This is a genomic window from Pontibacter sp. E15-1, assembly GCF_022601975.1.
Lineage (GTDB): Bacteria > Bacteroidota > Bacteroidia > Cytophagales > Hymenobacteraceae > Pontibacter.
This window is the reverse complement of the sequence record NZ_JAKVIR010000004.1, coordinates 173,015-230,685: the sequence shown is the minus strand read 5'-3', so window position 1 is coordinate 230,685 and position 57,671 is coordinate 173,015. Positions and strand designations below refer to the sequence as shown.

Below are 57,671 nucleotides of genomic sequence, written 5' to 3'. Positions count from 1 at the left end.
CCCTTCGCGACCACCACTTTACATAAAATGCCGCTAAGACTTAGTTACTTAGCGGCATTTTTACTATTATTCACCACACATTTTCACCACACCTTACTATTTCTATATCAAGACATTGTTCTATTTTGCAATTCTATAATTCTTGTAAAATTATTTTCACAAGCAGAAAGCATGGTAAGGCAATAATGAATAATTATACCTTCTAAAGGGCGATTTACCATGTCAGCCAAGAAACACTACTTGAAAACCTATAGTTGCTATGAGCACACACCCTTACATCAATCAGTATGCTGGTCAACTTGCTAGAGAAGTAAATACTTACCTCCGAGGTGAGGGTGGAAGCAACGAACGCTACGGAGTCGCTGTGGAAACCATAAAAAATGAGTTAAATACCCTTCCACCTCATAATTCACAGATTGTGCTCGCACAAGACCTTTATACTGGGATTCCTTTTGAAGCCATAGCAGTTTGGTTCAACAAACGTATCGGGGAGTTTATACAATTCCCTAACTTCCTGTCCTCATCCATGAGAGATTTTAACAATGCTGCTACGGTTTATCGGATAGCCACTTCTTCGTCATCAGCAGGAAGAGACATATCCAAGATAGTGAGAAAACCGGGTGAGGCTGAGGTTTTGTTTCTGCCTAACACTATTTTCAAAATCACCGGAGTGACAGAGAAACGTTTTGTTGAACTTGAAGAGGTCAGCGAAGCGCCCTCCCCTATTGTAATTTTAAGAGAAGTTTTTTTGCAAGACGAGGAAGTTAATGAGATATATGAACATGCAAATAATATCATTTGTGACGAAAATGATATACCAAGCCTGTTCGATACGGGTGAGATATAGCTCGGTCATTTGCACCAAATGCCTCTTCATGATCGCAGAGCGGTTCCACAAACTTTATATATAAGGTAAAAGTACTTTATCAATAGAAGAGCAATTCAAGCACTTAGACTCCCTGTTCCAGATTGTAAGTACCCCGTTTTTCGGACAGTTCAACTGAGACTTTTCTCACTCTTTACTACCACCACTATGAAGTGGTCATGTGGTAAATTTGCTGCGCAGGCTCTGTGCCACGGGAGGAGTTTTCCATATGTCCACTTCTGCCTTCCGGCGGCCACTCGCTCGGGGTCAGGTTGCCCAGCGCGGGATACAGGGTATAAAGCAGAATTTGTGCTAATCCTTCACGAATGGCAGGGAGGGGAAATAAATATTATTCTGCCCCTAAACATATATAAAATTCTTTATATATATTTAGGGCATATAAAACAAACTTAAGTATGAAAACCCTTACCCCGTCCCGCTTATCCTGCCTTACGGCAGCTTTCTCCCTCTTCCTGCTTTTTGCCACCGCCTGTGGAAAAGAAGACAAGGGAGACCCAACCCCTGCTGCAGGTGAAGCGGCTGCCCCCTGCACGCTGCTCGGAGAGAACAGAAGCTCCCTCAGCGGCCTCAATGACCGAACAGCTACTGTGGCATATGATGCCAACGGTCGGATTGCATCCGTAACTTACGCTTACGGGGATGAACCAGAGCTTGTCGATAAGTACGAGCGCAACCCCGCTGGCAAGATCAGCAGAATGCAGACTTTCAAGGGTACGGAGGTTGTATGGGAGATGGTCCTGGAGTATGATCCTCAAGAGAAGTGGAAGAAAGTGACTACAGGTGCCAACGGCGGCGTTACTGTGCTGATCGCATATGAGTATGACAGCAAGGGGAACATTGTAAAGACCACCAGGACCAAAGAGGAACGGGGGAGGACAGAAACCAGCGTTAAAACCTACGAGTACACCAACGGGAACCTGACCAATATGGTAGTTGAGTATGGAACAAATGGTTACTTTGTTGACCACTTCGCTTATGAGTATTACCTGGACAAACCGGCTTTCCCTATAGAATACAACAGCGTTTTCGGTCTCAGTTATGATGCAGGGACTCCCTCCAAAAACCTGGTGAAAAGGGCTACCCTGACAAGACCTTCTGAAGAAGACTTTCGATCGGTTACTAACTACGCCTACAAATTGAACGGAGCGGGGATGCCGACCCGAATAACCAGTTCTCAAATCGATTACGACGGTAGCTTTGTCAACGACGTTTCATATGACTCTCTCGTTGTGACCCGTTCTTATCTATGCAAATAGGATATTAAGTGATCATGAAGCCATACGATGAGCCGACATCCCTATAGCAGTTCCTCCGAAAGAACATGGCTGGGACGAGGAAAAGCAGCGGGTCAAGCCCCGCCAGCCCTTTGCTTCCTGCCAACCAGAATTGCCGAGTAGTTTTCTCTTTTGCACAAGGTTAGCTATATAAATGTGCCGTTTCATGTATCAAAATATTGGAAATCTTCTATATTAGCACATATAATTGACCCCATGGTACAGGTTAGCGCGCAGCTCACGCAGCAGGATTTCATTAGGTTCAACTTTAGGTATTTCTTTAGCAGACCTTTAGTGAAAGTGTTTGTGGGGGTTCTGGGTTTTGCATTCCTGATCTCTTTGCTAGGGACGGTTTTAACGGGCATCTCTGAGTATGAGCAAGGAAATATAATTGAGCAGGGAATGTCCTTGCTGATTTTGCCAGGTATGGTGGGGCTGATTTGCTGGGGTGTTTATAGCCAGAGCAAAAGAAGCTATGCGACCACTAGCAGTGTGCATGAACCCATTACCTATACCTTCTCTGGTACAGGCGTGCATCTGAAAGGCAGCAGCTTTGAGTCTGACCTGACGTGGAAGGCCTTCCACAAGGTGCAGGAAACGAAACAATGGTTTATACTGTTTCAGAATAGTTCAGCCGCGAATCTGGTCCCAAAAGCCGCTATGGAAAGCGAGGAGCACCTACAAACGCTTCGGAAACTAATTGCGTCTCATAAGCACCTGAAGCACAAGCTGCTGAAGCAGTAACTGGCAATATGCATCCAGTCATTTTTATGTATGCGATCCTGTATAAAACCCTTCACAGCTTCCCCTTCTCGTATATAAAACTCAAATAACAAACCGCTGTTTACCGAAAACCCTTCCCTCCTGCCCAAAGAAACCATAACCATATTCCATATAATTTAAATTACATTCCGTAACTTCATCAGGATGTCTACGGTAAAGTTGAGGGGTATACCTTGCTGTGCGGCGATGCCATCCGATTTATTCTGAACTGAGAAGACACGGGCATGCATCTGTTTTTTTTCCTTGCTGGCTTTTTGCTGATACGGCGTTTCCGGAAGCTGCTGAAAGACGTGCCTGTGTATATAAAATGGCAGAGCCTGCTAACCTTTTCGAGGTGGGTTATCCCCATTTTGTTTTTGGTGGTCTCCGGTTTTTTCGATGGGGCAGAAAGCATCTTTATAGGAAGCATGCTCCTGCTTGGCCTTTTGCTATACCTGGACAAACAGCCCGACCTGTATGAATTCCGCCCCTATATGCAGGCCAATTACCCCTTGGTGGCAGCAGGGCTTTTAAGCAGCATCGCCGCCTTTTTGGTGCCTACGTTTTATAACTCTAAGTCCGGTTTCTTTGATTTTGCCATTGTGGGCTCCTTTATCTGGATTTTTGCCCGATGGGAAAACTCCAAAAAGCAGCAGCAGGAACTGAAGCTGGTCACCGACCGAAAAGCCGAGCTGGAGGTATTGGTTGCGGAGCGTACCGCGGAACTGACGCAGCAAAAGGACGCCTTGCAGGAAACCCTGCAGGAACTTAAAGTGATTCAGGCACAGCTGATCCAGCAGGAAAAGCTGGCCTCGCTCGGCGAGCTTACCGCAGGCATCGCCCACGAAATCCAGAATCCGCTGAACTTCGTCAATAACTTCTCGGAGGTAAGCTCGGAACTGGTAGAGGAACTGCAAACTGGCCCGTTGCACAGTTTGCCGGAAACTGAGAAAGAAAACGCCGAGGAAATTATACAGCACCTGACCCACAACCTGCAGAAGATAAACCACCACGGCAAACGGGCAGATGCCATTGTAAAGGGTATGCTGCAGCACTCCCGGAGCAGTACCGGCCAAAAAGAAACAACCGACCTAAACGCCATGGCCGACGAGTACCTGCACCTCAGCTACCACGGCCTGCGGGCAAAAGACAAAAGCTTCAATGCCAAGCTGGAAACGCACTTCGACAGCGCAATCCCAAAGCTGTATGTGGTGCCGCAGGACATTGGCAGGGTGCTGCTCAACCTATTCAACAACGCGTTTTATGCCGTTCAGCAAAAACAAACCATCTCAGCCCAGGAAGGCTACCAGCCCCTGGTGCAGGTAACCACCTCCAGAAAGCCCGACTGCGTAGAACTGCGCGTCCGCGACAACGGCTGCGGCATTCCCGAGAACATCCGCTCGAAGATCATGCAGCCTTTTTTCACCACCAAACCCACGGGCCAGGGCATCGGGCTGGGGCTGTCGCTGAGCTACGAGATCATTACCAAAGGGCACAAAGGCGAAATCACGGTCGAGTCAGAAGAGGGCGAATTCACAGAATTCACCATAAAACTGCCGCTATCTGCATAAGGTGAGTTGAACACTTCGTCAGCTTTCGGCTACTAAATAGCAGTGTACTAATGCAAGCTGCAATGAACTGCCCTGTTTAAAACCACCCCGCCTGCGGCACCCCTCCTTGAAAAAAGGAGGGGAGTGTACACTACACGAAAAGGAAACAGTGGATTAGTTGGTCGGCCTCTACTGGTAAGCCAAGTTGTAATTTACAAAAGCTGCATAAACCCCCATCCTGATTTACCTACACTTCCAAGAGGGCCCCTGCCCCAAGAAAAAATTGCTACAAGCGTAATTTATTCCCCTCCTTTTCTCAAGGAGGGGTGCCGCAGGCGGGGTGGTTTATTTCTACAGCGCCAGCGAAATCAATACTGGCCCCCGATCCGCAGCAGGTCGGAGTATACGCCCCTGGCCGTCACTTCGGCGCCTGCGCCTGCGCCCTGAATAACGATGGGCTGTGCGCCGTAGCTTTCCGTGAAGATCTCAAAGATGGAGTCGGCGTTTTTGATGCTGCCCAGGGGAGAGTTTTTGGATGCCTTCACCAGCGACACCGTCAGCTTGTTTTCGGCTACTTCCAGATCGCCCACATAGCGCAACACCTCATCAGGCTGAAGGCTACGCTTGATCTGCTCAAAATACGCGTCTATCTCCTCTTTTTTGGACAGGAACGCAGTATAGTCTACTGCATCGGCAGCAAATGCCGGCACGAGGCTCTCGATGGCAACATCTTCCAACTCAGACCGCAGCCCTACTTCACGGGCCAGGATGATGAGCTTGCGGGCCACGTCCAGGCCACTCAGGTCTTCGCGCGGGTCTGGCTCTGTCAGGCCTTTGTCGCGGGCCTCGGAAAGCACCGCTGAAAAGGGCTTCTCGGCCACCGAGTAGTTATTGAAGATATAGCTCAGCGAGCCACTGAACACCCCGCGTATCCGCTTAATCTTATCTGCGGAGTTGTGCAGGTGCTTGATGGTGTCGATGAGCGGGAGGCCTGCGCCTACGTTGGTTTCGTAGTAAAACAGCTTGCCTCTGCGCTTCAGGATACTGCGGAGGTTCTGGTAGAAATCATAGGAGATGGAGTTGGCCTTCTTGTTCGAGGCCACAATGTCGAACCCGCTGTTCACAATGTCGGGGTATAGCTCCGTGAGGGCCTGCGACGAAGTGTTGTCGGCGATCACGATGTTCTCCAGCCCGGAGGCCTTCAAACGCTCGATGATGGCGTTGAAATCGCTCTCGTCTGTGCTTGCCGCCAACTCCTGCCGCCAGCTATTGCCCAGACCGTCCTCGTTAAAGATCATCTTCCCGGAGTCGGCCACGCCTACAATGTTGATCTTCAGGTTGCGGCGCTTCTCCACCTCGTCCCCGGTCTCGATGATCTGGTCCAGCAGTTTGCCGCCCACGGTGCCTTTGCCAAAGGCAAACAGGTGCAGCGTTTTGATGGCCCCGAATACCTGGTTGTGCACCACGTTCACGGCCTTTTTCAGCGACTTATTGTCTACCACTAGCGAGATATGCTCCCCGTTGATGCTGTTGCTGATCAGGTACATCCAGATTTTGTTGCGCCGCAGGCCATAAATGGCTTTCTCGAGCGCGTAGTTATGCCGGCCCACAATCGCGATGATCGCTTTGTCGCTCTCTATCTGAATGCAGGAAATGTCGCCGCTGGCCAGTTCTTCCCTGAATTCTGAGGTGAGCACATCCTCGGCCACGGCGGCATCTTCCTTGTTGATCACAAAACCGATCCCGCGTTCAGAGGATGCCTGCGAGATCAGCCGCACGCTGATGCTCCGGCTGCTCAGGGCGCTGAAAATGCGGGCGTCTATACCCACTTTTCCGAGTAGCCCGCGCCCCTCCAGGCTCACCAGCGACACCTCTTCGATGGTAGACACGGCTTTGATTCCTTTCCCGGCGCCTTTCTTATCAATCAGGGTGCCCTGCAGGTTGGGGGCAAAACTGTTGAAAACCTTGAGCGGAATGCCGCTTTCCATGAGGGGCAGGATGGTTTTGGAGTGCAGCACGTTGGCCCCGAAATTCGCCAGCTCGTTGGCCTCGCGGTAACTCAGGTAGGGTATGCGCTGCGCGTTTTTCACATACTTCGGGCTGGCGGTGTATACCCCGTCCACATCCGTCCAGTTCTGCACCTCCGATGCCTGGATGAAGCTGGCGATCAGGGTGGCGGTATAGTTGCTCCCGTTTCTGCCGAGTGTGATGGTTTTGCCTTCCGGGTCGGCGGCGATGAACCCCGTGATGACCGGCACCTGGTGCGCCTTGAGTGACAGGAAGAAGTCCTTCGTTTTTTTGGCTGAGCTGGCGAAGTCAACGGTGGGTTCGTTGCCCTGGCACGTGGCGTCGATCAGCTGCCGGGCATCCACGAAAACGGCATCCAGGCCTTCTCTTTTTAAAAGCCCTGCCACTGTCTGGGCGCTGATCACTTCGCCGAAGGCCAGTACCCTGTCCCGGGCCCGGTCATTTTCCATACCGATCAGTTGGAGCGCCTGAAGAACCGCCTTCAGTTCCTGCAGGTAGGCATCCGTGTCCACGCCCAGGCCGGGGATGTGCTGCAACGCAACGAACGCTTCAAATTCACTGTCGAAGTTCTCGCCTTGCACGGCCTCCGCGTAGAGGCTCAGGAGCAGGTTGGTGCTCTGCCCTCTGGCCGAGACAACCACCGCCACGGCGTCTGTGGCGGCTTCTCTTTTTATGATGCTGATCGCACTTTCAATCGGCGCGCCGTTGCTCAACGACTTGCCTCCAAATTTTAACACCTTCATTCTTTCAATCTTTTTCAATCAAATCCCTGACTCCCTGGCCCCTCTTCCCCGCTGCTGTTGCGTTATGCAGGCAAATTCTCATTGTTTTGCCGGTAAAACAAGCAGATAGCCAGTTAAATTAGGCGGCCCGAAGCTCCGTATACGTCGGAACAGGAAGTGCCATGCACCTTTTGTGGCCGTATGCCTTCGCGTCCACCGGAAAGCCTCTGCCCCGGTAAACGGTTCAGCGGCGAATGCCAGCATACAGGATGGCAACCGCCGTATAATTTGGCTACCTTGTAGGCCAAAGGTATACACCAAAAAGCACATCAGCCATGAAAAACGTATTCGCCCAGGCAGACGCAGCGGAGTTGACTAGCCGCATCAACCAGCTACACCCAGACACGAAAGGGCTTTGGGGGAAGATGACCGTGGACCAGATGCTGGCGCATTGCAACGTTACGTATGAGTTTGTGTATGAGCAGAACCACCCCAAGCCCAATCCGGTGAAGCGGCTGCTGCTAACCCTGTTCGTGAAAAAGTTTGTGGTGAATGAGAAGCCCTACAAGCGAAACGGCCGCACGGCACCCGAGTTTATCATCAGAGGAGACAAAGACTTTGAGGCGGAGAGAAGCCGCCTGATCCGGTACATCCAGAAGACGCAGGAACTGGGCGCGGCGCACTTCCAAAACAAGGAATCGCATTCCTTCGGCCGCCTGAGCAGCCAGGAGTGGAACAACATGTTTTACAAACACCTGGATCATCACCTGAGCCAGTTCGGGGTATAGCCCCGAAAGCCGGGGTTTATACCCCCTCGTGCCAGCGCATGCGGATAGCACAAGGGGGTATAAACCGCTCTCGACGTATACCTTGAGGTCGAGGATGGCACCAGGCAGACAGGCTACACCTATCACGGTTTTTTGTTCAGGCCTGCCTGACTTGCTCTCCTTACCGTGTTACCACGACCCGTCGGTTGTATACCTTGTTATTAGCGGTGATGACGGCGATGTACATGCCAGCGGCAAGCGTCTCCAGGTTCAGTTGGATCTGTGTTTCACCGCCCCGCCCTGTCAACACTGTCTGCCCTAAGCTGTTTATCAGGCTGATCTGATCGATGATACTCTCCGCGTGAATGGTCAGGTAGCTGTTGGCTGGGTTTGGGTACACGCGCAGTGTTTCCTGCTCTTGCCGGGGTATGGCGGTTACCAGCCCGGCGGCGGCAAACTTCATCACGGTGGCCGAGCCTAGGTTTGCATAATCCCGAAAGGATACAAACGGGGTGCCGTTGGCGGACAGGGCCAGGTTGAAGAACTGGGTCTCCCCGGCAGAAAAGCCAGCTGTCCCGACGTTTTCCCAGCCTGTTCCGTTGTATCTCCTGACTGTGGCTTTGCCACTGTTTGCCCCATCGTAAAAGGCCACGAATGGAATACCAGCGGCATCCAGGGCCAGGCTGGCATACTGGGCCCACGCGTCTGAAAAGCTGGCTCCCCCTACCGTTACCCAATCGCTGCCGTTGTAGCGCTTCACTATCCCTTTGTTGCTGTTTTCTCTATCCTCATAGGCCATATAGGGCGTTCCGTTTGCGTCCAGGGCCAGGTGAAAAACTCCAAACTCGCCTGCTACAAAGTCAGTTACTCCAACGTCTTCCCAGTTGCCGTCGGTATATTTCCTGACCTTGGCCCGGTTCCTTCCATCCATGAACACAACAAAGGGTGTACCGCTAGCATCCAGGGCCAGGGAATGATGCCACGCTCCCCCATCGGATAGCCCGGGCTCGCCCACATCCTGCCATTGGCCTTGGCTGTATTTTTTCACGGCTGTCTTGTCTCCGTTCGCACGGTCGGTATACGCCACAAAGGGGGTGCCGCTGGCATCCAGGGCCAAAGAAGGCGCAAAGGCTTCCCCCGCCGAAAAGCCCGCATTCCCTACCGTTTCCCAGGCAGTGCCATTAAACTTCATCACGGTGGCTTTGTTGCCATTTACCCCATCCATGTAAGCCACGAACGGGACGTTGCTGGCATCCAGCGCTATGCTCATACTATATACCCGTCCGGCGGAGAACCCTGCTTCCCCGACAGGTACCCACTGGGTGCCGTCCAGTTTCATGACCGTGGCTTTTTCGCCACCGTTGGTTTCATCCCGGAAAGCGGCGTAGGGAGTGCCATGAGCATCGAGGGTTATAGCCGCGAAAGTCGTCCTGAACACGGATGGCCCGGCTGCATTTGCCTGTTGCCAGGTGCGGGTGTTGTCGAAGGCAGGCACCTCAACGGATAAGGCAACGGGGGCTGACGTGACCGTTTCACCGTTGCTGACGCGCACCTGGTACTGGTAGCCCTGCATGGAAACAGGGGCTTTGGAAAGGGTTAGGCTGGCCGTGTTGGCCCCGCTGTATACGCCGCCATCGGCTACATCCGTAAACGTGTCGCTGTTTCGCTTTTCCTGCCACTGATAGGTTAGGTTGGCCCCAGAGGCGGTCACGGTGAAGCTTTTATTCGCGCCGCCAGCCGCCGGGGATGCCACCGGCTGCGCGGTGATGGCAAGCTGCCCGGCTGCAAACTTCATCACATGCACTTTATTCGTCTCCCCCATATTCCCAAAGGCGATAAACGGGGTGCCGCTGGCGCTCAGGGCAAGGCTGGTATAGGTAGCGCCCTCCACGGAAAAGCCAGCTGTGCCAACGTTCAACCAGTTATTGTCCGTGTACCGCATCACGGTGGCTTTTCCTCCGTTTGCCATGTCCTGGTAGGCTACAAAGGGGTTTCCGTTGCCGTCGGGCGCTACAGAAACGAAGGCAGCCACCCCGGCCGAAAAACCGGGCCCGCCTACTGTAACCCAGCTACTGCCGCTATACCGCATCACCGAAACCTTGCCGCCCAGCCCATAATCCGCAAAAGCGACAACAGGATTTCCGCCCGCATCCAGGGTGAGGTCGGTAAAGCGCGCCTCTCCCACTGAAAAGCCAGTTGGCCCGACGCTCTCCCAACCAATCCCGTTATACTTCATCACGGTGGCTTTGTATTCGTCCCCGTGGTTTCCTTGTCCCGCGAAGGCAACATACGGGGTGCCGTTGGCATCCAAGGCCAGGCTGGTAAAGTTGGCCCTCCCGGCTGAAAGGCCAGCTTGCCCAACCGCTACCCACCTGCTGCCATCATACTTCATCACCGTGGCTTTTTGCCCGTTTACGTCATCTGCGTAAGCGACATAGGGTATACCGTTTGCATCCACCGCTATACTGCTCTGCACAGCCGCCCCTGCCGAAAGACCGGGTACCCCTACGGTTACCCAACTGTTGCCGTTGAATTTCCTGACGGTGATTTTATACCCTTCTGTCCCATCTGTGTAAGCCACGTAAGGCGCTCCGCTGGCGTCCAGCGTCAGGCTGACAAACATGGCCACTCCGGCTGAAACGTCCGGCGACCCGACAGTTACCCAATCAAGCCCATCAAACTTTCTGACGGTAACCTTTTGGCCAGTGGCACCACGCACATAGGCGATGAAGGGGGTTCCGTTCGTATCCAGCACCAGGTTGGTATAATCCACTTCACTGGACTCTACCTGGCCTAGGGCCTGCCACGACTGGCCATACCCCAACTGACTATACCAACAGGCGAAGAAGAGGAGAATAATGCTTTTTGTAAAGAATGTTTTCATCAGAGTTTGTTTAAATTTCGCTTCCAAAAGATTCATTTTATACCTGCACCCGGAATAGAACCGGGTTGCACGGTGTATAAAAGGCACCCCTGCTTTGCAAATCGCCAGACTTTCACTGGTTCACTGGGTTCCGAATACATAGATATTACAAAATATTAATATAAGTAAATTTACTAATGTAATTTTTCTTGTGATTTAACCGGATAAAATTCATGCGATGAGGTATATGCCGCCAACACAGTTGCACAAGTCAGTCAGCGGCAACACGCACTGGCAGGAATCGCACTCCTTCGGCCGCCTGAGCAGCCAAGAGTGGAACAACATGTTTTACAAACACCTGGACCACCACCTGAGCCAGTTTGGGGTATAGCTTGCAGACAGCAAACAGCTCTGTGAAGCGGGCGGGAAGGAATATCGATTAACCCAAAACCATGGCGTTCGTTTAAAAACCATACCTATACACAAATGGCTATGCACATGATTCATACATCAATTCTCGGTGCTTTGCTGTGGCTGACGAGTTCCATGGCGCTCCACCTTTGGCAGCCTCACGGGCAGGCTACGGAAGAAACAAAGCAGGAAACACTGGCTGGCGCCTGGAAGCTGGCCTCCGGCACCACCCCTTTCGCCGACATCCCGGCAGGTGCCACCGCAATCGCGTTAATGCAGGACGGCTACTTTTCGGTGGCATACTTTAGCACCGCTGCGCCACAGTTCATCGGCACTTATGGGGGCACATATACCGCCGCAGCCGGAAAGATAACGCAGCACTTCATGTATAACACCTTCGACTCGGCGGCAGTCGGCACTGCACAAACCCTAGCCTATACCCTGCAGGCCGGGCAGCTGCAAACGGCGGGCACTCAAAAAGGAACGAACTGGCAACAAACCTGGGAACTGGTGGCTACTCCCGACAAATCCCCCTCGCCTTTGGCGGGCACCTGGCAGATTACGGCCCGGGCCGATGCGGAGGGCACCCTGCACCCCATGCAGCGCGGCCCACGCAAAACGCTTAAAATCCTGACAGGGGGGCGTTTCCAGTGGATCGCCTTCAATACGGAAACAAAGCAGTTTTCGGGCACGGGCGGCGGCACGTACACCACCACAAACGGGAAATACACGGAGCACATTGACTTTTTCTCCAGAGACCCAAGCCGCGTAGGGGCCACCCTGGCGTTCGATTATGCTGTTGAGGATGGCAAATGGGTGCACAGCGGCCACAGCAGCGCAGGCAAGCCCATTAAAGAGGTATGGGAACGCGGGCAACCCAGCCATTAATGTATAGATGGCGGCTCTTCGCGGAAACTGGCTGGCGGGCTGGCCACTAACCAAAGTCTGCTCCTTGCGTTTAAATGCTGAACCCCGTCAGCGGAACAGCTGGCGATTGCATTTATCAAAAAGGAAAACAACATGAACTATACAGAGAATTTTGAAGGAATCAAACTAGACATACAAGCCGTTGACATCGAGATTTCGGATGCGATACAGCAGCAGGTGCGCGAGACCATCACCAAACTGAAGCGCCACATGAAGAAAATCGACTCGGTGGATGTGTATTTTAAGGAGGAAGCCAGTCATGCCACCAAGGCCAAGAGCCTGCACATGCGCGTGGGCGTGCCCGGAAACGATGTGTTTGCCCAGGACGAAGGCGACAACTGGTATGAGCTCCTGAAAAACGTGGAAACAAAGCTCAAGCGCCAGCTGGAGAAGAAATAAGCACGGCGCAACAACACGGCAAACCCGCTGCAGCTTAGGTAAAACTAAATTGCAGCGGGTTTGCCGTTTCTGCGGGTGACGAAGCGCAAAGTCCGGCTAGCTGCCCTTTACCGAAGCCGACGCCCTTTCCAGCGCCAGCAGCACGCTGTCGCTTACATCGCCGAACAGGGAGATGCCTTTGGCACCGTTGGCCAGGGCATACGTCATCCCCTGTTGCAGTTCTGCGTCGGTTTTAAAGTCGGGAAGGTATAAACCGGCATAGAGCGGAAACTTGCCGCTCAGGAAATGGACTCCCTCTGCCACGGCGTCGCCTATCCAGCGGACGTCTTCTTTGTAAAAGCCGTGGTAGATCATCGGGCATACCCCATCCAGGTTCCAGTTGGTCCAGTCCTGGCGCACGATGCGGCGGGCCACTTCGGGGGTCGGGAATACGGCTGCTGTGATGGGCTTCTTTTTTTCTTTGGCTACCTCGGCCAGGTGATTCACGATGCCGTTTATCGCGTTGTAGCGGAACAGGCGCCACGACAGGCTGGCCTCCGGGTAGGCAATATCACCTATCGCCTGCCCGCGCCATTCCTTGAACTTTGCCCTGCATACCTCGCAGTAGCAGTAATCATACTCCGGCAGTTCTTTGGTCTGCTCAATTTTATAGTTATCCCAGAGGTTTACGGGCAGAATCACATCGCAGAAACGCACATAGTCCAGGTGGATGCCGTCGATGTAGTCTTTGCTCAGGATCTGGCGCACATCGGCGGCCAGGTAGTGTTTCACCTCCTCGCGCGAGGGGCACAGCCAGCGGTAATAGTTCACGTAGGGCGGATTGTCGGCACACGACTCGCCTTTGCGGTTGCGGGCATACCATTCGGGGTGGGCTTTCAGCAATTCCTGCTCTCCCCGGTTCATGGTCCACATCCAGCGGTGCGCCTCCAGCTTGTTTTCCTTGGCTATCCTGAAATGCTTCTCGCTGTCGGCCTCGAAGAAGACGCCCCGTATACCGGCCTCGTAAAACCGCCGATACTGCTGCCGAAGCTCCGCCTCCTTGTCAGTTGCTTTCGGCCTGATCCATACCCAATGCCTGAGCGGTTGCTTTTTAGCCTCCGTAGCGGGTGTAGCGGCAAAAGAAGCGGCAGGTATAGCCGTTGCCAACCCTGCCAGGGCTCCTGCTTTCAGGAAATCTCTCCGTGTGTTCATGGTAAGCGCTTTAACGTGTGTACAAATCCATTTTGGTTGATGCCCCATACCCGGCCGTCCGGCCCCTGTATGGCGACTGTAAACTGCAGCTTGCCGGCTTCCAGTTTCAATGCATTGGGCTGGCCGTCTAGGGCTAAGCTTGCGTCCGGGATCCCCAGTTCCTTCAGGGAGGTGCTATACTGCCCGTGCTTCGCGAAATAGGCCTTCTGCCGGTAGTAGGCAAGCCACAGATAGCGCTTCTGTTTCTCGGCGTAAGGCAACGCGAAGGCAACGGGCGCGCTGGCATCCTGCTGGCGGCTGAAGTATAAATAGCCCCACCGCTCCGGGTAGTGCATGTTGATGACGCCCTGCTCCGTCCATACCCAATTGTGCTCTGGCAGCGGCTTTCCGGCGGCGTTCCGGCGCTTCACATACCGGCCATCCACCACCTCCGTGTCCCACTGCACCCGCGAAAAGTTGATACGCCACAGCATGCCGTCTTCCGGCTTTAGGGTATGGTTGCCGATGGAAACAGAGCGGAACGGAATGGCCATCTCCACCGTCCAGCCCTGGTCGGTGTCTGAGGGGTCGTTTAACGTGCCCTGTACCTGCACCGCCGACCTGAGCCCATGCAGGTCCCAGGCAATCAGCGCGCCGCCGCCATTGCGGTATGGCTTGGGCAGGAACAGGTCGAAAACGGTGTTGCGGGCATTTACCTCCACTTCAAAATACTGGTGGGTATCGTTGTCCGGATCCAGAAATACCTCGAAGTCGTTGTCGTGGTATACCACCTCGTCGTGGTTGGTGAGGTTCGCCCATACATGCGGCTCTTTCAGCTCGGCGGCGATGTAGAGGTACTCATCGTCCCAGGTCATCTTCACGCGCGTCGGGTAGGTCGGTTCCGGCTTTTTGCTCCCTTCAATGTCGGTGAACATTTCCGTCCAGACTGCCCGTTGCCATACCTCCTCGTTTAGGTGCCCGTCTATCGTGGGTGACTGCGCCGCGAAGGTGGTGATATAATGCCTCGGCTCCGTGAAAAGGTGCTCCAGACCCTTAAAAGGGACATCGGCCTGTTGGGCACTCCTGACAGCCTGCGGTTTCGTTGCCTGCGCCCGGGCAGTTGGGGATATAAGCACAAGGCCCAAAGCCAGGCTATACCCTAACGCCTGAGAAACGGTATGGACGAGCTGCCGGTATAATTTCGTTGTTTTCAAAAGATAGGGTATGGCGTAGTGTTTAGTTGCTTTCTATGGGTTTGATGTCTTCGCGGTAGAGTTCTGCCGGACCGTCCAGCAGCAGCGCGAGCACGGTCAGGTGCGGGTCGAGCAGATCGGCGGGCACATCGATGTAGGCAATGCCGGGGATATCGCTCCAGTACTGCTTGTTGAAAATCTGGTGGGGCAGCAGGGTGCCGTTGCCCACCACCCGGATGCGCTGCACCTTGTTTTTCAGGCCTTTTATCGCAATCGGCCCCGAGGGCTTCCCTTCCACAAAAAGGAACAGCGTCTGCCTGTCCTCCGACAACGCGGTGGCTCCGTTGTAGTGGCCCGCCGGAAGCCCGGGTTGGGTATGGTAAAGGGCTTCGGCGTGTTGCTGTACCCAGCGCGCTGTTTCGGCATCCTTCAGTTTCAGTTGCGCCACCCCTTCCCCGTCGGCTTGCAGAGCGGTCTGCTGAAACGGGTTGTGCCCCGCCTGTACATTATCGGCCAGCAGCCGGAGCCTCCGGCTGTCCTGCTCGGCATCGCTCCTACCCGCTTTCTGGAGGGCAGTCAGCGTTAATTTGGCGGGCTCCGGCGAGGTCAGTCGCAGCGGCTCGTCAAAGGTTAGCGCCAGCACGGTCACTTCCGGGTCATACTCCCTGGCGGGCACGTTGATAAAGATAGCATTGCCCTGCTTTTCATGCGGAAGCGCGGTATGGTTACCCACCACTTTTATACCTTTCACCGGCGATGCCAGCCCCCGCACCCGCACCGACTCCGTTCCCTGACTGGTGACGAAGAGGTATAAAGTCCTGCGGTCTTTGGACAGGGTGGTGTTTCCGTAGAAGTGCCCTTCCGGTATACCGGCCACCGTGCCGAAAATCGCCTCCTCGTGTTTCTTCGTCCAGCGGCCCAGCTCTTTTAAAATCGCCGCCTGCTCCTCTGGTATCGTGCCGTCCGGCTTCGGGCCGATGTCCAGCAGCAGGTTGCCGCCGTTGCCAATGCAGTCGGCCAGCGTGCGGATGATCTGGTTGGGGCTTTTGTAATGCCGGTCGTGGGGGGAGTACCCCCAGGAGTCGTTCATGGTCAGGCAGAGTTCCCAGTAAGGGTCCTGGGGTCTGATCACGGGCACGCCCTGCTCGGGAGTGGCGTAGTCGCCGTAATGGCTCAGGCGGGAGTTGATGATCACGTTTTTGTTGTAGCCCACCAGCATGTCCCGCACCTGCCCCGACTCCCACTCTTCGGCGCTGTGCTCCCAGTCGCCGTCGAACCAGTACAGGTCGGGGTTGTAGCGCTCGGAAAGCTCCCGGAGCTGGCCCTGATAGTATGTCCGGAACTTCTCCCAGCGGCGCGGCTCTTGTGCCAGGGTATAGCGTTTTTTCGTGCGCGATGCCACGTCATAGTCCGGGTAGCTCCAGTCGGGCAGCGAGAAGTAGAGGCCGGTTTTCAGGTTTTCCTTCCGCAGCGCTTTTACAAACGGCGTGAGCACATCCTGCCGCGCGGGGGTATGGCTTTTGGTATTGATGCCGCCCATCCGGCTGTCCCAGAGCGCCACGCCGTCGTGGTGCTTGGTGGTGATGACGGCATAGCGCGCCCCGGAGGCTTTGATCAGCCTGGCCCACTCTTCCGGTTTGTACTTTGCCGCCGTGAACCCGTCGAGCTGCTTCATATAATCCGTGTGGCTGATGTAGTTGTTGAAAAACGACCACGACTCCGGAATCCCGTTCACTGCGTAGATGCCCCAGTGGATAAAGATCCCGAGCTTGGCGTCGCCGAACCACTGCATTTTAGTGCTGTCCTGCGGCGTGGCATTTCTGACCTGCGCAGAGGCAACATGGCCGCTGAGAACAAAGAAGATGAAGAATAATAACGTGTGCTTTTTTATCATATCAAATGTAAATGTGCGCTGGCTTCTATGCTCCCGGCGCTGAAGCCATACTGCTTCGCATATATCCCTATTGGTACTTTGGTGATACTATGGCGCAAGTCTTCAGACCTCTGTCCTTTCATACTGTCGGGTTTGCAACCCGACTGGCCCGCAAGAGCCATACCTGCGCTGGCAGTGCTTTTATACTTCGGCTATACTTCAAAGACTTTACGCATCGCCTTTACCTGCTCCGCATCGGCTACCAACTGCTCAAACTCTGACACGTTGCTGCTGCCGGACATGGGTGGATAATCTTTGCGGAACAGCATATCACTTTCTATCGGCTTCCGGACGGAGGCATGCACCTCGCTCACGCCGGTTCTGTCCACGATCTCCCGGACGTTCTCTGGCTTCACCCCGCTTCCCGGCATCACGATCAGCTTCCCGGACGCCCGCTCGTGCAGCTCCCGGATCAGGGATGCGCCCTGCAGCGCCGTTTCCTGCTGGCCCGACGTGAGCAGGCGATGCACCTGCAGTTGCAGCAAATCATCCAGCGCCCGGTAGGGGTCGGGTGTCAGGTCGAAGGCCCGGTGAAAGGTAACGCTCATGGTACCGGCCGCCGCGATCAGCTCCTGCGTGCGGGCGGTGTCTATTGTGCCGTCTTTGTGCAGCATCCCGATCACGACGCCGTCGGCGCCCAGCGCTTTGCATACCGCAATGTCCTTTTTCATGATCTCGAACTCCTGCTCTGAGTACAGGAAATCGCCTCTGCGCGGGCGTATCAGCACGTGCAGGCCGATGGATAGATGCTTCCGGACAACCTCGATCATACCGGCGCTGGGCGTGGTGCCACCACCGGCCAGGTAATCGCACAGCTCTACCCGGTGAGCGCCTCCCTGCTGTGCCGCCATGGCCGAGGCAACGGAGTCGATGCAGATCTCCAGCGTCAGTTCCTGCTTAGAGCTTGTACTTTCCATCGATCAGCTTTTTCCCGGAGGCATCCTGTATGGCGTAGTTAAAGCCTTTGTGAATGCAGTAGCCGCCATACTCCCCGTTTTTGTTCAGGGCGATAAAGCCCACCTGCAGGTCTTTCACGTCTTTTTGCTTGGCGATGATGCGCTCCACTGCCAGGCGGCAGGCATCTTCCGGCGAGTTGCCCTGCCGCATCAGTTCCACTACCAGGTGGCTGCCCACCATCCGGATCACGGCTTCGCCCAAGCCAGTTGCCGTGGCCGCGCCGATCTCGTTGTCCACAAACAGGCCCGCGCCAATGATGGGGGAATCGCCCACGCGGCCGTGCATTTTGTAGGAAGCCCCGCTGGTGGTGCAGGCACCGGCCAGGTCGCCGTTGGCGTCGAGGGCCAGCATCCCGATGGTGTCGTGGTTCTCGATGTTGATGACCGGCTTGTACTTCGACTCTTTGAGCCAGTTTTTCCAGTCTTTTTCAGAGGCGGGCGTTAAGAGGTTCTCCTTCTTAAAACCCTTTGCCAGGGCAAACTGCAGCGCGCCTTCTCCTACCAGCATCACGTGCGGCGTGTCTTCCATCACCTTGCGGGCCACCGAGATCGGGTGCTTGATGTGCTGCAGAAAAGCCACCGAACCGCAGTTGCTGTCCTTGTCCATGATGCAGGCGTCGAGGGTTACGCGGCCTTCCCGGTCAGGATAGCCGCCATACCCTACGGTGCGCACCTTGGGGTCGCCTTCGGGCACGCGCACGCCCGCCTCCACCGCGTCCAGGGCACTGCCGCTTTTAGACAGGATCTTCCAGGCCGCCTCGTTGGCGGGCATGCCGTGGTCCCAGGTCGAAATCACGACAGGCTTGTTGCTTTTCGCTCTGCCCAGCGAGCCGCCAAACGCTTTCTCAAAGTGGAAGCCCGTGCCCAGCAACGTCGCGCTTAAAGCGGATAATTTCATAAACTTTCGTCTGCTACTCATATATGTCTGCTTGCTAATTTGTTACCTATTTTATACCCCCTGTGCCTCGCGCCATACTGTCGATGCGGGGCATGTCTACCTCCTGGCTCCACGCGGGTATGGCCCAGAGCATCAAGCAGGTTAAAGTGTGAAACATTGATTTTTTGTTAGGGGTATGGGATGCGCTTGCTATGCCAGCATGAGGTTGCCCCCCGGTCGTTCGCTCACGGTATCCAGCGTGTCGTAGTGGTCCATCACGAGGGCCGCCCCGCCGATTATCTCTGCCTGATAGCCCAGGGAGGAGATTTCGATGGCGGTGTTTTCGGCGATCTTCGGAATACAGTGCTCGTTGATCGCCTGCTGTATGGGGGCCATCCAGAGCTTTCCGGCCAACGAGCCGCGGCCGCTCAGCACAATCAGCTCCGGGTTCAGCAGGTGAATGAGCGTGGCCACGCCCCGGCCAATGTTATAGGCCGTCTCTGAAAACAGCTCGATGGCAAACCTGTCGCCCTTCAGCGCGGCCTCCATGATGGCGTTGGAAACTTGCTCCATAGTGTCCAGCGTGAGCCCCTGCAGCATCGACACTTTACCCTCTTTCAAGCCCTTGATGGCTTTTTCGGCCACCACAAGCAGGGAGGTCTCCGTTTCGAGGCAGCCACTTTTGCCGCAGCTGCACAGCTTGTTGTTCGAGAAGAGGGGGATATGGCTGAACTCTCCGGCAAAGCCGTTGTGCCCCCTGAACAAGGAACCGTTCAGGATCATACCCAGGCCAATGCCCCAGCCAATGCTCAGCACCATCACATTCTGCCTGCCCTTGGCCGCCCCCAGCTTCTGCTCAGCCAGCGCCACCAGGCTGGAGTCGTTGTCGATCAGCACCGGGATTTCGATGGCAGCCTCTATGTAGCTGACGATACTGCCCTGGTCCGTTTTCAGGAAAGAGTGGTTCACGCCTTTGGTCACATCCACAAAGCCGGGCATTCCGATGCCCACGCCGATGATCTTCTCCCTCGGAATCCCGGTCTGCCGGATGTACTCCTGCAAATGGCGAGTTAGCTGCGCCAAGGCATCCGGGTTGTTGGCCAGCGGCAGCTCAATCAGCTGCACCTCGCCCACGTAGGTGTTGTGCATGTCCAGCAGCGTGATGCGCGTCACCAGCTGGTCCATCGCCACCGAGACCACATATAGCAGGTCTGGCTTCAGGGAATACATCTGGGGCCTCCTGCCGCCCGTGGACGTGGCGTATCCTTTCTCGACCACAGCTCCCTCGCTGATCAGCTCGTTCAGCACCCGCGCCGTGAGGGGCACGCTTTTCTGGGTGAGGACGCTAAGGTCGGCACAGGAGAGCTCCCCGGCGAAGTACAGTTGCTTGATCACGTTCCGCTTATATATCTCCTGCTTGTCTGGCATTACTTTCTGATCCATCAAAATATTGGGCTATTCTTTAAAGGGTGTGAACAAGTTAACAAACTTTTTAAAAACTAAAATTTCTTTATTGATTTTTTTAAGAAGTATTTATCCCAATTTATACCCTGTGTCCGTTTTCTGCTTTACGAGGAAGACGCGACCTTGCTGACTCGCTCTTTTGGGTAGGTATAGCCGGAAACGGAAAACGCTTCTTCATCCAGAACCTAAAGCCTCTTCTTTTTTAGGTATAAGCTTCTGAAAATCAACACAAACCATATTTTATTTCCGTATACTAACCAAGCGTATTTCCGGCAGTCACTTTTCGTGCGCAAGCATGGAAAGTCAGGAACAGCTGCTGCCATACCCTCTCACCCGCATTTCCGCGCCCGAAAACTGATTGGAGGAAAATCATACAGCCATGCCCTGGCACACCCGCCAGCGAAACGGAAAGAAAAGACGCGTTGCTGTGTTTGTTTGAAGCACCATGTTAAAATACGACAGCTACATAAAAGATCTGAACTCGATCAACGGGCTTTTGAAACAGCGCCACGAGAACGGCTGGACTAAGGGCGTGGATTACCTGCTGCTGGAGGCCGCCGAGCTTGCCTGCTCAAGCCTGAACCACTTGCTGGTGGAAGACAGCTTTTGGGAGTGGGTGGACAAGGACCGGGCGGAAGTGCCCGCAGAAGCCTCCTATGATTTTGACAACGTGGTGCTGCCCGTAAATGCCAGTATCCTGCAAAAGATCGGGTATACCGGCCCGCCGCCGCCCCAACAGCTTTTGTCTGATGCCCGGAAAGCGATTGAAGAAGGAAAAGTAGGCAGCGCTGCCGGCACAGGCAAGGAGGTAAAGGCGAAGGTGGAGCACCTGTCCACGGCCCTGTGCGGCTACGCAGGCAATGCGCGGGGTATCCTCAGCGTTTTCCCGAATGAGGTATACACGCATCACCGCGAAAACCATACCTTGTGGAGAAGGCTGAACGACAAGTTTCCGGTGAAGAAGGTGCTTGCGGCCATCGAACGGGCGGTTATATTCATTGCGGCTGCCTCCACTATTTCCTTTAATGCAAGCCAGAGTACCGACACGCCCGAAAAAAACGATCTCCCGCAACCTCCCCCCACAGAAATATACCAGGCCGACAACGGCAGCGCCAGCAATGCCGACACCTACCAGGAAATAGAGAGTTTCTGGAGAGACTACACGGTAAAAGGCTTGCCCCCCAAAGAACAGGACACTCCAGACACGGCGGAGGAAGAAGACGGAAACGCCGGGCCCTAGCTGCCCGGCTCTACATACTTTCGCCAGCAGGGTATGGCCATCAGCTGGCATACCTGCCTCTACCCTAGTTCCGCCATCGTCTTCACCGGTATGTCTTTGCTTACCGTTTGCTGCAGCTCCCGGTAATTTTTCTGATCATACTGGTACCCCTGCTCCGTGAGTGGCCAGAGCATCGGGGCCAGGTTGAGGGTGGTGGCTTTAAAGCCTTGCATAATAGCTCCCATATTGCCCGTTCCCTTCGACAGTGCCGCTTCGTTCTCGATCTCGAAAGGGCCAGTGAAGCCCTGTTGCTGCAGCGTCTGCACGAAATTTCGCCAGTCCATGCTGTCGGAGCCGCCGAAGCCGGGGAGCATGGCCTCGTAGTTGTGGCGGTCCCACGCGTTTGACGGGATGGGTACGCCGGCGCGTTTCGCCAGGTCGGCGTCCACGTGCTGCTTTGGGTACATATTGCCCCAGTGCACGCTGTTGCCCCGGCGGGTAGCCTTTACATGGATGCGGTGTAGGCGGGCCATATCCGTATGCCGAATCACCTCGCTCGGGTCCACGTGCTGCCACACGTCGTGCGAGGGGTCGTAGATCTCGCCGTGGGCCTTGCTCGGAATCAGCTCATACATCAGTTTGCGGGCGGCAAGCACGCCGGTCAGGTTGTTGAAGGTGCTGGTATAGCCGGCGGGGCGCCAGCCTTCCATCGGGCAGTTCTCATAGAGCACCGTCACGCCCAGGTCCTCGGCATACCGGATGATGGGGGCAAACACGCGCGCATACTCCTCCAGGTTTTTCTGGAAGCCGTTTTCCTGGTTGCCCAGCTCGTGGTTATACCCCACAAAGGTGCCGACTTTCACATCGTTGGCATCGCCGCCGAGCAGGTGCGCCATCCGGATGAGGCGGAGCAGGTGGTTCTGGTTTTTCACGCGCTGTGCCGGGTCGCCGCCAATCAGGTTATCAAACGCCCCCAGCGACAGCCGCAGCCGCGCCCCGTTAAACTTATCGAGCAGCTTCTTTGCATCCTCCAGGCCGAAGTTCTCATAATCGAGGTGGGTCGCCACAAAGTCATCGCGGGTGCCGTCCTTCCGGAACACGCACACATCCAGGCCCTGCACGCCGGTTTCCTGCGCCCTCGCGATAACGTCGTCTAAGCTCAGCTGATCAAAAGCCGAGGTCATGATCCAGATGGGGTTGTTCATATGCTTGCTGCTGTTGGGTTATGGTTGTATAAACTTGCTGGCAGGCATTCACCTAAAAACAGGCTGCCTGCTCTTCTAAATTAACCGATTCCTCGCCTTCCTCCAAACCGGGAGGGGGTATAAAGGTATGGATGGATGATGTATGAAAGTGTTTTCGGATAGTAAAAGAACCCACCCCTGCCCCTTCCAAGAGGGGAATAATGCGCGAGCGAGGATATTCTAAAAAGCCAAAAGACTTTAGGCATACAGACTGATAATGAAGATGTATACCCTATCCAAAATAACCAATTCTATGAAACCAGTAAGTAGCGTTTTGCAATAGCAGACTCCCCTCCTGGGGGTAGGGGCCCTCGAAAAAGGACAAGGAGGGGCAGGGGTGGTTTGCCCCGGTACTACAGAAACTGGCGAGACTATTCGGGCCGAGTACATGCATTTTCATCCCCCTACCCCCTTCAAAGGGGGACTTTTCTGCTACTATAGCTTTGCGCCAAATGCTTCGTGGTTGACTCTTACACTTTATAATTTCTGGGATTTACGCGTGCAGGAATCACTCGTGCCGATCGTCCCCCTTTGAAGGGGGCAGGGGGATGACTTGCAGGAGAGAGGACTACACATGCCTGGAATTGAGGCGTCTACAAGACCGAACTCAAAGCACAGCACACATTCCTCTCGCCAAGACACGACACAGTGCAAGCCTTGATAAGACTCACCGCTACAGCTGAAACTGCAGCGTGACATAGTAGTTGCGGGCATCCGAGGCAATGATGCCGGGGCCGGGATACCCGGTGGCGCGGCGCGTGAAATAGCGGTTGTCGGTTAGGTTGCTGATGCCGGACTCCAGGGTGAAGCGCTTGTAAGTATAGCTTCCGGACAGGTCCATGACCCAGTACGATGGAATTTTGCCTACCACAGCCGTTGGCTCTAATAAAGAGTTAGGGGCATCCGTGTATTGCGCTGCAGTATAGGCGTACTGGTAAGCCAATTTCAAATTTTTACGCTTAAAGGATAGGCCGGTTTTCGCGATAACCGATGGTGCCAGTTCCACCTCTTTGCCATCAATGTCAGTTATAGGACTGCTGTATTTTGTGCTTACAAAAGTAATATTAGAGAAGGCTGAAAGACTGGTTGGATGGTCTGCACCAAAATATAGCTTTAGCAGGTCAGCCTCCACAAAGGTTTCCAGCCCGTAGTTGCGCGAGTCTCCTACATTGGCCCGGATTCGCTCTAGTGTGCCAGCCGGAGTAAACAGGTTGATGCGGTCTTTGTACGCCAGGTAAAAAAGACTTGCATCGTAGTTCAAAAGTCCGCTGATGTTGCCCCGGAAACCGAGGTCGGTGCTGTACCCAGACTCGTCTTTCAGGTTCTGATCCACGGTCTGGTTCGGGTTGATCACGCGCATGTCGTTGAAGTTAATGGCGCGGTAGTTCTGCGAGAAGTTACCGTATACCTCCATCTGCTCGCTGGGTTTATAGCTCAGGCCCATACCCAGCAGGAACACATTGCGGGAGCTTTCGCGCATTTCGGGCACCACTTCATCCCGGATGATGTTGCCCGCCTCGTCGGCCATCACATCGCGGTAGCTGCCATCGGCGTTGGTGTTGATCCACTCGTAACGCACGCCCGGCGTGATGCTGAACTTTGGGGTGATGTTGAAGATGTTCTCGGCAAACACGGAGATGTTGCGGCTCAGGTAATCGTAGCTGGAGGCATTGGGCGCGCCCGTCTCTGAGTAGAACCTGAAGTCGGCATCGGAGGCCATGGAACCGTCGCCCTGCTTCTGATCCGTGAAGCCACGGTAATAGCGGGTGCCTACCAGCAGCGTGGAGAAGGAGTCGCCCAGGTCGTAGCGGTGGATGAGGCGCGTCTCGTTTCCGAAGTTGTTAAACTGGTCCTGCAGCAGGGTGCGCGGCTGCGTCAGGTCGTCGGGGCGACTGATCTTGCCCATATACCCCAGGGCATCGCGCTGCGCCAGCAGCCCGAAGTTGCGGATGTTCAGTTTGGTGCGCTCGCCCATGCGGTAGTCCAGGGTCAGGGCCAGCAGGTTCCAGTTCACATTAAACCAGTTGCGGTCGCGTTTCGACTGGCGGGCATCCGCGTTAAATTCCACGTCTGTCAGGCCGCCCGGCTGCTGCGCCAGGTAATCCATATAGGTATAGTTGAAGCCGATCTCCAGCTTCTCGCTGGGCTTGTAGTGCACCGACGCAAAGGCAGTCTGCGCATCAAAGCCGGAATTGTCGCGCCAGCCATCGCCGCGCTTGTATTGGTAGAAACCGTAGTAATGCACCTTGCCTTTGGTGCCGCCAATGCTGTTAAAGGAATTGAAAAGGCCCCAGGAGCCCACGGTCTGGCGGGTGGTCAGCTCAAACGGCTTGTCCTCCGGCCCCTCTTTCATCACGAAGTTGATCATACCCCCAAACTGAGTGCCGTACTGCAGCGAGGCCGCGCCGCGCACCACCTCAATCCGGTCGAGGGCCTCTGTGGGCGGGGTATAATAGCTTTCCGGGTAGCCCAGGGCATCGGCCGAGATATCATACCCATTCTGGCGGGTGTTAAAGTTAGAGGTGCGGTTTGGGCTGAGGCCGCGGCCCCCGATGCCCAGTTGCAGGCCAGCGCCATCGCTCTCCCAGATGTTCAGGCCCGCCACTTTGGCAAAAACCTGGCGGCTATTATTAGTGGCTTTGTTGGCCGTGATGTCGTCAAGCACCACCACCTCGCTTTTCTTGGCCTCGTAGATGGCGGCCCCCTCCACCGAGTTCAGGCGCGTGATGCCAAAGGTTTTCTCCCGCTCTGCGTTTACCTTCACCTCGCGCAGCCTGCCTTCAAAGGCCTTCAGCTCAAAGTCAAGCGTGACGTCGGCGTCTGTCAGCGTCACCTGCTTTGTCACGCTGCCCAGCCCTTCGGCATACGCCGTGAAGCTGTAGGTTCCTGGGCTGAGCTGCTGGAAACGGTATACCCCCTGTGCGCTGGTTTTGGCAATGGCGCTGGTACTGAGCAGGATCACCTCGGCCTGCGGCGCGGGCTTGCCGGTGCGGGCATTGGTCACGTGCCCCGAAACGGAGAAGGTTTGCGCCAGCACGGGTTGCAGGCCAGTAAGCGACAAGAAGACAATCAGAATAAAACGCATATATTATTTCTGCCCCACAGCCTTTAGAGCGTGGGAGGTGGTTTTAAAAGGCAAAATCCAGGGCTTAGGCAGGAAACTTTCCTTTTCGGCCGCTAAGTTAACAGTTGGATCAATAAAAAGCCGACTTTCGCGGCCGTTCATGCTCACATACACTTCGGCCCGCACGGTGGCGTCGGGTATGCCGCGCTGCGCAAAGTCCTGCTGGAGCACCTGAGCATACTGCAGCAGTATGTCGGGCTGGGTAGCCATCATCTTTTCCTGGTTCACGGTCAGGTACTCCCGGTTGTTGATCTCCACCTCCTGCCCGGTGCGTGGGTCGCGCACGTAAAAGAAGGCGGTTCCGGCTTTCTCCATCAGCATCACGCGCCACGAGAAGCGGTAGCCCTGCTCGGTCCAGAACAGCTTGTCGGGGTACAGGGCGAAACGCCAGGGCACCAGCACCTGCAGCAGAAAATATACCGCCAGCACATACAGCAGCATCGGCTGGCCAGCTACGTGGGCAAAGGCCCGGGTGGCAGGGGCATAGCTGCCTGTCGTGTGCCGCAGCCACTGCAGCAGGCGCTCATGGAAGTTGGCGGAGAAGAAAATCAACGTGCTCACAATCATAATATAGGGGAACATGCCGATCTGGAAGAGCATCGCCGTGAGCACGTGGAACACGACGACTGTGCCATACGCCAGCCACCTGCTCTTGCGCCAGCTCAGGAAAAAGGGTATGGTGAGATCATAAAAAGCGCCGAACCAGCAGAATACATAGGCCACCCAGGCTTTGTCCAGCAGCGGGCCGATAAGCGGCAGGTGGGTATGGGCGGGCAGCCAGGCGCGCAGGGGCATGGCCTCCAGCAGCCAGTCGGGATTGAGTTTGGCCAGTCCGGCGTAGAAGTATACTAGCCCCAACTGCAGCTGAAAAATAAGCACGGCCCAGCGCGGCACATGACTTGCCCAAAGCCGCGGCTTCCGAATCACATCCAGCGAAAAATGCCGGTGCGCGGGCACCAGCACCAGCAGCAGCGCCACCACGCTCACAAAGTAGTAGTGGTTCAGGTAGTTGGTTTTGTCGATCAGCTCGACATAGGTAAAGCTCAGGAAAAACAGCAGGGCCGAGAGGCGATACAACAGCCCCAGCATAATGCCGAGCGCCGCCAGCACCATCACCGTGAACAGGCCATACATGCCCGCCTCGCCCAGCGGCTGCACCCACGCAAAACCGTAGTACGGGAAGTATACTTTCGGCAGCACATACAGCTCGGTTACCCATCCTCTGGCTATAAAGCGCAGCAGACTGAAAACCATCATCCCGCCGAAAATAATGCGGAACACGGCCAGCGGCGCGGCAGAGACAGGTGCGGTCAGGTAAGACTGGAGCTTGTTGCGCATATATGATCCGGAGTACTGCTTTTTGTGAGGGAAGTAGTTTTATATATGTCTTGCGAGTGTAAACCCACCCCTGCCCCTCCGAGGAGGGGAATTATACCAAAGAAAACTCCCCTTATCAGAGGGGCAGGGGTGGGTTTTTATATATCAGAAAAGAAAAAATCTTGTGTCCTGTGTCCTGATACTTGTGTCTTAAATAATACTTGTGTCTAATTTTAATCGCCGTCGTTATCGGTGTAGGAGATGGTAACGCCCAGGGCCGACGGCATGTCTGTTTTGGTCAGCACGATCAGCTTCTGCAGCGCATCATACACTTTGGTGACGGCGACCGGTTGCGTGGTCACGGCATCGGAGAGCGGCCCCTGCACGGCATCGGCTGCGGCAAGCGCGGCATCAAACTGCGCCTCAATAGCCTCCGAGAGCAGGCCCCCGTTGTAAGGAGCCTTCACATGGTCGAGGTAATCGTCCAGCCCCTGGCCATTGGCCCCACTGGCCGACTGGCCCATAAACGCCGCTTTCTCGGCACGAATGGCCTGCTTCAGCAGCTCCAGGGAGGTATGGCTGTAATAGGCCTCCGTCTTCTCCGGCAGGGCGCTGCCCGACGTGAAGCGCCCGCTCGGGATACCCACTTTGGCGCGCTTGGTCACGTCGATATCAGCGTTGAGCTGGTTGACCAGATTCCCGATTCCGCTGCCAACGGCAGTACCGGTCGATGCCTGGAACTTGGCGGCGTACTTGCCGCTGGTCCAGCCCTCGTATACCGCCTGGGTGCGCTGCTGTATCAGGCTAGCAACGTCCTGGAGGTATTTTTTGCGGTTGGCGGCCTGGGCGCCAGCCGTGAACTGGTCCACGACGGCAGCCTCTGTTCCGGCGCCATACAGCAGGTAATCCAACGCCGGGAAGCCCTTTGCATCCAGGTTGGCCGCTGCTTGCAGGTCGTAGCTTCCCGCCGCCACATTGGCTTCTATTTCGTCCGTAGCGGTTGGGTAAATGTTGATGTTATTGCGCAAGAGCTGCTCCTCGGCGGGGCCAAACCCATACATGCCTACCTGCTGCCAGGCCATATAGGCCTCCTGATAAGCGGCCCGGGCCGATGCCAGCGTGCCAGTGGAAGGGGCATCGGCAAAAGCTGCAACGGATGCCTCCAGCGCGGTGGTTTTGGTTGACAGCGCCGCATAGCCGGGCACAATCAGGTTTTCGGAATAGTTAACCAGCATCGCCTGCCGGTCGAAGTCGGTGCTTGGAGGCGTGTCGCCCTTGTCGTCGGAGGTGCAGCCAGCCAGCACGGAGAAGCAAAGGAGTGCGGCGGCGGTATAGCTTTTAAATACGCGCATAGTGTGTTGTTAGGAATGAGAAAGGCAGCAGCCGTGGAGCTCAATCGCCACTGCTGCTGCTTTTAGTTTAGGTATGCTGCCCTGCTTGCGTCAGGCACCAGGTTTACAATTGTGCTTTGATGCTGTCCATGTCGTAGGCTGCGCTCAGCAGGTCAATGGCGGCGGCAATGTCGTCGGCAGTGGTGTCATACAGGTTGTCACCGATCTTAGCCATCACGGCGCTGTACTGCGCGTCCGTCAGCTTACGGCCGGTCTTAAACTTAAGCCCCATCACGAAGCCCTTGGCCTCAGAGAGGTAGTGGCTTTTCTTGGCCTGATCTGCCACATTCTCACGTGCTTCTTTCAGCTCTAGTATGGCAGAGGCGGCCACAATGCGCTCCCACTCGGTGCGCAGGGTAGCGGTAGCCTCGTTTTTCGCTTTGGTGTCGTTTGCCGAGATGGCGGCGCGGCCTTTCAGGAAGGCGTCCATCATGGTTTTGTTGCTCCCCAGGGCGGCGTTCACCTGGTTGCTGTAGTTCGCCCAGAACTTCAGGTTTTCCAGGTTCGTCGGGAAGTCGGTTGGGGCGCCGAAGTAACCGAAAGCCTCATCCCAGTGGTGCTCCATGGCAGTGCCCTCGCCCGGGGTGATGCTCTTGTTGTCTACTGTGGGGCCAATTTCCTCATCGGTCAGGTAATTGTCTACGGCCTGGTAGTAGAACACCGCGCCCATCAGGCCTTTCTGGATCAGCTGGCCATACTCCACGCCGTTGGCATCCACCAGGTATGATTTAGACCCGTCGGCCACTGTCAGCAGGCCGGCTTTGCCGTTCAGGGCCGGTGTGCCTGCCGAAAGGCTGGCTGCCGCCGTGGCATCAAAGTAATTCTCGAACTGCAGCTGGGCCGTTTCGATGGTTTTGTTCCGAAGCTGCTTGTCGGAGCTGTTCAGGCTGGCGTCAGCAAACGGCGTGTTCACGTTGGCATACATGTTTTTCATCGTCTGGGCGCTCAGCACATTGCCCGCATTGCCCGTCTTGATATAGGTATCCAGTTCCGACAGCATGCTCATGCGGGTGGTCTGCCCGGCATAGCTCACGTTCTCGAAGTTGTAGGTGGCCGGAACGGTGTAAGATGGGTCGTTCTCGTTATCGTCGGTGCAGGAGGCAAACGTAACGCAGGCAGCTACTGCCAGTGCAAATGTCTTTAGTTTATTGGAGCTAAAGGTGCTTTTCATTGTCCTATAGTTTTTATTTAGACTTATTATAAATAGTTAGGCAAAGCTAAGTGCCACGAGGAAAAGAGGCAAGCCTTATTTAAAATAATTTTAAATAAGGGGAACTAAAGTGCGAAAACAGCCCTTAAAGGCCGTTTTAAAAATACGTTGTTGCCTAAAGGAGCAGTTAATGACGAGGCAAGTGCGATGGGAGTCGTCAGGATTTCGGGCTGCTGCCCGGCATGTCAGGTATAAAATCACCTAAAGAGTATGAGCCCGCGCCCTGCCGAACTTTGCGCATTTTATATATCTTTGGTAAAATTCTTATTTCATTTTAAACAGTAACACTATGAAAAACATCAGGTTTATCGCACTGCTTCTTTTGGCCATGGTCCCGTTCCTTTATTCCTGCGAGGGAAGCACCGATGTGGTGGAGTCGGGCACGTATCAGGGTACCATCGATGAGGTGGAGGCAGACAAAAACGAGATTTACGTGAAAACGGCCGACAACAAAGTGCTGGAGCTCTACTTCACGGATGCCACCACCCTGACCCGCAACGGCGAAACCGTGGCGTTCGACCAGCTGCACGAAGGCGGCAAGGTTGAGGTAGAAGTGGAAAAAGTGGGCCAGCGCCTTGACCCGATCGCGGTAAGAATACTGGAGTAGCATGAGCGAACCTGCCTTCTGGCGCACAGAGGTATGGCACCCGCTCACGGTGCACCTGCCCATAGCCGTACTGCTGCTGGCAACGCTGGCCAAGCTGATCGGCCTGCCCCTGAAGCCCGCCCAGGCCGACTTTTGGCAGCGGACTGGCGCATACCTGCTGTATGTGGGCAGTGTGGCGGCCTGGGTGAGCGTGTATACCGGCGACATGGCCGATGGCGTGGTGTCCAGGAAACTCTGCGACCCTACTGTGCTGAAAAGCCATGAGCAGGCTGCCTTTACCCTGGCCTACCTCTTTTCTGCCGCCGCGGTGCTGGAACTGGGCATGCGCCTGCACCTGATCAGGGCCTTCCAGCGTTTGCTAGGGATAGTGGTTGTGCTGCTCTTGGTGGCGGGTAGCGGCTTTCTGGTGTACACGGCGCACCTGGGGGCCACCATCGTCTACCAGCAGGCGGGAGGCGTGCACGTGCCCTCCAGCGACTGTGCCGGTTATTAGTTCTCCGCCTTCAAAAAAGACAGACACAAATGCCCTGGCCAAACGGTCAGGGCATTTTTCGTTTGGCGGTTTGGCAACCTCCGGGGCCAGCGTGTTACTCCCTTCGCGCTGCGGCCCGGCAAGGAACTTTATCTTTTCACTTTGCCTTCTAAAGGCGTAACTTTGACGCACCAACCAACCAGACGCCACATGCTTTCCAAAAAAGCGAAATACGCCCTCAAAGCACTTCTCCACCTTACCAGACAGCATGACAAAGGATTGGTCATTATTTCTGACATCGCGGAGAAAGAGCGTATCCCGCGCAAGTTCCTGGAGGCCATTCTGGTGGACCTGAAAACCAACGGCGTGCTGCAAAGCGTCCGGGGGAAAAACGGGGGCTATTACCTGTCCAAAAGCCCCGGCGAGGTTTCCGTGGGCAACGTTATCCGGATGATCGACGGCCCGCTGGCCCCGATCCCCTGCGTCAGTCACCTGTACTACCGCAAATGCGACGAGTGTATAGACGAGGCGACGTGTGAGATCCGCATCGTGATGAAGAAAGTGCGGGACGCCACCGCCGAAATCCTGGACAATACCTTCCTCAGCGACCTCGAAACCATTAGCGGGCTGGTGGAAGAGGAGCGGGAGTGATCACCCCTGCTTCCATTCTTTTCTCATCCCACCCCACTTCCTGCAAGCGCTTTACGCTGAGAAGTATAGCAGCATGAATTCGCTCGTTTACAGCCTGTTCATTAGGTAATGGCCTGTTACAGATCGGGTATTCCTGCTGATTATCGTCTCTCCTTAACTACCTCTCATTCATAAACTTCAAAATATTTCAAGCGTGTTTGTAGGAAATGATGGCAAAATGAATTTTGTTTGTCTATCAATTTGGTAGAGATTTAGTTTTATATGTTTGCCATGAACATTCCCCATTCCATCCAAGGCATTGCCAATCTAGCATTCTTTATGCAGCAGCACAGCTTTTCGTGTTGTTGTTAACTTCTGTGTCAGTCGTTTCTGGCATCTCCCCTCTTTTTTTCACTGGCTCAGTGAAGTAGTTTCAGTCTTATAATCGACGATCACACTCAAACGGATGAGGTATTCACCTGGCGGGGAATGCGTCTGCGGTTTGCTTTAGCTAGCAACTTCACAGCTTGGCTTTGCAAGCACGGCAATACCCCGTGCCTCAAAAGAAAGCCTCCGATAAGTTGCGTCTTACCTTTTCAAATTCATCGCTGCTATTTCTTATGAAAATTATATACTTGTTTATAATCGCCCTCCTGGTTCCCTTGTTTACCGTTGCCCAGGAAACCAACTTTATCGAAATATCCGGTCAGGTTATCGATCAAAACACGAAAGAGCCTTTGCCGGGCGTGAGTGTTTATATAAAAGGCACGGGCACAGGCACAGCTTCCGAGGTTTCGGGTGAGTTTTCGGTGCGTACCAAGCTCGCTTTCCCGTTTACGGTCGTGTTCTCCTCCATTGGGTTTCAGCCCCAGGAAATAGTGGTCCAGCACCTGGGCTCCAAACTAAACATTGCCCTGGTGACCCAGACCATGCTGGGAAAAGAGGTGGTGATCTCGGCCTCCCGCATGTCTGATAGCCAACTGCGCTCCCCGATAGCCGTGGAGCAGCTTGATATCCGGGCCATCCGGGAGTCGCCGGCGCCTGGCTTTTACGATGCCCTGGAGAATGTGAAGGGCGTACAGATGACGACGGCCAGCCTTACCTTTAAAGTGCCGAATACCCGCGGGTTCAACTCTCCGAATAATTACCGCTTCATGCAACTAGTGGACGGCGTAGACATGCAGGCAGCCACCCTGGGCGTGCCTTTGGGCAACGCCATTGGCCCCACAGAACTGGATATTGCCAGCGTGGAGATTACGCCCGGGGCCGCCTCAGCGCTGTATGGCATGAACGCCATCAACGGGATGGCCAACCTGATCACCAGAAACCCCTTCGCGCACCAGGGCCTGAGCGTGTACCAGAAAACCGGCCTCAACCATGTGGATGGCATCGACCATGGGCCAAGCCTGCTCACAGAAACCGCTGTGCGGTATGCCAGGGCTTTTAATGACACGTGGGCCTTTAAAGTAAACGCCAGCTACATGCACGGCACCGACTGGCGCGCCAACACCGCCACCGACCAGAATCCAAACAACCTCAACACGGCTAACCCAGCCTTCGCGGAACTGTCAGGGGATGCAAACCCCGCTTACGATGCCTGGAACAGGTATGGCGACGAGATCAACAATGCCGTGACCATCAGCGGCGTGCAGTATGGCGGCAGAAACCAGTCGTTTGTGGTGAGGCGCACAGGCTATTGGGAACGCGAACTGGTGAGCCCAACCGTGGATAACCTTAAGTTTGATGCTGCGCTGCACTATCGCCTGAACGAGCAGACCGAACTGTCGTATGGCTACCGCGTGGGTAAGATGGATGGCGTTTTTCAGCGCGGAAATAAGATACAGCTTGACAATGTGGTGGTGCAAAACCACCGGCTGGAGCTGAAAGGCACGCATTATACCGTCCGGTCTTATATCTCATTGGAGAACACCGGCGATTCCTACAATGTGAAACCACTTGCTGATAACCTGGACATAAGCGGCGGCGGCACCAATGCGGTATGGGGAGCAAAGTTTAAGGCTGCCCTGCAAACGGAGCTGGACAAAGACACGGATCTGGCCACAGCCATGGCACTGGCGCGACAGGCGGCAGACCAGGGACGGCCACAACCGGGCACGGCGGCCTTCGAGGAACTGAAAAACACCATCACCCACATTAATAACTGGGACCATGGCGCTGTAGTGCCCGGCGCTTCGCCTACCGGGGGTGCCTGGCTAACGCAGCAGAGCCGTCTGTACCATACCGATGCCCAATGGGATTTGTCAGACAAAGTAGCTTTTGTGGATGTGTTGCTGGGAGCAGACGCCCGGTTGTATGAGGTGATTCCGGACGGCAACAACTTCGTGGACTTCTCGCGGCCAATCAGTGAAAGGACGCTGCCCGGCGGCAACAACGTGTACTACAAAAAAGTAGGGGCGTTTGGGCAGCTTTCCAAATCGCTGCTGCAGGACAGGCTGAAGCTGTACGGCTCGCTGCGCCTCGACTATAACCCTGAGTTCGACCCGAAGCTGAACCCGAGGCTATCGGCGGTTTATACCCTGGCAGAGCGCCATCACTTCAGGGCCTCTTTCCTGAGCGGTTACCGGTTCCCGTCGCTGTTCGAGGCGCTGTCTTACGTAAACAACGGCAATGTGCGGCGCGTTGGCGGCTTGGCTTATATCAATCAAGGCCTCGGCTACCTTGACAATTCCTATACCCTGGCCTCCGTAAACGCATTTAATGCGGCGGTAAACCGCGATGTAACAACTGGCATACCCCGGGAGCAGGCAGCGCAACAGCAAAAAGAATTACTCCGGATCGCCAACCTCGCAGTAACCAGCCCAGAGCACATCCGGTCGGTGGAAGTGGGGTATAAAAGCGTGCTGCTCGACAACTCCTTTGTGATAGACGCAGATGCCTACCTCAACGCCTATACCGGATTTCTGGGGCAGGTAGAGGTAGCGGCGCCTACGTTGGGGCAGGTAGGTTCCGACGCAAGTATACAGGACATGTTGGCAGCTAACAGGGCCCGCCAGACACGCTACAGGGTATATACCAATGCCCGGAACACCTACCGCAACTTCGGGTCTTCGCTTGGCCTTACTTATAACACCCCCAGTAAATTCACCCTGGCTGGCAATGTGAGCTACAATAACATCATAAGTAACGACGAGCAAGACATCTTTGTAACAGGTTTCAACACTCCGAAATGGGCGACCAACCTGTCGTTTGCTAACCGCGAGGTACTGCCGAACCTGGGCTTTAATGTGGTATGGCGCTGGCAGGACGCGTTTGCGTGGCAAAGCCCATTGGCCAACGGCACGGTGCCCAGTTACCATACCATCGATGCCCAACTGACCTTAAAAGTGCCTGCAGCCAATGCTACCGCAAAGGTCGGCGGAGCCAACATTTTCAACAACCGTTACATACAGTATGCAGCAGGCCCTACCATTGGAGGCCTCTACTACGCAGCCCTTACCCTGGACGGACTACTGACGAAGTAGGCCGGAGCGCTAACACCAAAAGCGCCATACCCCAGTGCCGAGAAACACTGGGGTATGGCGCTTTTATTTTTATACCATTATTGAATGGACTTTGCGTAATGGAGTACATTTTATTTCGTGGATTTGGAGTCTACAAACATTGGCGCAAGCGTCCGCTTGTGCTGCTATTATCGGACGGTGTGCGGCAGATTGGATTGTTTGTGAGGCACAAGCGGACGCTTGCGCCATGATGAGGATCTATGTGTACCGATCAATTGCTATTGGTATTATAATAGACGACGGTATACCGCCGTGCCTGGCATGGATTTATCCTTACAGACACAGCCAATCCCCCAGCAATTCCTGTAAAAAGCCCAGCAAAACTGTCCTTTCGACTATCGGGAGAAATCTGAATCATAGTTTCAGGGCAGCAAAATCTAGATCCTTCTCAGTTACACCGGCTCTCTTCGGCTCTCGCCTCAAGCATGTTTGAAATGACAGCATTGCCTTATACTTGGAGTGAAAATACACAGCAAGCCAATTGCTATTTCCTGTGGCCGGATTCAACTGCCCCTTCTTTTCTGAGGGAAGTCAATTCCTTTTGGCTAGTACTCGACCAATTTAATTATCAGAATTAGCGTTAGTTTTTAGATGACTAGAAACGGCTTTTATGAATCATTCCTAATTCTTTATTTCTAATTTTTAATTTGGCGAAGCGCTAGCCCTAACGCACATCGCCCTGTACAACCGGAGTTATACAGGGCGATCCGTGCGTCAGATAGACTGCTTTTACAGTAGCGCCAGCACCGCCAGCACGATTGTCCGGGAGCTGATGAGGATCACCAAAACGCCCACCGTGAGCATGATGGTTTTTACCGGGAGGCGCTTGGTGAGCGATGCCCCGATCGGCGCGGCGAACACCCCTCCGATAATCAGCCCCACAATTACCTGCCAGTGCATCAGCCCGATCATGGTGAAGAAGGTGAGCGAGGAGGCCAGCGCCACGAAGAACTCTGCCAGGTTTACCGAGCCGATGGTGAAGCGGGGCGAGTTGCCGCGCGCCATCAACGTAGACGACACGATCGGGCCCCAGCCCCCGCCGCCTATCGAGTCCATGAAGCCCCCGAAGATCGCCAGCGGCGCCACGTTTTTCACTTCCACGCCCTCTTTCCGTAGCGCGTAGGCCTTGCGCAGAATCAGGATGCCCAGCACGAAGGTATACCCAGACACGATGGGCTTAATGATGTAGTCATACTCCTCCATCGAGGAGAGGATGTACGCCCCCAGGATCGCGCCAACCACACCGGGCAGCAGCAGCGTCTGGAACAGCTTCCGGTTCACGTTCCCGAACTTGAGGTGCATTAGGCCGGAAACCCCGCTGGTGAAAATCTCGGAGGTATGCACGCTGGCACTGGCCGCCGCCGCCGGCACGCCCATCGCCATCAGGAAAGTGGTGGAGCTCACGCCGTAGGCCATTCCCAGCGCCCCGTCAATCATCTGGGCCACGAAGCCCGCCAGGATATACAGGAAAAGCTCTGAGGTAATGTGCTCGCTCACAGCCAGCGGAACCGCGTGTAGCAGTAGGTGATGCACACCCGTAAAAAAGAGCAAGGCCAGCGCAGCCAATGCGAGTGTAAGGCTTGTGCCATACCAGTAGATAGTCTTCATTCTTCTTTTCTGTTTAAATGTTGGAGGTGATTTTTGTCCTTCAGCGCATGTTCAAATTTCGTTTTTGGAAGCAAACGTTGAACATGCTCTTAGCCTACTGCGGGCCACCTGCGCCAGACGCCATCTCGACCGACAAGCAGTGGAGCGCCCGGAGCCGAAAGTGTTTTCCGTGTTAGCTGATGCAAATAAATATAAAGTCTATGGATTTTATAGACTTTAAGGGAAATTTATTTTTGCCCTCCTCTATTAGACTTTCAACACCTTCCTGAACATATGGATTAGGTATGTTTACCTGATGCTTTACAACCTTAAAATTTAAGAGCCTATGCCTTAAAAGGAAGACAAAAGTGAATTTGGGTAAGACAAGTTATACATCTATCTTTATGATATAAACCTTCTAACATAAGTTATGAAAATTACCCTATGGCGACTGGTATACTTTTATGCCTTTCTATTTATATGCACATCATGTGAAAAGAGTGGCGGAGACACTATAAAACCTGATGCGATAAAACCAGATGAACCTGTAAGGCCAGCTTGCCTCCTGACTGAAATCAACTCAGGGGACAGGGGCCAATCCAGTAAGTACTACTATGACGCCAATGACAAATTATTGAGAATAGAAAAGTTTAACAAAGGCTCAAATCAAGCGCCATACGCTATCACCATCACTTATGAGTATGACGCAAAGGGTAAAATTCTGAAAGCAAACTATGATTATGATGGCGTCCCGAAATATTATATCAGCTATGAATATGATGCTAAGGGCAGGCTTATAAAAGCGACTGACTATGTCTTAAACAACGTTCAGCACGACCTATACCGGTACGCTCTGTATGAATACACAGCTGCGTCCTTGGTAGCTAGGAAAGTGAACCACTTTGTATTTGGCGTTATAGGAAACACATCCGTAGGATCCGAAACCTACGAGTACAAAAATGGAGACGTAAGCAAAATACAGATGTATAGCAGCTCGGGCGTTGAAGCAGGTTCCATTGAGATCACTTACGATGACAAGGCGAGTATATACTCGTCGTTGCCACAGGTATATACTTCGCCTATAGCGAGTAGCCATAATATTGTTACCTACGAGTTGAAGGACACGAAAGGAAGCACAATTATCAACAATCCCTATTCGGTAAACTCATCCACCTACTCGTATGAGTACAATGAGCAAGGCTTCCCTATAAAACAGGTGAGAAAGGATTTCACCGGCAGGGTATTGGAAAAAGCATTGATCACGTACACGTGTAAATAACTGACTTAGGCCCCGATAGGCATATTGTATACCTCCTCCTTGTATACCTCCTGCTCCAAAGCTTGTATATATTTCGTTATTGGCAGCGAAAATTGTTCATAATGGATTCTGGCGAAGCCTTTTTTGAGCAGCATAGCAGCCCTACGGGGCGATAATAGGGTAACTCAGGTTCCTTTATGGACAATTTGCCGCCCAGAAGATGAATTTCAAACATGCACTTAGCTAAATAAGCCAGCCATGCACCCCTCCATCGACAGCTTCATCGCAGGCTTCTCCGCCGTGTTCCCTGCCCAGCAGCACGACCTGCCCTGGGAAGTGACGCAAAACCTGAAAGCCATTCTGGAAGCTAAAATCAGCGGCCTCGACGACAGCTATACCATCACGGAAGGCGTGGCGGTGCACCGGTCGGCTACGGTAGAGCGGCATGTTGTGCTGAAAGCGCCAGTTATCGTTTCAGAGGATTGCTTTATCGGGGCGCATGCGTACCTGCGTGGCGGCGTTTTCATGGGCAAGGGCACCGTAATCGGCACAGGCTGCGAGGTGAAGAGCAGCGTTCTGCTGCACCACAGCGCCGTGGCCCACTTCAATTTCATCGGCGACAGCCTGATCGGCAGCCACGTCAATTTCGAGGCGGGCGCTATCGTCGCCAACCACTTCAACGAGCGCCCCGACAAGCAGATTCAGGTAATGGCTAACGGTGTTCCCCTGCAAACCGGCACCGAGAAATTCGGGGCCCTGGTAGGCGACCGCAGCAAGATCGGGGCAAATGCCGTTCTGTCGCCCGGCACCCTCCTGGCCCCGGGCACCATTGTCGGGCGGCTGGAGTTGGTGGCCCAGGGCGCAGCCCAGTAATCTTTTCAGGGTAGCATTCGCTGCTATGCGACGCACGCAACAGGTATGCCGCATGCCCTCAAGGCCAGCTGCATAGGGTATACCCTACCGCCTCGGCCATACCCTGTGCAGGCTCCGTAAGCCACTACACCCGCACATCATACCCACCTCTAAGTGCGCTTCACATAAAAAACCAAGTATGGTATGTAAAAAAGCACATAAACTCAAGATGACTATATATATTTGCCGATACATACCTATATAGTATACTCTTATGAAAACAAATATCCTCCCCTGGCTTTTCTTTCTGCTCCTGCTTCCTTCCCTGGCAGTTGCCCAGTCTAATTACAAAAAAGGCTTCGTCGTGACCACAGCGGGCGACACGCTGCAGGGCTTTATCGATTACAAAGAGTGGGAGATTAACCCCAGGACGTTTTCCTTCAGCGCCAGTGCCAGCAACAGCGCGGCGCAGGAGTTTTCTGCCAGCAACGCCAGCTATTTCGAGGTTACCGGCTTCGAGGCGTATCAGCGGTATGAGGGGCCGTTGACCATGAACGAGGTGCACAAGGACAACCTGCTCTATAGCCGCCCGGACACGACTGTGCTCACCGACAGGGTATTCCTGAAAAAACGCCTGGACAACGCGATTGTAACGCTGTATGCCTACAAAGACCACATCAAACAGCGGTATTTTATTCTGGAAAAAGGCACGACACAGCCGCAGGAACTGATTTACAGGCGCTACTACAAAGACACAAACAGCCACCTGATTGTGACGCAGCAGTTTTACAAGGGACAGCTGATGATCCTGGCACAGAAGAAAGGCCTGCTCACTGACAAGCTGAAGCGCGAGATCGAAGCGGCTGATTACAGGGAGGTCGACTTAGAGAAAATATTGGGCAAGTTTAACGGACTGAGCAACGCGGAACTTGCAAAAGACAAGCGTTGGCAAGTAGGCGCCAGCTTTTTTGCCGGGGTTGCGCTGAGCAGAAGCGTTATGGAAGTAAAAGGCCGGCCTCCTTTTTCAGAATCGTCGGAAAATGCGCCCTCTTATGCGCCGCACGTTACGTTTGGGGTAGATGCGTTCGTAAACAAGCACGTCAGGAAAACGGTGCTACGGCTGGAGGTTGGCTTACAGAACGCTAGCTACCACATGGAAGCAACTGAGCAGATCTCTAGCTCCACGCGCTATGACCTGACCTACGACGTGACCATGCAAACGGCCTATCTCATGCCGCAGCTGCTCTACAACCTTTACAACAAAGATAACTTCAAGCTCTTTCTCGGGATCGGGCCATCGCTTAACTTTTCGAACTACTCCAAAAACATGTACCAGAAAAGGTATGTAAATCCAAACGTCGAAAACCCGTCCGTTTATAAACATGACGAGTACATGGATCTGCTTGGCTCCTGGTCTACTTACGCTGTCAGGGCGGGCGCTGTGATTGGGAAGCGGTATGAACTCTCTGCCATGTATGTGGCACCAGGTACCCTCTCCACCTATACCTTTTATAGTATAACGTCCGGCTCGATGAATATCGGCGTCAACTACCTGTTCAGAGACTAGTACATATCCAATTTAATTCCCAGAATCAGCGTTTGTTTTTGTATGAATAGAAACGGGTTTTATACCTCCTTTCTAATGCTGAATTTCTAATTTTTAATTTGGCGAAGCACAGGATATTAGCACGTCGGATTTTATGCCCATGTGCCCATCAGAGCATGTTTAAAGCGCGACGCTGCAACCTTCATGTATAGCTCCCCCCTTTCCATCCATACCCAACGCCCCGCTGCGGAGGCATGCAGGCAACGGCCAAAAAGCGATGAGGCAGTGTTCAGTTACGGCTACCGATTCCACCAATAAGTAAGCTTTAGGACCAGGGCACGGCTGCGGATCGAGAAAGGGGCGGGCAGGTAATTGTCGGTATACACGATGAACAGGTCGGAGGCCGGCTGGTAGCGCCACTGGAAACGGGCATTCAGGTTGAGGTTGTTGGCCTGCTCGTTATACTGCAGAAAGTTCGAGAAAAACAGCTTGTTCGTCAGGGTCACATTCACTCTGGAGCCCACCAGCCAGAACCTGGTGTCTCCCCAACGCTCCGGCAGGCGAATGTCGTTGTAGCTGGCGTTTGCCTGGATGTTGACGTAGGGCTGAAAGCGGTAGCCAACCTCCCCGGCCAGGTTCATCCAGGAGCCGTTCTCGTAATACTGCCCGAAGCGAGTGCTAAAGCCATAGGTAAAGGTATTCTGCGGCTTCGATGAAAAGTCTGTCCGTATGGCGTTCCAGTGGTGCCTGGTGCCGCGGGCAAGGGTATCGCGCCCGGAGTTTGTTGGGTCGAAGGGCTGCAACAGGCGCACATACTCATCAATCAGGATGGCTGTAAACGTGCTCTGCGACCGGAAATTGAAGGTATAAAACAGCAGGTTCAGGTTATCGGTCCGGTTCAGGTTGGTATCAAAGAAATAAGTGGTGCTCAGTTTGGGCCCATGGCTCAGCACAGGTCCGCCGCTCGGGAAGAACAAACGGCTGACGGACGGATTGACTTTGAAGTAGTTTCGGCGGGGCACAAAACCGACCTCGGCCGTAAAATCATCCCCCACATACTCTTCCTGAAGCTGAAAGGAATAGTGCCGGCTCTTGTACTCGAGGTTGGCCGCCTGCGCCAGGTCATTGCCCGATCTGTCCGGCGAAAAGGACTTGAGCACAAACGCCTTTCCGGTCCAGGCGTTGTTGGACGAGGCCAGGTTATACTCCAACCCGATGTTGCGGTTATACTGAGAGTAGGCTGATTTTAAGGTATCCCGCTCCGGATGATAGTCCAGCGACTCTTTGTTCACGAAAAGCAAGCCGATGCTGGAGCGCGCAAACACCCGGCGTTGCAAGGTCGCGATGGCAAAGTTCTGGGCCGGCAAGCCCGTCTCCTCCACACTGGCAGTCTGCATGTCCATAACCCCGATGCGCCAGTCCTGGTTGAGCTTACCGCTGAGGCGGGCACCAGCCCGGATGGGCACGCCAAGGCCAATACGGCGCGAGAAAAACGGCCGGATGGTAGGGCTACCAAAATTGCCGAAAAGGTCGCCGTTCTCCAGAAAAAACTGCCGTCGCTCCGGAAAGAACAGCTCAAAGCGGTCGAGGTTGGTGACCTGCCGGTCCACTTCCACCTGCGAGAAATCCGGGTTGATGGTCAGGTCCAGGTTAAGCGCCGAGGTAATGCCGATCTTCACGTCGGTGCCTACTTTTTTCTGGTAGGCGGAGGCCTCTCCCCTTTCATGGTTCCTGGAAACTCCGCCCAGCACATACGGAATCACGGAGACGTTGGCCCCCGTGGTTGGCGGCGGCTGGTCCCAGACAAGGTTGCCGGAGTAGGCCAGCGAGGCTGTCGGGAACTGCCGGGGCACAGGCGCCCAGCTCGATTTTTCTGTGGTCTTCAGGTCCAGGCGACTGAAGTTGATGCCCCAGCGGCTGATGCCTTTCTTATACCGAATGGTTGTGAAGGGAATGGCCATTTCGAACACCCATTTCTCCGGGTCGTTTTTCACTACCGACACCCACTTATTGTCCCAGTTCAGGTCCACGCTGCCGCCGCCATACATGGTGCCGTCCCACTGCGCACCGGCCGCGTTGGCACCAAAAGAAAAGCCGTTCGTCTGGTCGTCAAACGGGTCCATGAAAATCAGGAAATTGTCGTTCTTGCCAAACTCAAAGTCCCGGCGCAGCGACTCCACAACGTATGGCCCCGGCACGGCATGGTAGCAATGGGCAATCAGGTATAGGTTTTCATCGTCATAGGTCATCCTCACCTCTGTCCGGGACCTGGCAAAACTGGTATCCATGGGCAGCACCATGAAAAAATCCTTTGCCACCGCTGTCGTTTGCCAGGCCTCTTCGTCCATTATGCCGTCTACCTTGATCGGCAATATTGTTTTTTGGATCGGCAACTGGTAGGCTTCGTTCTTCTTTTGAGCCAGGGCCGGTAACCAAAGGAACCCCAGTAAACATAACAGAAGGCATTTTTTTGACATGATGCTTGATTGACGCTGTCCGGGGCTCGATTTTAGAGCAGGCGAAGCCAGGTAAGGATTGTGAAACTATTTTCCAGGCGATCGATGTGCGCACCGCCCTGTTGTAACCTGTTAAAACTTTTCAGCAGAAGCTTTCATTTTGTCTAGTCCACGAGCTTTAATTACGTCGCGGTAGGTTATCAGCGTAAACTTCCTGCCCACCAGCTTGCGGAACTCCGGAGACAGGAGCATGTCTAATTCTGTTTGCCGGTGCAGGCTAGCTTTGGGCTTGCCATCGTCCGTGTTCATTAGCTTGCTGTTCATGTCTACCAGTACGTCCATTTCCGGGCTCGACTGGGCCACGTGTATAATCACAAGGTTTGGGGTTTTCGGGCTCAGGTGATTGACGATACCCAGAAAATCCTGCTTTTTTGATTCTACAGGAATGCCCCACATATCATAGTATGCCTCTCCAAAGTAGGTGTCCTTGTTTAAGGTAGAGATGCCTAATTTATATTTCCGGGCAAGCTTTTCAGTCAAGGCCTTCAGCTCGGGGGTAGACAGCGCAATCCCCATATGCGGATCGATGTATGATATTCTGATACCGGAAGCCAGCGCCCTTTCTATTTGTGCCGTCAGTTCCTTTTCTATCTCGTCGAGGGTATAGTTGTTTTGCCGCAGCGCATCACCAGTGGGGAAAAAGTACCCCAGGCTATCCACCAGGCTTGGCACAGCAGACCGGCCCGTAACCGGCCCCCAGCGGTAATATTTCCACTCGGCGGTTAAAGTAAGGTGCACCCCTACATCTGCGTTCGGGTATTTTTTGAGTATGGCAACGGTTTCCTGGTACCAGGGGCAGGCAAACATAACCGAGGCGGAGAAAGGCATGCCTGTTTTGGCCAACTGTTCAATGGCCATGTTGGTCGCGTGGTTCATACCAATATCATCAATCCGCAACAGCAGTTCAGGAAGCTGATTTTTTGATTGCTGCGCCGAGGCCGTTTGCATGCAGCAAATAGCCGCACAGACCAACAGGAACGCCTTGGCAAGTTTTCTTATTTTCATGGATACACGTGTTTCTTTAAATGCGGAGCTCAAAACAGGCGCTGCCATTACACCTTTATGTATACCCGTTTCCTGTCCATCCAGTAGCCGATGGCCCACAGCAGCAGCATGTACGAGACGGCAAAAAGCAGCGAGGCATTGTTGGGCTGTAGCCACGACAGGTAAGCGTTGGTATACATCCAGCCGTTCAGCGACAGGCCCTCCACGCGGGTCAGGCTCATCAGGCGCACCAGCACCCCCGACATGGCATAGATAAAGAGCGGGTTGCGGCCAAACACCTCGAAGAAATAGGTCCAGCCTTTATACCCCGCCACTTCAATCACCAGCATCAATACGGCCAGTATACCCAAATCGAGGCCGATGGTATACAGCACATAAGAGCTCGTCCAGATCGGCTTGTTGATCGGAAAATAGAGGTCCCATACCAGTGCGGCGGCGGCAAAAACTGCGCCCGCCACGGCCAGTTTCAGCACGGTGCCCCGGTTGTTTCCCTGCCGCTGTATGTATAAACCCGCCAGAAAACCGCCAATCACGTTCACAACCGCTGGCAAAGTGCTCAGCAAGCCCTCCGGGTCGAAGGGCAGCCCGAAGCCCTGGTATAAATTTTTAGCCGGCAGCACCAGCAAATCAAACTTCAGGGCCGCGTTGCCCTCCAGGCTGTAAGGGTCCGGCTGGTTACCGAAGAAGTATAAGATTGCCCAATACCCAAACAGGGCGATGCCGCTGAAAAGAATGGCTCCTTTCACCTTGAGGTAATGCACCACCAGCGACGCGAATAAATAGCAAAGCGCAATGCGTTGCAGCACGCCCATAATCCGGATGCTGGAGAAATCGATCGGCACCAGTTCGTTGGCTTCATTGCGCGTCACGAAGGGGAAGGTGTTTAGCAGCAGCCCGACCAGGAAGATAAGGGCGGCCCGGGTAAGCACTTTCCGCAGGAATGCGCTGTCGGGCTGTTGCTCAAACTTGCGCATACTGAAACTCATGGCATTGCCCACCACAAACAGAAAGGTCGGGAATACCAAATCGGTGAGCGTGAAGCCGTGCCAGGCCGCATGCCGGAACGGGGCATAAATGTTTTGCCAACTACCGGGAGTGTTCACCACGATCATCAGCGCGATGGTCATCCCCCGCAGCACATCCAAGGAGAGGTAGCGCTGCCGTGTCGATTGCTGCAGCAGGCCATCCGCCGTGCCTGTGCTTGCCGTAAAGAGTTTATTCATACCGTCATATTTATGCTTTATACCTGATGCTTTTTCTTGACTGAGTTAGTTTGATGCTAGCTTGGTGAGCAATTCAGCTTATATGATTTACCCACCCCTGCCCCTCCGAGGAGGGGAATTACACGTTCCCGCTTGCTGGCGCTACCTGGCGCGGATTTGCAATCCGTGCCTTCAAATAAAGGAGGATTTATAATCCGACTAAATGCCCCTACTTCCCTCCGACTTTATCCACCTTATCAAAGTATTCTTTCTGGAGTTGCAGCGTTTTGGTATCGGCTTTCACGGCTTTCAGCGCCTTGGTCAACGCCTCCACTTTGTTGTCGGTTATTAATTTCCCCAGCTCCTTCGAGGCTTTTTCGGCCTCACCGGCATAGTGGTTCGGGAAGCTGGCATACCACCAGATACCGGTATACAGGTTGGGCAGCTCGCCCAGGCGCTTCTGGTTCTGGCCCGACTCCTGCGTGGCCCGCTCCTGCTTCACGAGCTCGGGGCGCAGGTATAGCAGCGAGGAGGTTTCGTTCTCGCCGCCGTGCATGTCGCCGGCAGGGTCGGTTTTGCGCACCTTGCTTGCCTTTTCCATAAAGGCCTGGTCCTGGGCCGGGTCGAAGAAATACACGGCATAGTCGCGGCGCTTCTCCAACTGCGACTGCACAAAATAGCGGAGCAGCTGGGGGTTGCCGCCGTGCCCGTTTACAATCACGATCTTGTTGAAGCCATTCCTGGCGATCTCCTCCACCGTGGCGTCCAGCAGCTCCCATACCAGCCGGCTTGGCAACGAGAAAGTGCCCGGCTGGTGGCGCGCCTCGTTTATCTGCCCGTAAAAATAATCCGGGAACACCACCGCATACTCGTTTTTGGTGGCGCGCGCCGACCACTCCCGCACATGGATCAGGTCGGATCCGATGGGGGCTTGCATCCCGTGCTTTTCCAGGATGCCGATGGGGAGTATACAGGTGCGGTTCGATTTCTCCAGCGCCTTCGGCCAGTCGCTGGCCGTCAGTTCGTCCCAGCGGGCCGGTATATCCTGGGCAAAACTTGTCGTGGCGCACAGCAGCAGGAACAGTAGCAATTTCATAGGCTCGGAAGTATGTAGTGTAGGTAAGACAATTTTATATCAAGATAGCTAAATCCTTTTATCCTTCCATAGTTTCCAAATATTTGTTAGTGATAAAGTTAAGCCGGGCAAAGAGACTTTCTTCCGGTGAGGCATGCTCCCCATACCTCCGGCAAAAAACACGGGCAACCCCTCCCTTTTCGCGATCTTATACTTATCTTCGGGAAAGCTCGCCGTATGCTATAAACGGCTGATTTACTATCGGAAACAGCTTTACAACAGCATCATACCTAAAACCTAAACGACACATGATGAGACCATACATCCTGGCAGAGACAAACTGGAGAGAGATACAGCAGCATACCTTCGAGGTGGCCGTTTTGCCCTGGGGGGCCACGGAGGCCCACAATTATCACCTCCCATACGCCACCGACATCATCGAGGCGGATCATATTGCCGCCGAGGCCGCCCGAAAGGCCTGGGAGGCCGGGACAAAAGTCATCATCCTGCCCACCATACCCTTTGGCGTGAACACCGGGCAAACCGATATTCTGCTGGACATAAACATGAGCCCCAGCACGCAGGCAGCCGTGCTGAACGATGTGATTGAGGTGCTGAACCGGCAGGGTATCCAAAAGCTTCTGATCCTGAACAGCCACGGCGGCAACGACTTTAAAACCATGCTCCGGGAGTTGGGACTGAAATACCCGAACATGTTCCTGTCGAGCTGCAACTGGTTTCAGGCGATGAACAAAAGTGAGTTTTTTGAGAACCCCGGCGACCATGCCGATGAAATGGAAACCAGCCTGATCCTGCACCTGCGCCCCGACCTAGTGACGCCACTGGAAGAAACCGGCGATGGTCACGACAAGAAACCGAAGATAAAGGCTTACCGCGAGGGCTGGGCCTGGGCAGAGCGCAAATGGACGCAGGTAACAGAAGACACAGGCGTGGGAAACCCCAAGAAGGCCACCGCCGAGAAAGGCGCACGGTTCTTCGAGGCCGTAACCGACAAAATGAGTCAGCTGTTCATCGACCTGTCGAAAGCAGATCTGGATGATTTGTATGAGTAAAAATCCAACCACCCCCTGCCCCCTCCTTGTCCAAGGCGGGGAGTTTTCGCAAGTGTAATAAAATCAATTTCTACGCTCTCTTTCCTAGAGAGCTAGTGCTCTACCAAATTAATTTATAGAACTAAAAGTGTTTTAAAAGCCTTTTACTGAAAAGCAAGAGGCAATATGGGAAAGCAATTAGATAAAGTAGAGTTAAGCGCAGCAGAGAAAGCCACGTTGGAAAAGCTCATAAACAAGGGCAAGCATGCTGCACGAAAAGTAAAGCGAGCGCAGATTCTGCTCCATCTTGACAAGGGCAAGCAGCCTAGAGCAATAGCAGAAGCGGTAGGCTTGAGCCTGGCCACGGTCTACAACGTGCATGGCCGCTTTCTGAAGGACAGGCTTGGGGCACTGGAGGAGAAGCCTCGCCCGGGCCAGCCCCGCAAGGTGACACCGGAGGTGGAAGCGGCCGTGACCCGCATTGCCTGCAGCCAGGCGCCAGACGGCCACGCCCGCTGGACCGTCTCGCTGATTAACGAGGAGATAGTGGAATTGGGTTATCAGGTGCACGATGAGTCGGTGCGCCTGATCCTAAAAAAAGCAAGCTCAAGCCCTGGCTCAAAAAGCAGTGGTGCATCGGCAAGATAGACAGCCGTTACCTGGCCAACATGGAGGATGTGCTGGACTTGTACGGGCAGGAAGCTGTCGAAGGCAGGGCCAGAGTATGTTTTGATGAGAGGCCTTGTCAGCTACTGGGGGAAGTAGTGGCGCCGTTGCCGATGAAGGAAGGCAAGCTAGAGAAGCAGGATAATGAGTACAAGCGTAATGGCACGGCTGTTGTTTTGCTGGCTTACGACATAGACACAGGCCAGCGATACGTGCAGGTAAGAAGGCGGCGCACGAAAGAGGATTATGCGCAGTTCATGGAGTGGCTGGCAAGGGAGCATTATGGGCATGCAGGGCATATAGAGCTGGTGCAGGACAACCTCAACACCCACAGCCACGGCTCCTTCTACGAGAACCTGCCTGCAGCCGATGCCAGAGAACTGGCCCGCAAGTTCAACTTCCACTTTACGCCAAAGCATGGGAGTTGGCTTAATATGGCCGAGATAGAGTTCTCGGTGCTGGCAAGAGAATGCCTCAACAGGAGGATTGGCAGCATAGAGGAACTGGAAAGAGAGGTGCTGATATGGTGTGAGAAACGTAACAGAAAAGCTGCTAAAATACATTGGAGCTTTACGGTCAACACCGCCAGAGTAAAGCTAGCTGAACAGTACCAGAAAGTAAACATAGATAATTATGTGTCTAATAATTAATTTGGGGAAGCACTAGTCCCTCACGAAGAAGGTAACAATCACTTTGATAAGCAGACTCCCCTCCTTGGACAAGGAGGGGTTGGGGGTGGTTGGACCCGGCATTGCGGAGTTCGGTCATTGCCAGGTTTCTCTCATCGTTCGAAATACCAGTATCGAGAAAACTAGAGCACCTGCAGAATCTGCTCGATCGGGGTTTCTCCGATAAACGACTTCACAAGGCGCCCCTCTGCTGAGTACACAAAGAGCGAGGGTGTCTGGATCGGGCCAATCTGGTCGAGGATATCGTTGACAGTGGCCGTGGCGAAATACACGTTCTCCTGGCCAGCCAGCTTATAGGTGTCGGCAAACTGCTGCTGCAATGCAAAGTCCGCGTCCGAGATAAAATACAGGGTATAGCCTTCGAAAGCCTGCAGGTTTTCCTGTATCTGGGTGGCTTCGCGCTGGCAGTGGTCGCAGTCTGGCTGGTACAGCACCAGGATGGTTTTGCCCTGCAGATTCTTGGTCATTACCCGAGAGCCGTCCATCAGCGAAAGCGGCATAGCGGGCAGGTCGTTGGATGCAGCTTGTGCCGGGGCCTGCATTGCTTCCACCGGTTGGTTGTTGGATGGGCTGTCGTTGAAAGCCCCGAAGTATATAAAAGCGGCCAGCGCTATTAACGATAGGACAGTGATGATGAGTAATTTTTTCATGTGATTTCAATGCTTGTAGTATATGCAACAGGACTTTCGCATCTAATCGAAACACAGAGCGAAAGCAGTCTGCAGCCTGCCGTTGTTGTGTGTTCTCACCAGCAACTTGTTGGTCAAAAGACGCAACAAGGGCAGCTTTGCGAAAGTCCTGTGCAAGATAACAAAACTTCACTCCCTGTTTAAGCGCTGACAAAAAGCTATAACCCCTACCACCCCTGCTGCAAACCATTCTCCAAAGCAACTGCATACTTCTCCTTATCAAACGAATAGTAGTACGGTGCTTTGTGCGCCACGCCTTGCTTGCGTTCTTCCAGGCGGTTCAGGATGCCATAGCCCAGCATCTTGCGCTGGAAGTTGCGGCGGTCCAGTTGCTTGCCCAGTATGGTTTCGTAGAGGCGCTGCAGTTCGGGCATCGTGAATTTTTCGGGGAGCAGGTTATACCCGATGGGCTGGTCGTTGAGCTGCTTGCGGAGTGTCTCCAGGGCTTTCTGCAAGATGTGCTGGTGGTCCATCACCAGGGCTGGCATTTCCTGAAAATCCCACCAGGCACAGGCCTCCGAGGTGGCGTCAGGTTGCGGCACGGCACCCGAGAAATCCACCAGGGCATAATACCCCACCGTGATGAAGCGCTGCAAAAACCAATGGGAATCGTCGGCCTGCACCCCCACCGAGCGCAGCAGGGCCCGGTTCAGTTTCCGGTTGGAGCGGGCAGGGTCGCCGAAGGTATGGAACTGCTGCAGAAAAATATTGCGGAGGCCGGTGCGCGACTGCAGCACCCGCACGGCAGCATCCTCCACATCCTCCTCCTTATACACAAAGCCTCCTGGCAGCGCCCACTTGTCAGCCGCCTTCATCTTCAGCAGCAACACTTTCAGCTGGTTGTCATGAAACCCGAAGATCACACAGTCCACCGAAAGGCCCGGCTGGAAAATCGCCTCCTCTTCATGCAACATCGTTCCTTCTTTTTCTTTCACGCTTGGTTGATTTTTGCGTCTGTTCAGACAAATATAACAGGCTGAAATGCAAAAAGACAGAAAATTTACCTACATTGTGTCACATCGACACACATCTAAACCCCTTAATAATCACATACATGGTTAAAATTACCCGATCCCGGCTTCTGAAGAGGTTCCCGTTGGCGCTCTTGCTAGCCAGCATGGCCTGCACCCACAGCCAGCCAACAGGCAGTAGCGACACGACCACGGCCTCAGCTCCGGCTGCGGCCACCAATTACCGCGACCTGAACAAGAACGGTCGCCTGGACGTGTATGAAGACAGTACCCAGCCGCTGGAAGCACGCGTTAGCGACCTGCTGGGCCAGATGACGCTGGAGGAGAAAGCGGGTATGATGTTCATCAACGGTACGTTTATCAACGACGACGGCACCATAGAGAAAACGCCTGAGACCAAGGGTATGGCTGCCCGTCTGCCCGCCGCGGCCGAGTCTATCAACGGCAAGCACATGAACCACTTCAACTTTTGGCAGGTGCCGGGCACGCAATCACTGGCCACAGGGTATAACGCCATCCAGAAACTGGCGGAAAACACCCGTTTGGGTATACCGGTCACCATCGCCTCCGACCCGCGCAACCATTTCAGCGAGAGCATTTTCTCGATGGAGGCAGGCGGCTTTTCGCAATGGTGCGAGCCCCTGGGCTTTGCCGCCATCGGCGACGAGGCCCTGACCCGGCAGTTTGCCGACATTGCCCGCCAGGAGTATCTGGCCGTGGGGATGCGCGAGGCGCTGCACCCGCAGGTAGACCTCGCCACGGAGCCCCGCTGGGCGCGCATCGGCGGCACGTTTGGCGAAGACGCGCAACTCTCGGCACGTATGGCCAAAGCCTATATCCTCGGTTTTCAGGGCGATGCGCTCGGGCCGAACAGCGTGGCCTGCATGACCAAGCACTTTTCGGGCGGAGGTCCGCAGAAAGAAGGCCTCGACCCGCACTTTGAGTTTCAGAAAGGGCAGGTATACCCCGGCAATAACTTCGACTACCACCTGATTCCGTTTGAGGCCGCCTTTGAAGCCAACACCGCCGCCATCATGCCTTACTACGGTGTGCCGACAGGGCAGACGGATGAGGAAGTGGCTTTCGCTTTCAACAAAGCCATCATCACGGGCCTGCTGCGCGAGAAGTATAAGTTCGACGGCGTGGTATGCACCGACTGGGGCCTGATCTCGGACGCGAACATGGGCACCACCATCTGGCCAGCCCGTGCCTGGGGCGTGGAGCAGCTCAGTGCCGAAGACCGCGTGAAGAAAGTGATTGACGCCGGCGTAGACCAGTTTGGCGGCGAAAGCGTGCCGGAACTGGTGGTGCAGTTGGCAAAAGCCGGCAAACTTACAGAAGACCGCCTGGATACATCCGTTCGCCGGCTGCTGCGCCAGAAGTTCCAGCTGGGCCTGTTCGACAACCCGTATGTGGATGCGGAGAAGGCGGTGGAGGTTCTGAGCACACCGGCCTTCAAGGCTGCCGGGGAAGCCTCGCAGCGCCGCGCTATGACGCTCCTCAAAAACGACAAAAACACCCTGCCGCTGCAGCCAGGAAAACTGAAGCTGTACGTGAAAAACGTGGATCCGAAAGTGGCCGCCCAGTATGGCACCGTGGTAGAAAACCCGAAAGAGGCTGATATGGCGATTATCCGCCTGAAAGCCCCCTGGTATCCGGTGGAGACGAAGAACCCCTTTGCGCTCGGTTTCCACCACGGCGACCTTGACTTTAAAGGCAAGGAGAAGGAAGAGATTCTGCAACTGCTCAAAACAGTGCCCACCATCGTGGACATCTACCTCGACCGCCCGGCTGTGATCCCGGAGATCAGCAAAAACGCCAAAGGACTGTTTGCTGATTTTGGGGCGAGCGATGCAGCGGTGCTGGACGTGATCTTCGGCAAGGCCAAGCCGGAGGGCAACCTGCCCTTCGAGCTGCCTTCGTCGATGGAAGCGGTGCGCAACCAGAAAGAGGATGTTCCCTACGACTCGAAAGACCCGCTCTACAAATTTGGCTTCGGGCTGCGGTATAAATAACTGATTGTTAAATGCACTGGAGCTATATGGTTGAAGAATATTGTCACTTCGAACGCAGTGAGAAATCTGGGGCACTTCACAAGTCCGCAGTATTTCAGATTTCTCACTGCGCTCGAAATGACAGCTTCATCCCTTAAATTGACGGTATCGGGGTTAGCGGGTGGCTATGTTTGAGCTCGTATTCCGTTAAGCTATACCAGCTTTCCATACCTGGTGAAAAGCATTTTTCAACGATTTAACCAGGCAGTCATTTTCCCCTTCATTACCGCATCACCTCTTGCTAAATAAAGAACAGAACCGATGAAAAATCGATGACACGACTGATCAGCACCTTATTAGTTTTAATGGTGACGCTATGGGCCGGAGCGCCTTTGGCTGCTACCGCGCAGGCAGTTGCAGGCAAGCCGCGCACCATCATCACCACCGACGGCGAGGTGGACGACGTGGACTCTTTTATCCGGATGCTGCTCTATGCCAACGAGTTTGACGTGGTGGGGCTGGTCTACAGCAGCTCGCAGTGGCACTATGCCGGCGACGGCAAGGGCACGCTGTTCACCTCCGAAATGCCGAGCACAAAGGAGCGGTATGGGGAGCGCACAGAGTTGCGCTGGCCCGGCACCACCTGGATGCAGCACTACCTCGACCTGTATGGCAAGGTATACCCCAACCTGCGGCTGCACGCCACCGGCTACCCGTCGCCGGACTATCTTCTCAGCCTCGTGAAGGTGGGCAACATCGCCTTTGAGGGCGAAATGGTAACGGATACCGAGGGCTCCGACTTTATCAAAGGCATCCTGCTCGACGACAACGCCAGTCCGGTATACCTGCAAATCTGGGGAGGCACCAACACCGTGGCCCGCGCCCTGAAATCCATTGAGGAAACGTACAAGGGTACGCCGGCTTGGCCGGAGGTATACCGCAAGGTGTCGGAGAAGGCTATCATCTACGCGGTGCTGGACCAGGACGCCACGTACAGCAAGTACATTGCGCCCAACTGGCCGGACATTAAGGTGCTGTATAATTCGGATCAGTTCTGGAGCTTCGCCTACCTGTGGCCCAACGTGGTGCCGGCAGAACTGCAGCCCTACCTGGGTGGCAAGTGGTTTGCCGAGCATATCCGGTTTAACCACGGCCCTTTGCTGGAGGAGTACTACCTCTGGGGCGACGGCAGGCAGATCGAAGGCGATCCGGAGCACACGCACGGGCAGATGGCCGAGGCGGCGAAGTACAGCCGCAGCCAGTATGATTTCATTTCTGAGGGCGACTCCCCGGCTTTCTTTTATTTGCTTGATGTGGGCCTGCGGAGCCTGGAGGATGCCGCGTACGGCGGCTGGGGAGGCCGGATGGTACAATCCAAAGAAAACCCCAACCGCTGGGAAGACGGCGAGCACGTGACAGACTACAACCCGTTCACGAAGAAAGCGGACACCACCTTTCCGCAGACGCGCTGGATCGACGTGCTGCAGCAGGATTTCGCCGCCCGGGCAGACTGGTGCGTGCTTCCCTACAAAGAAGCCAACCACGCCCCAACCGTAGCGCTCCGGCACCCACAGGACCTGGTGGTGAAGCCCGGCCAGAAAATAACCCTCCGGGGCACGGCCACCGACCCGGACGGCGACGCCCTTCGCTACCGCTGGTGGCAGTATGAGGAGGTAGACACCTATACCGGCAAAGTGGCCATTAAGCACCAAGACAGGCAGAAGGCATCATTCACCGTACCCAAAGACGCCCGGAAAGGCGAAACCATTCACCTTATTCTGGAGGTGAAAGACTCCGGCACGCCCAGCCTTACCCGTTACCGACGTGTCATCGCGACAGTTATACCATAGCTTGAGGTATAAATCACACGTAAAAATGCTACCTTACGCGTAGGTGCTTTATGCTAAACCATTTGCCAGCAGGCAGCATACCATTACTCAAAACTCCTTAAAACTTACAAATGTTAAACAGAAGACACTTTTTTAAGACGACAGGCGCCCTGGCTTTAGGGAGCCTGCTGCTGCCGGGCTGTACCAGCAGCGTGACCAACCAGGCTGAGGCTGACACCGAAGGCGCGGTGGCCGACAGCACCGCCGAGGCATACAAGAATTTGGCGGCTCCCGGCCTGCAGCTTTATACCGTGCGCACCCTCCTCGACAAGGACCTGGAGGGCACCCTGCAGCAGATCGCGGCCCTGGGTTACGTGAACATGGAGTCGGCGGCGGGTTCGAAGGGCCACTACTATGGTATGCAGCCGAAGGAGTTTGCCTCGCTGCTGGAGGGTATGGGCATGAAACTGCGCAGCAGCCACGTGCTGCTGGGCACGCAGCTGCCCGAAGAGGCTCCCCTACCCCCGGAGTTCCTGACGCTGACCAACGGCATGCAGCAACTGGTGGACATGGCCGCCGAGTCCGGGCAGAATTACCTGACCTGCGCCTACATGTTCCCGAGCGAGCACAAAACGATTGACCAATACAAGCGCGCCATCGAGCTGTTCAACAAAACCGGGGAGGCCTGCAAAAAGGCTGGGCTGGGGTTTGCCTACCATAACCACGACTTTGAGTTTGAGACCCTGGAGGGGCAGCGCCCCTACGACCTGATTCTGGCCGACACGGACAAGGACCTCGTGAAAATGGAGCTGGACCTGTACTGGGCCACCAAATCCGGCAACGACCCGGTGGCGCTGTTCGAAAAGCACCCCGGACGTTTCCCGATGTGGCACGTGAAAGACATGGACAACACCGAGAAGAAGTTCTTCACGGAGGTGGGCAACGGCACCATCGACTTTAAGCGCATCTTCGACAAGGCACAGGTCGCTGGGCTGGAGTACTACTTCGTGGAGCAGGACCAGACACCGGGCAACCCAATGGACAGCATCACGACCAGCTATACTAACCTGACGAAGATTATCGGGTAGTTTCCTTGCGTGACTTCATCTGCCTGGTTATACATCCAGGAATTCAGTTTTTAACTAAAAAGGCTCCCTGCGCAGGGAGCCTTTTTAGTTTGGGAAGGTGATATCACAACGTGTTTCTGGGCTTGGTTAGCACGCTGTCACCTTTCCGTGTTTCTGGAAACGCCTTAATCCGAAATACTGACTTCAGGCATCGCTTGCGGCAGAGTTCACCATCTCATATAGGCAGCGACCTGCTGGCAGCAGACTGATTGCCATGCAGGTCAACGGCCTTTACGGTAAGTTTTTTCCCTTTCAGTTGGCTGGCCGCTGGCATCGAAAAACTTGTGAGCGGCGTGAAGCCTACTTTTTTTCCGTCCAGGTATACGTTATACCCTAACATGTTGCCGTTGTCCATCGATTTGTCCCATTGCATGACCAGCGCATTCTGCAGCGTTTTGGCCTTCAGGTTTTGGGGTATGGATGGGGCCGCATCATCCGGGCGCAGGCGCTGCACCACATTTGCAAGTGCGCGGAACTGGTGATAAGAGGCCTTCCAGATCTGGGCTTTCAGGGCCGTTTTCTGCTTGGGCTCTTTGTCTATACCCCCCGGATACCAGTCGCCATGTTCGTGGTCGATGATGTACTTGTCGATATACTCCCACTGCTTTAAAAAGAGGTCGTAGTAGGGCAGCGCGTCGTTCGGGTATAGGTCGGACATCAGCAGCAGCGTGTTCAAGCCCTCGGCCTGCGCCCACCAGTTCTTCGAATCGCGGATAATGGTGATGCCGTCTTTCCCTTTAAAGTAGTAGCCGCCATCGTAAAAGCCGCCCACCGTATTGTCAAAACCGGTGCGGATGGTATGGTCGGCCATTTTCTTGGCGACCTGCATGGTTTTACTGTCGTGCTCCAGGCCCAGCGCATGCGAGGCCTCCAACATGAGGTAAGCCGTTTCGATGTCGTGCCCGAAGGAGACTTCGTCGAGGTGGTGGTTTTTCCGGATCACGTCTTCCGTCGAGTCGCGGAAGGAAACGGGCTTCCAGTCGGGGGTGAGAAAAAGCGTGAGGTAGCCTTTGTCGATGACAATGGTATCGCGCACCAGCAGCAGCATCTCCTGCAGCCGCTCCCGCACCAACGGATCTGGCCATACCTGGTATAGCTCCGTGAAAGCCTCCAGCAAATGGATCGAGCTGTTCTGGTCTTTATAGCCCACATCCGAGTCTGCCGGCGTCTGGCTGGTGCGCTGCACCGGCGTGCCGTCCTTTTCTAGGGCCTGGAAATAGCCTTTATGCACCGGATCGTGGCTATGCTGCTCCAGCCAAGCGAATGTTTTTTTGGCCAGGTTCAAGGCACTGGTATCGCCGGAAGCCTGGTAGTAGGCGGCCAGGCCATAGATGGCGAAAGCGTTTCCGTAGGCCGACTTGGCGGCCCCGCCATACCCCTGCCGGCCCTCGGCTTTCACGTTGCCCTGCTGATCGACCAGGGTATAAAAGCCGCCATTCGTTTTGTCCCACATCCTGTCTCGCAGAAAAGCCACGCCATGTTTGGCGCTGCTTAAATAGTATGCCACATCGGGGTATAGCTGCGCGGCTTTCGCGTTCGACCATATATGGCGCGCCTGCGTCACGATCATTTTGTCCTGCGGGCCTGTTTGCTTCCAGTCGTAGGTATAGGTGCTCGTAAAGCCTCCGTTTTGCTTGTCCACGGTTTGCGGATACCACTTGTTCAGCATCTCGGTTTTGATGGAATGCTCAATTTCTGCGGCAAGCCGTGCTCTCGCGCCATCCTGAACAGGCGGATGGAAAGCGGTGAAACACAGGGCGGTGGTTCCGGCAAGCAGGGCCAGGGCATTTCGTTTTAGTCTCATAAGGTTGCAGTATTCAAAAGTTCTTATCGTCTATCTCATAAAAACCGGCTGACAGAGGCCGGGCATTTTACAAAAAAGGGCTTTGTAGTACCTACATCGCCCTCTTCTGCAAAACCATCGACCCAAAAAATCAATCTACTGTTTAATAGCCCGGATTCTGAATAATGGTGGAGTTGTTGAGAATCACCTCCTGCGGGATTGGCAGCAGGTCCTTCCCGTTCGGGATAGCGATGCCGAATTCATTTTTCACATAATTGATATGCTCGCCGGTGCGTCTGAGGAGGTGCCAAAGCGACATTTCCCCCGACAGCTCATGCCTGTATTCTTTGATGATGGCGTCCATGAACGAAGTGGAGGCAGGCACAGGCCCAAGACCGGCGCGGTCCCGGATGACGTTATTCAGGATATCCCAGGCGGCCGCTTCGTCGCCGCTCTTGAACAACGCCTCCGCCTTGCTCAGCAGCACTTCGCCGTAGCGCATCATGATCACGTTCTGTCCGCCGAAGATCGTCTGCGGGTTGCCGGTGCTGCCTCTCACGTTCGGATCGCGCCAGGTTTTGGCGCTGTAGTAGCCGGAGCGCAGCCCGTCGGTGCCTTTCCAGGGCTTGGCTACCGTGCCTACCGTGTTGATGCCGCCAAACTGCTCCTGCACTTTCGGGTAGTTCTCAATCTCGATGGCAGGGCTTGGGTGCTCGTCGCCGGGGCCCAGCACCGTAGCGAGCTTCCGCTCGTCACCGGCTTCGAAAGAGGTATACAGCTTTGGATCGGCGTAAGAGTAGCCGAAGTTCGACACTTCCTCGGGCATATGGAAGCTGCTGAACCAGATGGTTTCGTTGGCATGCCCCCACGACTGGTCGGCGCCCTCCAGCAATTGCACCTCAAAAATAGACTC

General features: G+C 54.5%; 44 protein-coding genes and 1 tRNA gene (2 of these 45 running past the window's edge). 23 read left to right on the top strand and 22 right to left on the bottom strand.

From position 1 onward, the window contains the following. From MKJ04_RS04575 to MKJ04_RS04555, 5 genes are all read left to right on the top strand, one after another. Window positions 1-16: transfer RNA gene (locus MKJ04_RS04575), tRNA-Arg, on the top strand; it begins 61 nt to the left of the window's first position. 243 nt (window positions 17-259) lie between these two features. Then, a complete protein-coding gene (locus MKJ04_RS04570; protein ID WP_241639744.1) occupies window positions 260-847 on the top strand; it encodes an ADP-ribosyltransferase in 588 nt (195 codons plus the stop codon). Between the two features lie 434 nt (window positions 848-1,281). Beyond that, on the top strand, window positions 1,282-2,142 hold the full coding sequence (locus tag MKJ04_RS04565; RefSeq protein WP_241639743.1) for a hypothetical protein: 861 nt from the start codon (window positions 1,282-1,284) through the stop codon (window positions 2,140-2,142). Window positions 2,143-2,376: 234 nt separating this feature from the next. After that, window positions 2,377-2,904 (top strand): YcxB family protein, encoded by a 528-nt coding sequence (locus tag MKJ04_RS04560; RefSeq protein WP_241639742.1) that lies wholly within the window; start codon window positions 2,377-2,379, stop codon window positions 2,902-2,904. A gap of 263 nt (window positions 2,905-3,167) precedes the next feature. Next, window positions 3,168-4,493 (top strand): sensor histidine kinase, encoded by a 1,326-nt coding sequence (locus MKJ04_RS04555; protein WP_241639741.1) that lies wholly within the window; start codon window positions 3,168-3,170, stop codon window positions 4,491-4,493. A 347-nt stretch (window positions 4,494-4,840) separates the two neighbouring features. On the opposite strand, the gene thrA is transcribed toward MKJ04_RS04555, so the two are convergent. Further along, window positions 4,841-7,243 (bottom strand): bifunctional aspartate kinase/homoserine dehydrogenase I, encoded by a 2,403-nt coding sequence (gene thrA / locus MKJ04_RS04550; RefSeq protein WP_241639740.1) that lies wholly within the window; start codon window positions 7,241-7,243, stop codon window positions 4,841-4,843. Between the two features lie 314 nt (window positions 7,244-7,557). Between thrA and MKJ04_RS04545 the strand changes: the two genes are divergently transcribed. Next, window positions 7,558-8,010, top strand: coding sequence for a DUF1569 domain-containing protein (locus MKJ04_RS04545; RefSeq protein WP_241639739.1), 453 nt, complete (start codon window positions 7,558-7,560; stop codon window positions 8,008-8,010). A gap of 160 nt (window positions 8,011-8,170) precedes the next feature. On the opposite strand, the gene MKJ04_RS04540 is transcribed toward MKJ04_RS04545, so the two are convergent. Beyond that, entirely contained in the window at window positions 8,171-10,873 is a 2,703-nt protein-coding gene (locus MKJ04_RS04540; protein WP_241639738.1) for a T9SS type A sorting domain-containing protein, read from the bottom strand. Between the two features lie 226 nt (window positions 10,874-11,099). Between MKJ04_RS04540 and MKJ04_RS04535 the strand changes: the two genes are divergently transcribed. The 3 genes from MKJ04_RS04535 (at window position 11,100) to hpf (ending at window position 12,589) form a co-directional block, all read left to right on the top strand. Further along, window positions 11,100-11,243: a hypothetical protein gene (locus MKJ04_RS04535; RefSeq protein ID WP_241639736.1), complete on the top strand. Its 144-nt coding sequence runs from the start codon at window positions 11,100-11,102 to the stop codon at window positions 11,241-11,243. 107 nt (window positions 11,244-11,350) lie between these two features. After that, window positions 11,351-12,151, top strand: coding sequence for a membrane or secreted protein (locus MKJ04_RS04530; RefSeq protein ID WP_241639734.1), 801 nt, complete (start codon window positions 11,351-11,353; stop codon window positions 12,149-12,151). Between the two features lie 132 nt (window positions 12,152-12,283). After that, on the top strand, window positions 12,284-12,589 hold the full coding sequence (gene hpf, locus MKJ04_RS04525) for a ribosome hibernation-promoting factor, HPF/YfiA family (RefSeq protein WP_241639732.1): 306 nt from the start codon (window positions 12,284-12,286) through the stop codon (window positions 12,587-12,589). Between the two features lie 96 nt (window positions 12,590-12,685). Here the strand turns inward: hpf and MKJ04_RS04520 are convergent, their stop codons facing one another. The 6 genes from MKJ04_RS04520 to MKJ04_RS04495 form a co-directional block, all read right to left on the bottom strand. Continuing rightward, window positions 12,686-13,780, bottom strand: a complete 1,095-nt coding sequence (locus tag MKJ04_RS04520) for a family 10 glycosylhydrolase (RefSeq protein WP_241639730.1) — start codon at window positions 13,778-13,780, stop codon at window positions 12,686-12,688. Continuing rightward, window positions 13,777-14,973: a carbohydrate-binding family 9-like protein gene (locus tag MKJ04_RS04515; RefSeq protein ID WP_241639728.1), complete on the bottom strand. Its 1,197-nt coding sequence runs from the start codon at window positions 14,971-14,973 to the stop codon at window positions 13,777-13,779. The genes MKJ04_RS04520 and MKJ04_RS04515 overlap by 4 nt, the downstream gene beginning before the upstream one ends. Before the next feature lie 22 nt (window positions 14,974-14,995). Then, window positions 14,996-16,846: an alpha-L-fucosidase gene (locus tag MKJ04_RS04510; RefSeq protein WP_241639725.1), complete on the bottom strand. Its 1,851-nt coding sequence runs from the start codon at window positions 16,844-16,846 to the stop codon at window positions 14,996-14,998. Window positions 16,847-17,037: 191 nt separating this feature from the next. Beyond that, on the bottom strand, window positions 17,038-17,802 hold the full coding sequence (locus MKJ04_RS04505; RefSeq protein WP_241639723.1) for a copper homeostasis protein CutC: 765 nt from the start codon (window positions 17,800-17,802) through the stop codon (window positions 17,038-17,040). Further along, window positions 17,783-18,760 carry an isoaspartyl peptidase/L-asparaginase family protein gene (locus MKJ04_RS04500; RefSeq protein ID WP_241639721.1) on the bottom strand — a complete coding sequence of 326 codons (978 nt, stop codon included), beginning with the start codon at window positions 18,758-18,760 and terminating at the stop codon, window positions 17,783-17,785. Before MKJ04_RS04500 ends, MKJ04_RS04505 begins: the two co-directional genes overlap by 20 nt. A gap of 168 nt (window positions 18,761-18,928) precedes the next feature. Then, a complete protein-coding gene (locus MKJ04_RS04495) occupies window positions 18,929-20,161 on the bottom strand; it encodes an ROK family protein (protein ID WP_241639719.1) in 1,233 nt (410 codons plus the stop codon). A 466-nt stretch (window positions 20,162-20,627) separates the two neighbouring features. Here MKJ04_RS04495 and MKJ04_RS04490 point away from each other — a divergent pair, with 466 nt between their 5' ends. Then, window positions 20,628-21,422: a hypothetical protein gene (locus MKJ04_RS04490; protein WP_241639717.1), complete on the top strand. Its 795-nt coding sequence runs from the start codon at window positions 20,628-20,630 to the stop codon at window positions 21,420-21,422. Between the two features lie 59 nt (window positions 21,423-21,481). On the opposite strand, the gene MKJ04_RS04485 is transcribed toward MKJ04_RS04490, so the two are convergent. The 5 genes from MKJ04_RS04485 to MKJ04_RS04465 all read right to left on the bottom strand — a co-directional run bounded on the left by MKJ04_RS04485 (window position 21,482) and on the right by MKJ04_RS04465 (window position 29,648). Next, the gene (locus tag MKJ04_RS04485) at window positions 21,482-22,606 is read right to left on the bottom strand and encodes a sugar phosphate isomerase/epimerase family protein (RefSeq protein ID WP_241639715.1); all 1,125 of its coding nucleotides are present in this window, start codon (window positions 22,604-22,606) and stop codon (window positions 21,482-21,484) included. Between the two features lie 712 nt (window positions 22,607-23,318). Further along, window positions 23,319-25,730, bottom strand: a complete 2,412-nt coding sequence (locus MKJ04_RS04480) for a TonB-dependent receptor domain-containing protein (RefSeq protein ID WP_241639714.1) — start codon at window positions 25,728-25,730, stop codon at window positions 23,319-23,321. Window positions 25,731-25,733: 3 nt separating this feature from the next. Continuing rightward, window positions 25,734-27,107 (bottom strand): HTTM domain-containing protein, encoded by a 1,374-nt coding sequence (locus MKJ04_RS04475; RefSeq protein WP_241639712.1) that lies wholly within the window; start codon window positions 27,105-27,107, stop codon window positions 25,734-25,736. A gap of 212 nt (window positions 27,108-27,319) precedes the next feature. Then, window positions 27,320-28,438: an imelysin family protein gene (locus tag MKJ04_RS04470; protein ID WP_241639710.1), complete on the bottom strand. Its 1,119-nt coding sequence runs from the start codon at window positions 28,436-28,438 to the stop codon at window positions 27,320-27,322. A gap of 103 nt (window positions 28,439-28,541) precedes the next feature. Then, entirely contained in the window at window positions 28,542-29,648 is a 1,107-nt protein-coding gene (locus tag MKJ04_RS04465; RefSeq protein ID WP_241639709.1) for a DUF4856 domain-containing protein, read from the bottom strand. Window positions 29,649-29,976: 328 nt separating this feature from the next. Between MKJ04_RS04465 and MKJ04_RS04460 the strand changes: the two genes are divergently transcribed. The 4 genes from MKJ04_RS04460 (at window position 29,977) to MKJ04_RS04445 (ending at window position 34,878) form a co-directional block, all read left to right on the top strand. After that, window positions 29,977-30,294 carry a hypothetical protein gene (locus MKJ04_RS04460; RefSeq protein ID WP_241639708.1) on the top strand — a complete coding sequence of 106 codons (318 nt, stop codon included), beginning with the start codon at window positions 29,977-29,979 and terminating at the stop codon, window positions 30,292-30,294. 1 nt (window position 30,295) lies between these two features. Continuing rightward, the gene (locus MKJ04_RS04455) at window positions 30,296-30,787 is read left to right on the top strand and encodes a DUF2231 domain-containing protein (protein ID WP_241639707.1); all 492 of its coding nucleotides are present in this window, start codon (window positions 30,296-30,298) and stop codon (window positions 30,785-30,787) included. Window positions 30,788-30,976: 189 nt separating this feature from the next. Continuing rightward, window positions 30,977-31,417, top strand: a complete 441-nt coding sequence (locus MKJ04_RS04450) for an RrF2 family transcriptional regulator (protein ID WP_241639706.1) — start codon at window positions 30,977-30,979, stop codon at window positions 31,415-31,417. 599 nt (window positions 31,418-32,016) lie between these two features. Further along, window positions 32,017-34,878 carry a TonB-dependent receptor domain-containing protein gene (locus tag MKJ04_RS04445; protein WP_241639705.1) on the top strand — a complete coding sequence of 954 codons (2,862 nt, stop codon included), beginning with the start codon at window positions 32,017-32,019 and terminating at the stop codon, window positions 34,876-34,878. A 768-nt stretch (window positions 34,879-35,646) separates the two neighbouring features. Here MKJ04_RS04445 and MKJ04_RS04440 read toward each other — a convergent pair. After that, window positions 35,647-36,525 (bottom strand): sulfite exporter TauE/SafE family protein, encoded by an 879-nt coding sequence (locus MKJ04_RS04440; protein WP_241639704.1) that lies wholly within the window; start codon window positions 36,523-36,525, stop codon window positions 35,647-35,649. 409 nt (window positions 36,526-36,934) lie between these two features. Here MKJ04_RS04440 and MKJ04_RS04435 point away from each other — a divergent pair, with 409 nt between their 5' ends. The 3 genes from MKJ04_RS04435 to MKJ04_RS04425 all read left to right on the top strand — a co-directional run bounded on the left by MKJ04_RS04435 (window position 36,935) and on the right by MKJ04_RS04425 (window position 40,181). Beyond that, window positions 36,935-37,783, top strand: a complete 849-nt coding sequence (locus MKJ04_RS04435) for a hypothetical protein (protein ID WP_241639703.1) — start codon at window positions 36,935-36,937, stop codon at window positions 37,781-37,783. A gap of 237 nt (window positions 37,784-38,020) precedes the next feature. Further along, window positions 38,021-38,635: a DapH/DapD/GlmU-related protein gene (locus MKJ04_RS04430; protein WP_241639701.1), complete on the top strand. Its 615-nt coding sequence runs from the start codon at window positions 38,021-38,023 to the stop codon at window positions 38,633-38,635. A gap of 253 nt (window positions 38,636-38,888) precedes the next feature. Next, entirely contained in the window at window positions 38,889-40,181 is a 1,293-nt protein-coding gene (locus MKJ04_RS04425; RefSeq protein WP_241639700.1) for an outer membrane beta-barrel protein, read from the top strand. Between the two features lie 278 nt (window positions 40,182-40,459). On the opposite strand, the gene MKJ04_RS04420 is transcribed toward MKJ04_RS04425, so the two are convergent. The 4 genes from MKJ04_RS04420 to MKJ04_RS04405 form a co-directional block, all read right to left on the bottom strand. Beyond that, complete coding sequence (locus MKJ04_RS04420) at window positions 40,460-42,637, bottom strand: carbohydrate binding family 9 domain-containing protein (protein WP_241639699.1); 2,178 nt, start codon at window positions 42,635-42,637, stop codon at window positions 40,460-40,462. 111 nt (window positions 42,638-42,748) lie between these two features. Continuing rightward, window positions 42,749-43,681, bottom strand: coding sequence for a ChbG/HpnK family deacetylase (locus tag MKJ04_RS04415; RefSeq protein WP_241639698.1), 933 nt, complete (start codon window positions 43,679-43,681; stop codon window positions 42,749-42,751). Window positions 43,682-43,728: 47 nt separating this feature from the next. Beyond that, window positions 43,729-44,904 (bottom strand): acyltransferase family protein, encoded by a 1,176-nt coding sequence (locus MKJ04_RS04410; protein ID WP_241639697.1) that lies wholly within the window; start codon window positions 44,902-44,904, stop codon window positions 43,729-43,731. 208 nt (window positions 44,905-45,112) lie between these two features. Beyond that, window positions 45,113-45,979, bottom strand: coding sequence for a creatininase family protein (locus MKJ04_RS04405; RefSeq protein ID WP_241639696.1), 867 nt, complete (start codon window positions 45,977-45,979; stop codon window positions 45,113-45,115). A gap of 290 nt (window positions 45,980-46,269) precedes the next feature. On the opposite strand from MKJ04_RS04405, the gene MKJ04_RS04400 reads away from it, so the two are divergent. The 3 genes from MKJ04_RS04400 (at window position 46,270) to MKJ04_RS04390 (ending at window position 48,326) form a co-directional block, all read left to right on the top strand. Further along, complete coding sequence (locus tag MKJ04_RS04400) at window positions 46,270-47,031, top strand: creatininase family protein (RefSeq protein ID WP_241639764.1); 762 nt, start codon at window positions 46,270-46,272, stop codon at window positions 47,029-47,031. 165 nt (window positions 47,032-47,196) lie between these two features. Then, window positions 47,197-47,658, top strand: coding sequence for a helix-turn-helix domain-containing protein (locus MKJ04_RS04395; RefSeq protein ID WP_241639695.1), 462 nt, complete (start codon window positions 47,197-47,199; stop codon window positions 47,656-47,658). Then, window positions 47,646-48,326 carry an IS630 family transposase gene (locus MKJ04_RS04390; protein ID WP_317246702.1) on the top strand — a complete coding sequence of 227 codons (681 nt, stop codon included), beginning with the start codon at window positions 47,646-47,648 and terminating at the stop codon, window positions 48,324-48,326. The genes MKJ04_RS04395 and MKJ04_RS04390 overlap by 13 nt, the downstream gene beginning before the upstream one ends. A gap of 161 nt (window positions 48,327-48,487) precedes the next feature. Here the strand turns inward: MKJ04_RS04390 and MKJ04_RS04385 are convergent, their stop codons facing one another. Then, window positions 48,488-49,015, bottom strand: coding sequence for a TlpA family protein disulfide reductase (locus MKJ04_RS04385; RefSeq protein WP_241639694.1), 528 nt, complete (start codon window positions 49,013-49,015; stop codon window positions 48,488-48,490). 206 nt (window positions 49,016-49,221) lie between these two features. After that, window positions 49,222-49,989 (bottom strand): NUDIX hydrolase, encoded by a 768-nt coding sequence (locus tag MKJ04_RS04380; protein ID WP_317246701.1) that lies wholly within the window; start codon window positions 49,987-49,989, stop codon window positions 49,222-49,224. A 119-nt stretch (window positions 49,990-50,108) separates the two neighbouring features. Here MKJ04_RS04380 and MKJ04_RS04375 point away from each other — a divergent pair, with 119 nt between their 5' ends. The 3 genes from MKJ04_RS04375 to MKJ04_RS04365 all read left to right on the top strand — a co-directional run bounded on the left by MKJ04_RS04375 (window position 50,109) and on the right by MKJ04_RS04365 (window position 54,936). Then, window positions 50,109-52,040 (top strand): glycoside hydrolase family 3 protein, encoded by a 1,932-nt coding sequence (locus MKJ04_RS04375; RefSeq protein ID WP_241639692.1) that lies wholly within the window; start codon window positions 50,109-50,111, stop codon window positions 52,038-52,040. 311 nt (window positions 52,041-52,351) lie between these two features. After that, window positions 52,352-53,869, top strand: coding sequence for a DUF1593 domain-containing protein (locus MKJ04_RS04370; RefSeq protein ID WP_241639691.1), 1,518 nt, complete (start codon window positions 52,352-52,354; stop codon window positions 53,867-53,869). 110 nt (window positions 53,870-53,979) lie between these two features. Beyond that, window positions 53,980-54,936 (top strand): sugar phosphate isomerase/epimerase family protein, encoded by a 957-nt coding sequence (locus MKJ04_RS04365; protein WP_241639690.1) that lies wholly within the window; start codon window positions 53,980-53,982, stop codon window positions 54,934-54,936. A gap of 214 nt (window positions 54,937-55,150) precedes the next feature. On the opposite strand, the gene MKJ04_RS04360 is transcribed toward MKJ04_RS04365, so the two are convergent. After that, window positions 55,151-56,779, bottom strand: a complete 1,629-nt coding sequence (locus MKJ04_RS04360) for an AGE family epimerase/isomerase (protein WP_241639689.1) — start codon at window positions 56,777-56,779, stop codon at window positions 55,151-55,153. A gap of 142 nt (window positions 56,780-56,921) precedes the next feature. Then, window positions 56,922-57,671 carry the 3' end of a RagB/SusD family nutrient uptake outer membrane protein gene (locus tag MKJ04_RS04355; protein ID WP_241639688.1) on the bottom strand. 780 nt of this gene lie beyond the right edge of the window, so 750 of the gene's 1,530 nt are visible here — the last part of the coding sequence; its start codon lies beyond the right edge, outside the window; its stop codon occupies window positions 56,922-56,924.

Excerpts from the sequence above, each read along its gene's own strand:
- MKJ04_RS04540 (WP_241639738.1), bottom strand. The coding sequence starts at position 10,873 with ATGAAAACATTCTTTACAAAAAGCATTATTCTCCTCTTCTTCGCCTGT.
- MKJ04_RS04400 (WP_241639764.1), top strand. The coding sequence starts at position 46,270 with ATGAGACCATACATCCTGGCAGAGACAAACTGGAGAGAGATACAGCAG.
- thrA (WP_241639740.1), bottom strand. The coding sequence starts at position 7,243 with ATGAAGGTGTTAAAATTTGGAGGCAAGTCGTTGAGCAACGGCGCGCCG.
- MKJ04_RS04455 (WP_241639707.1), top strand. The coding sequence starts at position 30,296 with ATGAGCGAACCTGCCTTCTGGCGCACAGAGGTATGGCACCCGCTCACG.
- MKJ04_RS04420 (WP_241639699.1), bottom strand. The coding sequence starts at position 42,637 with ATGTCAAAAAAATGCCTTCTGTTATGTTTACTGGGGTTCCTTTGGTTA.
- MKJ04_RS04365 (WP_241639690.1), top strand. The coding sequence starts at position 53,980 with ATGTTAAACAGAAGACACTTTTTTAAGACGACAGGCGCCCTGGCTTTA.
- MKJ04_RS04570 (WP_241639744.1), top strand. The coding sequence starts at position 260 with ATGAGCACACACCCTTACATCAATCAGTATGCTGGTCAACTTGCTAGA.
- MKJ04_RS04480 (WP_241639714.1), bottom strand. The coding sequence starts at position 25,730 with ATGCGTTTTATTCTGATTGTCTTCTTGTCGCTTACTGGCCTGCAACCC.
- MKJ04_RS04560 (WP_241639742.1), top strand. The coding sequence starts at position 2,377 with ATGGTACAGGTTAGCGCGCAGCTCACGCAGCAGGATTTCATTAGGTTC.
- MKJ04_RS04450 (WP_241639706.1), top strand. The coding sequence starts at position 30,977 with ATGCTTTCCAAAAAAGCGAAATACGCCCTCAAAGCACTTCTCCACCTT.
- MKJ04_RS04435 (WP_241639703.1), top strand. The coding sequence starts at position 36,935 with ATGAAAATTACCCTATGGCGACTGGTATACTTTTATGCCTTTCTATTT.
- MKJ04_RS04530 (WP_241639734.1), top strand. The coding sequence starts at position 11,351 with ATGATTCATACATCAATTCTCGGTGCTTTGCTGTGGCTGACGAGTTCC.
- MKJ04_RS04555 (WP_241639741.1), top strand. The coding sequence starts at position 3,168 with ATGCATCTGTTTTTTTTCCTTGCTGGCTTTTTGCTGATACGGCGTTTC.
- MKJ04_RS04410 (WP_241639697.1), bottom strand. The coding sequence starts at position 44,904 with ATGAATAAACTCTTTACGGCAAGCACAGGCACGGCGGATGGCCTGCTG.
- MKJ04_RS04545 (WP_241639739.1), top strand. The coding sequence starts at position 7,558 with ATGAAAAACGTATTCGCCCAGGCAGACGCAGCGGAGTTGACTAGCCGC.
- MKJ04_RS04405 (WP_241639696.1), bottom strand. The coding sequence starts at position 45,979 with ATGAAATTGCTACTGTTCCTGCTGCTGTGCGCCACGACAAGTTTTGCC.
- MKJ04_RS04495 (WP_241639719.1), bottom strand. The coding sequence starts at position 20,161 with ATGGATCAGAAAGTAATGCCAGACAAGCAGGAGATATATAAGCGGAAC.
- MKJ04_RS04385 (WP_241639694.1), bottom strand. The coding sequence starts at position 49,015 with ATGAAAAAATTACTCATCATCACTGTCCTATCGTTAATAGCGCTGGCC.
- MKJ04_RS04465 (WP_241639709.1), bottom strand. The coding sequence starts at position 29,648 with ATGAAAAGCACCTTTAGCTCCAATAAACTAAAGACATTTGCACTGGCA.
- MKJ04_RS04505 (WP_241639723.1), bottom strand. The coding sequence starts at position 17,802 with ATGGAAAGTACAAGCTCTAAGCAGGAACTGACGCTGGAGATCTGCATC.
- MKJ04_RS04440 (WP_241639704.1), bottom strand. The coding sequence starts at position 36,525 with ATGAAGACTATCTACTGGTATGGCACAAGCCTTACACTCGCATTGGCT.
- hpf (WP_241639732.1), top strand. The coding sequence starts at position 12,284 with ATGAACTATACAGAGAATTTTGAAGGAATCAAACTAGACATACAAGCC.
- MKJ04_RS04430 (WP_241639701.1), top strand. The coding sequence starts at position 38,021 with ATGCACCCCTCCATCGACAGCTTCATCGCAGGCTTCTCCGCCGTGTTC.
- MKJ04_RS04490 (WP_241639717.1), top strand. The coding sequence starts at position 20,628 with ATGTTAAAATACGACAGCTACATAAAAGATCTGAACTCGATCAACGGG.
- MKJ04_RS04535 (WP_241639736.1), top strand. The coding sequence starts at position 11,100 with ATGCCGCCAACACAGTTGCACAAGTCAGTCAGCGGCAACACGCACTGG.
- MKJ04_RS04520 (WP_241639730.1), bottom strand. The coding sequence starts at position 13,780 with ATGAACACACGGAGAGATTTCCTGAAAGCAGGAGCCCTGGCAGGGTTG.
- MKJ04_RS04485 (WP_241639715.1), bottom strand. The coding sequence starts at position 22,606 with ATGAACAACCCCATCTGGATCATGACCTCGGCTTTTGATCAGCTGAGC.
- MKJ04_RS04375 (WP_241639692.1), top strand. The coding sequence starts at position 50,109 with ATGGTTAAAATTACCCGATCCCGGCTTCTGAAGAGGTTCCCGTTGGCG.
- MKJ04_RS04370 (WP_241639691.1), top strand. The coding sequence starts at position 52,352 with ATGACACGACTGATCAGCACCTTATTAGTTTTAATGGTGACGCTATGG.
- MKJ04_RS04415 (WP_241639698.1), bottom strand. The coding sequence starts at position 43,681 with ATGAAAATAAGAAAACTTGCCAAGGCGTTCCTGTTGGTCTGTGCGGCT.
- MKJ04_RS04475 (WP_241639712.1), bottom strand. The coding sequence starts at position 27,107 with ATGCGCAACAAGCTCCAGTCTTACCTGACCGCACCTGTCTCTGCCGCG.
- MKJ04_RS04470 (WP_241639710.1), bottom strand. The coding sequence starts at position 28,438 with ATGCGCGTATTTAAAAGCTATACCGCCGCCGCACTCCTTTGCTTCTCC.
- MKJ04_RS04510 (WP_241639725.1), bottom strand. The coding sequence starts at position 16,846 with ATGATAAAAAAGCACACGTTATTATTCTTCATCTTCTTTGTTCTCAGC.
- MKJ04_RS04460 (WP_241639708.1), top strand. The coding sequence starts at position 29,977 with ATGAAAAACATCAGGTTTATCGCACTGCTTCTTTTGGCCATGGTCCCG.
- MKJ04_RS04395 (WP_241639695.1), top strand. The coding sequence starts at position 47,197 with ATGGGAAAGCAATTAGATAAAGTAGAGTTAAGCGCAGCAGAGAAAGCC.
- MKJ04_RS04445 (WP_241639705.1), top strand. The coding sequence starts at position 32,017 with ATGAAAATTATATACTTGTTTATAATCGCCCTCCTGGTTCCCTTGTTT.
- MKJ04_RS04500 (WP_241639721.1), bottom strand. The coding sequence starts at position 18,760 with ATGAGTAGCAGACGAAAGTTTATGAAATTATCCGCTTTAAGCGCGACG.
- MKJ04_RS04425 (WP_241639700.1), top strand. The coding sequence starts at position 38,889 with ATGAAAACAAATATCCTCCCCTGGCTTTTCTTTCTGCTCCTGCTTCCT.
- MKJ04_RS04360 (WP_241639689.1), bottom strand. The coding sequence starts at position 56,779 with ATGAGACTAAAACGAAATGCCCTGGCCCTGCTTGCCGGAACCACCGCC.
- MKJ04_RS04565 (WP_241639743.1), top strand. The coding sequence starts at position 1,282 with ATGAAAACCCTTACCCCGTCCCGCTTATCCTGCCTTACGGCAGCTTTC.